Source organism: Acinetobacter sp. WU_MDCI_Abxe161 (genome assembly GCF_025514355.1).
Taxonomy (GTDB): domain Bacteria; phylum Pseudomonadota; class Gammaproteobacteria; order Pseudomonadales; family Moraxellaceae; genus Acinetobacter; species Acinetobacter pittii_E.
Window position 1 is genome coordinate 288,358 of sequence record NZ_JAHPTU010000002.1, and the last position, 57,671, is coordinate 346,028.

Genomic DNA, 57,671 nt, shown 5'->3' on the forward strand with positions numbered 1-57,671 from the left:
TTTTTAGAGCGGATCTCATGCTTTTCCAATAAATCATCGAAATCATGATAGACATGAAGTTCACGATCTTTGGCGGTTCTCGCATGATCTAAACGTTGTTCAGGGTCAACCAAAACAAGGGTATGGCCATCATCAATCAGACGATCTACACCTTCTAAGAACATGCGTTTACCCACATCATGAATAAGTGAAATTTGGGTTAAATCAATGACGATTGTGCTTTGGTCAGTCGTCTCATCTTGCAAAATACGCAATAACATTTCGGCTTCGGTAAATTTCAATACACCGCGAAGCACATACACACTTAACGATGCATCCTTGCCTGTACGATAATGGCTTTGGACAATAGTCTGTGCAGAAGGTGTACCTTCCATGAGGTGTAGCCCCATATCACGAGATAACCGTTCTAAAATATCGATACCTCGAACACTGTGACCATGCTCATCTAGTCGAGGCGAAAAAGCAGCAATACTGACCTGACCCGGCAACACACCCAAGATACCGCCTGCTACACCACTTTTAGCAGGAATACCGACAGTTGAAAGCCAGTCACCCGCTGCATCGTACATACCACAGCTCATCATGACACTAAGCACTTGTCTAACCACCGATCGGTTCAAGAGGCGTTTTCCAGTTTTAGGGTCAACCCCACCATTGGCAAGTACACTGCCCATACGTACCAGATCTTTAACCGTCACCAAAATCGCACATTGGCGAATGTACCCATTCACAATATCAACTGGATCGGTTTCTAAAATTCCCACAGTTCGTAACATATAACCGATCGAAAGATTACGGTAAGCAGTTTTGACTTCCGAATCATAGACAGACTCATCAAAACTTAATTCGCGACCTGCAAGCTCGCTCATAAAGCGGCGTAGAATTTCTGCGCTATGTAAACCATGTTTGACCTGAATTAAGGAATGTGTCGTAATTGCGCCAGAGTTGATCATCGGGTTTTTTGGACGGCCATCTTTACCCAATGAAATTTCATTGAATGCTTCCCCTGAAGGCTCCACTCCTACTTTCGCAAGTACTGCATCAATACCCAGCTGTTGTAAAACATAAGCATATACGAATGGTTTAGAAATCGATTGTATAGTGAATTCAACATCATCATCGCCAACCGAATAAATTTCACCATCTACCGTAGACATTGCTAAAGCTAATCGATCTGGGTTTGCATTTGCCAACTCAGGAATATAATCGGCGAGATGACCGCTGTTATCGATGTCACAGGCTTCAATAACATTTGCCAAATATTCTGGGAGAGGGGTTTTCATGGTCAGTAACCTTAAATGAGGAGATTTACAACATCGCGCAAAATTTCAGCACAACCTGCTGATAATATTAAAATTATATCTTTTGTAATGAGTTAAAAATCACGATATAAGTATTTTAATTCCGTTGTCTTATTTATTTCAAGCTCATTATAGGTTTTTCAAAACTTTAAACAGAAGATTAGATTATTCTTTCTACAAACAAGATCCCATTTAAATGATCGACTTCATGTTGAACAATACGAGCAGGAAAACCATGGAAAACTGTCTCAACCATTTCACCCTGTAGTGTTAAATATTTAACCTTCACCATTTCTGCACGTTCAACTTGTCCACGCTCATCCGGCACACTTAAACAGCCTTCTTCACCTAGACACACTTCGTTTGAGAACTCTAAAATTTCAGGATTCACCATAACCACCGCTTCCATTTCAGGTGCGTCTGGATAGCGTGGATTTGGTCGAGACGCCACAATAATAACGCGTTTAGAGATATAAACTTGCGGTGCAGCAATTCCTACTCCATTACGCTCAAGCATTGTTGCATGCATAGCGTCAGCAAGCTGATAAAGCCAATTACTGTTTAACTCATTTACCGAAATGGGAGCCGCAATTAGTTTTAAAATATCTTCGCCACGCTTCGCGACAGGTAGAACTACACTCATCCTTTGAATCTCTCATTAAACTGGCTATGACAAGTTTTATTGTGTCGCCGAAAGACTCAAAAGAAAAGTCATTCCTACATCTGTTTTTGTTTCATCTAAAGCGTTTTTTGTTTTAAAGCTTTTTGTTCTGAGTAAGTCCAATCGACATCGTCCTATAGAACAAATTTCCTCCATTTACTTTTACTTCACTTTTCCATTAATATCCAAACTTCAATTACAACAATTAAGTAAAAAATGGATCAGGACTTTACTTTGCAGGATGCGAACTATCTTAATAAAGAAGATAAACGAACCCTTGCCCTTTCTTCATTGGGTGGAGCTTTAGAGTTTTACGATTTTGTGATTTATGTGTTTTACGCCAAAATCATTTCAGACCTCTTTTTCCCCAGCACGCTTAGTCCATTTTGGGCCATGCTTAATACTTACGGTATTTTTGCAGCTGGTTACTTTTTTAGGCCTTTAGGTGGGGTCGTCATGGCCCATTTTGGTGACTTGGTCGGGCGCAAAAAACTATTTTCACTTTCTATTTTACTCATGGCACTGCCTACTCTGTTTATCGGGATTTTGCCTACCTTTGAAAATATTGGGTATTTGGCCCCTCTACTTTTATTGCTCATGCGTGTGGTGCAAGGTATTGCGATTGGGGGTGAAATTCCAGCCGCGTGGACCTTTGTGTCTGAACACGTGCCTGAAAGAAAAATTGGACTGGCAAATGGTTTATTAACTGCCGGACTGTCTTTAGGAATTTTACTAGGTGCGCTCATGTCTTTATGGATTTCACTGAATTTTAGTGAAGGGCAAATCCATGACTGGGCATGGCGGATTCCTTTTATTGCAGGTGGTATTTTTGGTTTAGTTGCCCTTTATTTACGGACCTATTTAAAAGAAACACCTGTGTTTAAAGCCATGCAAGCACGTAAAGAAATTTCAAAAGAAATGCCTGTAAAACAAGTATTAAAAACACATAAAACAGCCGTTGCGATTGGTATGTTATTCACATGGTTTTTAACAGGCTGTGTGGTGGTGGTAATTTTAGCCATGCCAAACTTATTAACTGGTACGTTTGGTTTTGAGCGCGCCCAAACTTTTGAAATGCAAAGTGCTGCGATTGTTATGCAAATGGTCGGTTGTATTTTGGCAGGCTATTTTGCTGACCGTTTTGGCTGTGGCAAAGTGATGATGGTGGGTGCGCTTGCCGTGGCGCTCACAGCAGCAGTTTTTTATAACAGTTTGGGGTACGTGGCACATTCAACCATTTTTGGTTTATATATGTTGTTGGGCCTATGCTCAGGTACTGTCGGCATGGTGTCGAGCAGTATGGTCAAAATGTTCCCCGCGCCTGTGCGTTTCTCTGGCATTTCATTTTCTTATAATTTGTCTTATGCGATTGTGGGCGGTATGACGCTGCCTTTAGTACATTGGCTCAGTCAATATAGTGACATTGGTGCAATGTATTATATTTTCGCGCTGACCATTTTGGCCTTTGTAATTGCTTTTGTATTTTGGAATAAGTTTGAAAAAAACAGATATTAAAAGCCTCAATATGTGAAATAAAAAACCACGCCAATTGCGTGGTTTTTTAATGCAGTTCAGTTTAGAAAGTAAACCCAATATTAAAGTTTAAACGATATAGCCATTTATCACTATTTGGCGAAGTTGCAGAGGTATAACCCGTTGAGTTGGTCGAACCACCAATAATATTTGAGTTTTTACCCCACGTATAATCTGCCCAAACCATAAATGGTGAAGCAATAAACATCATTCCTGTAGTGTTCATTTGCGAATCAGACCAATCATCACGTTTTTTATCGAGATAACTATAGTCATTATAAAACTTAATGGCTTTTAGTTTACCCATATTGGTGACAGGCAATGTATAGGCAAGGTTTAAACTGGCAATGGTTCCTTCCGAAGCAATGAAATAAGCAGGTGTAAAGCCATTATTGCCCATTAAAGTCACATCATTACTTACACCATCCGGATTTTTAGCATCGTATTGATAGTGAATAACCGAACTTTGTAAGTTAAAACGTTTGTAATTATTTTCGGTATGCAAACCGACTGCATAATATTTACCGTCTTTATCGGTCATTTTATTATGTAACTGAGCAATTGCCCCCGAAACACCAAACTCTTGTTTACCAAAATCGGTCTCTAACTTGCGTACAATGCGAGTATTAAACTGATGACGTTTTTCATTCTGATAAGCTTTTTGAGATGGAAATGCGTTTTCTTCCAAGTCATCATAAGTTGCACTTTCAGGGGAATAACGCAAGTTCGTCTCTAGCATTTGCGGATAATAGCCGAGTTTTACATCCCAATCTTTATCGTGATAATTCCAGTTGATCCCTGGCGCAATATTGTTGCCATAACCTAGAAAGAATGGAATGTGGTAAGTCCAGCCATTTTGCGGATAGGGATAAATCGTAAATGGTTTATAAACCAGTCCTGCTTCAATGCTGTTATTAGCATCAAGGTTATAACCCACATATGCTTTTTCAATGGACGTTTTCTGTTGGTCTTGAAACAGATAGCTGGCGTTGAGGTATGCATCATCAAACTTACCTTTGAGATCTACCCTGAAAATATCAAAATAGAGCTTACCAAAACCGCGGTTTGGCCCTTCCCAATCTTCATAGCGTTGATTTAAGCGAACCACCCCACCTAACTTTAATGAGTCGGTGCCATCATCACTTTTCCATTCAAGCAATGAATCTTTTGCAAAAGCATTGACGCTTACCCCCAGCGTAAGCTGCGCAATGAATGCCATGATCAATGAAGTCTTTTTCATCTCTACATCCTTGATTGAGTTCCAGCGTCCTGCTGGAACTTTATTTGTTTTACCTGTAAAACTTCGTTTTTATTATTTTTTAGACAAAAAAATTTATCTAAAAAAAGGATGGCTTAGCAGCTCCCATCGCATATGTACTAAACCATCCAAACTGGTTAATACAGTTTCTTTTGCGGTGGACCCGCAAAGTTTAATGGCCCAATCGAGTTCATATCGAGCTCAATCACAGTTGGTCCTTCAAAAGCGACAGCCTCTTGAATAACCGTTTTAAACTCATCTGCACTACCCACTTTCCAGCTCTTCACACCCATTGATTCGCCAAGAAGTTTGTAGTCAGGTGTATGTAATTCATTGAAATATTGTCGACCACCAAAGTAGTTATTTTGAATGCCACGCATTACGCCATAACCACCATCATTCATAATCATGAGGACCATGTTGGTGTTTTCTTGCACCATGGTTGCAATCTCGCCAATACCAAGCATTAAGCCGCCATCGCCGACTAAACCAATTACTTTTTTGTCAGGGTTCGCAACCGAAGCACCGATTGCTGTTGCAAGACCTAAACCAATTGCACCCGCGAGTGAATGGATATTTTGGTTGGGTGCTTGTACAGGGAATAAACGGCTCCCCCATGTACTACCCGACATGGTGATGTCCCGTACAAAAATACCATCTTGCGGTAAAGCTGCACGCAAGTGATCACAAATCAAAGCGTATTGGTCGATTTGTTTGCGCAGTGCATCAATTGCAGCCTGTTTAGCAGCCACTACAGCAGCATCGTAGTCAGCATCAACTTTTGAAGTTCCTTGAAGCTGCTCTAACACACGTGTTAAGACATCTTTAGCATCACCACAAATGAAGTTGCGGATTTTGTAATTACGTTGCTGAGCCACAGGGTTAGCATCAACCTGAATAATATTTTCAGGGAACTCAACCGAATAGGTTTTAGTTTCATTACTACGTAAACGGGAACCCACCACAACCATTAAGTCAGCATCTTTTAATAGTTGCTCAACACCTGCCGAGTTATGGAATGCCCCTAAACTACGTGGATGATCATCTGCTAACACACCGCGGCCGTGTGTAGATGAAACAACTGGAATACCTAAATCTGCAATTGCTTTAACTTCGGCAACACTATTTAAAGTTCCACCACCAATCCAGAAAATCGGGCGTTTTGCTTTTTTGATTTCACTCACAAGAAGATCAATTTCAGCTTGTTCTGCCTGTGGCAATTCAAGTGCTTTCACTGGGCCTAAATTAAGTGGCAAATCAATTTCTGCTGCTTGTACATCAATTGGTAACTCAACACTGACAGGTCCCATTGGAACAGTCGTTGCCACACGAATGGCTTCACGAATCACACCAACAGCATTGTCTGGACTGGTAATGCGAAATGCCGCTTTGCTTGATGCACGTAAAAACGTAAGTTGGTCTTTAGTTTCATGAATGAAACTTGCATCACGGTCGAGATATTCACGCTCAACTTGACCAGTTAAATGCAATACTGGACTACCCGCATTCATTGCTTCAATGAGTGAACCCACTGCATTACCAGCCCCAGCACCGGTACTGGTCAACGCTACACCTAGGCCTTTAAAGCGTGAGTGTGCATCTGCCATGGTGACCGCACCCGCTTCACCACGGGCTGCGACAAAGCGCATTTTTTCACGGCGTCCTACTGCATCAGCAATAGGTAAATTGTGAATGGAAATAACACCATAAATACTATCAACTTGGTGCGCTTCTAAAACTCTTGCGATTGCTTCGCCTACATTTACACGTTCAGTCATGTCTGTTCCTCAAAATTTGTTTTCAGTCCTTGAATTTATTAATCGCACCAAGGGTTAGGCTGTTCATTCAGCCCCATATAAATACTCTTTTGTTGCATGTACGATAAAATGCCCAAACGGCCTTTCTCGCGTCCAATTCCACTGTCTTTAAAGCCACCAAACGGCGCACTAATCGAGAACTTTTTGTAGGTGTTAATCCATACCGTACCCACTTCTAATGCACGTGCAATGCGCCAAGCTTTGCGATAGCTTTCAGTCCAGATGCCTGCGGCAAGACCAAAACAACTGTCATTGGCTTGGGCAATTAAATCTTGCTCATTGTCATATTTCATAACGACTAAAACAGGGCCAAAAATTTCTTCCTGACAGGTTTGAGCACTGTTATTTAAGCCCGTGATAATGGTCGGTAAGTAATAGCTTCCTTTGGCATAGTCACCAGTGGTAAGCGCTTCACCACCAATCAGAACCTGACCACCTTCGCTTTTGGCAAGCTGTACATAGCGATCAACTGACTGCAAATGTTTGTCATTCACTAGTGGCCCTAAATGCACACCAGCCTGTTCCGGATGGCCCACACGTAAGCCTTTGGTAATTTCAATCAAACGTGTTAAAAACTGATCGTAAAGACTGCTATGAATAAACAAGCGAGAACCTGCAATACACGCTTGGCCTGCCGAGCTAAAAATACCGTACGCGACACCTTTAGCTGCCAGTTCGATATCTGCATCTGGTAAAACGATGGTTGGTGACTTTCCACCCAACTCAAGTGAAGTGGTAATCAGTTTGTCAGCGGCAATGTGTGCCAAATGACGCCCTGTGGTTGTTCCACCCGTAAAAGAAATTTTACGAACCAATGGGTGCTGAGCAATTGCATCACCAATCACAGAACCACGCCCAACCAACACACTCAGCAAACCTTTTGGTAAACCTGCCTCTTCAAAAATTTTGGCAAGCTCTAAAGCAATCAGTGAAGTTGCTTCTGCTGGTTTTAACACCACGGCATTTCCTGCTGCCAAAGCAGGAGCAAGCTTTTGAACTTCACTTGCGATTGGAGAGTTCCAAGGAGTAATGGCTGCTACTACGCCTACAGGTTCATGCACACTCATGGTCATGAAGTCTGGAGCACGCTGAGTGGTGAGCTCATCATTCATTGTTTCACATGCCGCTGCAACATAACGTGCAGTCGCCGCAGCGCTCATCACCAAACCACGAGTTTCGGTTAAAGGCTTCCCATTATCGCGTGTTTGTAATTTTGCTAATTCATCGACACGCGCTTCAATAATGTCTGCAACTTTGTAGAGAATACGTGCGCGCTCATGCGGCAAACTGTTTCTCCAGCTCGGTTGACGCCAAGCCTGATCCGCTTTTTCAATTGCTTCATTTACATCTTCAAGCGTTGCTGTTGAAAGCTCAGCGTTTACCGACTGATCTGCCGGAAACAGGCTTTGAATGACTGCACCACGGCCTAATCGCCATTCACCTGCAATATAAATTTCCTTTGCCATGATCAAATCCTTCTTAAATCTGTATTGCTTCTACACTGTTGCGACAAGCACGAATCACGCTAAGCGCAGCCAAAGTTGATGTTTTTGGGTTACTTGGCAGCGGCACACCCACCAGTTCAATGGTCATTTGTCCAAAGCCACCTTCTGCCACAATGGTGTGTTTGTTTTTGTTGATGGTTGGATCAACAGTTAACTCAACCATGGTTTCATCCATTCCAAGCCCTGCAAGCGCAATGGTTGCTGCAACGTTGGCATTGGCTGGAAATTTGGTCGCAGCTTCACGCGCAGTTCCTGTGAAAAAGACCGTAGCTTCAGAAACATGATCTAAATCCACCAATTGCTCTGCATAACTACCCTTCCAGCTTTTTGGACTTTTACAGCCTTTGTAAGTGACTTTTTGCAGGCCACCTTCTTTAGCCGCAGAAATACCGTCAATACCTGCGATAGCGCCTGCCAGTAAATGCAGATGGGCATCATTTTTTTCGGCAGTTTGCTTAAGCTGAACCAAAAACTCGTTATCAGCCAAAGTACCCACCGAGATCAAACCAATGGTCCAGCCTTTCGCTAAAACTTTTTGAGCATGCTCTTTCACTGCTGCTTGACCTGCCACCTCAATGACATAGTCTGGCGTACCATCACATTGCTCAATATCGGAAATCACCTGAATCTCGGAAGAGACTTGTGACTGCACTTTTTCAATACTGCGAGATGGCACGACAATCCATTTGAGTTGCAGATCTTGAGGCAAGTGGGCATACACTTCTGCTGCCATTGCGCCAAAACCAATCATCATCAACTTTTTCATGACAGCACCTGATATTTATAAATGTTTGTTAAAACCACCCGAGACATCTATTGCCGAACCTGTGGTGTAAGATGCCAATGGTGATGCCAAGAAAACCAAAGCACGTGCAGGTTCTTCTGGACGACCTAAACGCTGCATTGGGATACCACGATTTTTTGCGATATTGCCTGTCCACTCTTCCCATGACAGATTTAAATCTGAACGGGTTTCATAGCGGCGTTTCCACTGCGCAGATTCGACCATACCCAGTAAAATCGAGTTCACACGAACACCATATTGAGTAAATTCATGCGCCAACGAATGGGTTAAATTCAATAAAGCAGCACGCGCAGATGAAGTCGCAATCATGTGCGGTTCCGGTTGCAATGCCAGTAATGAGTTCACATTGGTAATTGAGGCATTTGCCGACTGTTTTAAGTCGTCAAGAAAAGCCCGTACCGGATGTAAAACACTGAAATATTTCAGTTCAATTTCTTTCATCCAGTCTTCATCTTGCGTATTTTCAAAATTTGAAACACGGCCTTGCCCAGCATTGTTAATGAGCATGTCCACATTGCCCAAATTGAGTTTGACGTCTTTAGCAAATTGCTGAACTTCTTCTTTTTTCAATACATTGCATGCTTTAGTAAAAATATTGGCATGCGGAAATTTTTCTAAAATATAGTGCTTAGACGCATTTAAACGTTCTTCATCGCGACCACACCACGCTACTTTTGCACCCTCTGCAACCAGTATTTCAACAGCAGCTAGCCCAATCCCAGATGAGCCACCGGTAACAACTGCAACTTTTCCTTCAACTTGGAAGCTCATAATCCTTAATCTCTCTTACGATTGTTCCTGAATCGTCAACATAATTTGGTTAAATGCTTGCGGTTGGTCGACATAACTTAAATGTCCTGCGTCTTCTATGACGAAGCGCTGTTCCAACTGCAATTCCTGAGCAAGCTCTTGTATACCTAACGCAGGAGTGATTTGATCTTGCTGCCCTGCAATGACTGTGCATGGGACTTTTAAATCGGTTAAATAATTACGTATTTCGTCATATGCCAGTAAGTAAGATGCATGTGTGAAGCCCTGTAGAGACAACTGTTGCATCACCTCTGAAACTAAAGCTAAGGCTTGTGGCTCTTGTTTATAAATCAAATGAGGTCCACGGCTTTCGGCCATTCCTTTAGCACCTAACTCTTTCAACATTTTTGGTCTTTTTTCAAAAACCTGAATTTGTGTCTGTTCATCGTGGCGTTGGTAGCCTTGCGCTAAATTAGCGACGACCAAGTGTTCCACTCGCTCTGGGTAAAGTGCAGCAAATGCACTGGCCTGTAAGGCACCTAATGAGTGTCCGACCACAATGGCTTTTTCAATTTTTAAAACATCGAACAACGCTGCTAAACGCTTTGCGTAGTCGATCGCATTGGGTTGATCCGTTAAAAGTTCATCTGATTTGCCATAGCCCGGTGCGTCCCAGGCAATGACATGAAAATGATGAGACAACACTTCAAGTTGGTTCACCCATGAAGCAGAACCTGAACTAATGCCGTGCAACAGCACAAGGTACTCGCCCTGACCAGCTTCCCGATAGGCTTGTTGCTGACCTTGAACAGTCACGGTTTTCACCGGAAATTCTGCTAACTTTTCAATGAGTGTCATCATTTTCAATTCTTTCCTTTCATTCACTTCATCAAACAATTAACGTTTGATTTGAGACAATGGATGCTCTGGTGGATAGTTCGGAATGGTTGGTTTACCTGTTCCCAACATCACACACATCAAGGCATCTTCTTGACCTGGGTTAAATAGACCACGGTAAATACCCGGTGGAATTGAAATCAGGTCACGCTCTTTTAAACGGGTCTCAAATTTCTCGCCGTTGTGCTCAATGAACAAATCAATTTCGCCGCGGAGCATAAAGAACACTTCTTCAACATCGTGGTGAATGTGCAAAGGGCCTTCACACTGTGGTGGCAGAACCATGGTTGAAAATGTGAAGTTTTCTGCCGGAACGGTGTTGCCGTCATTTACGACACCTGTTGCACCTGTACCCATATAACGCATTTGTGCACGGCGATATTTCGGGTCGTAATCTGCTTGGAACTTCAAAGCATCAAAGTCATATTTACGTGTCTCAAAGCGAGCAATACGGGTGTTTAACCAATCTTCTAAAGAAGTACCTTCTGGTTGTGCCCATGATTCGAATTGTTGTGTAGTCATTTTTTAAACTCCTATACAGTGAATTAATAACGTTTTAAAAGAGGAACCAAGAACAACGACCCAATGACAGCGACGGCAGCCAAGAAGGTAATTCCTAAATTAAAACTATGTGTTTGCATCACGATGTAACCGATAAGAACAGGCGCAATTGCACTTGCAAAATTACCTAACCCGTTAAATATTCCACCTGCAGTCGCCCCTACATTTGAGGTCGTCACTCTTGCAAGCAGAGCAAATACAGCAGCTACTCCAAAACCCCACGCCATCGCGCTTAAAGACATGGCAGCAATAATCAATAATGGCTTGGTCATAATGACCATCACATACATGAAGATGCCCGCGAGTAATAAACCGCTAAATACTTGAATTGCTCGGCGGCCTAACTTGTCAGATAAAAACGCACCCACCACTTCGCCAATTAACATGGCAATGAATGGAAAGCTTGAATACATCCCAAACTCTTTGAGATTGAATCCTTTGTCTTGCATAAGATAAGAAGGAACCCAACTGTTTAAGCCCCACAAATACGTCATCAACGCAATGTTAAAGAGACACACCAACCAGAATGCGCTGTTGCTTAAGAGCAATTTAGTATTGGCAATGTGGCCTTTGAAATTGGTACGTTTACTCTCGCCCTCAATTTCGACAGTTTTCTTGAGTTGTAAGTTACGCAAACCGAAAACAATGCTGAAAATCGCGATTAGTGTTAATCCAGCCATCACAAAGAAAGTGGTATGCCAGTCATGGTGTGCTAAAACATTTGCAGTGATCGGGAACCCAAGGAATGCACCAATCGGCGTTCCAAGTAAAAACATGGTAGAAGCACGTGCCTGCTGACGGTCAGTGTAAGTCTGCTTAACAATGGTGTAAGCCAAGGCAAATAACGGACCTTCTGCTAAACCGAGCAGTACACGTAAAATCAACATGCCTGAATAACTGGTGGTGAACCCCATGCAAAACATGAGTAAACCCCACGACGTTACGCTCCAGAACAGCATTTTCTTTGGGTTAAAGATGTCACCCAAAAAGCTTAGAAAGACTGACGAAAAACCATAAGCAAGTAAGAAACTTGTCATGAGCCATCCGAGCTTGGCCTTATCTTCAGCAATTCCCATTGCACTTTGAAAATGAGGATCTGAAAATAAAACCGCAATACTAATCTTGTCGAAAAATGCCAGTACCACACACACCATAAGGACAAAAGCAGGTACCCAATGCTTCAATCCACTTTTTTCTTCATTACTCATGTGTCATTCCTTCGATTTGGTAATGAGAACCAGATTTAATGTTTACGGTTTTAACTTCATGACATTAAATTCAGAATCTGCTAACAGTTTTGGATCTAAAACGGTGTTGGCTTGCATCCAACGTTTTGCCAGTTTGATCAGTTTAGAATCATTAATGGCAATCATATTGAGCAAACGATTTTCATGATCCAGATATAAATAGCTCACCTGATCTTCACCGCCTTGGCGAATCACCAATTCTTTAGTTTTTTCAGGCTGATAAGTCCCTAAAATTTGAATATTGAAGTGATATTGATCAGACCAAAGCCATGGAATATCGCTATATTCAGTTTCAATTCCGAGCATCGATTTCGCTGCGGCAATCGCCTGATTTTGTGCATTTGCCCAAGACTGAATGCAATACCCCAAGCCTGGATGAATCGCGACATCACCTGCGGCATAAATGTTTTGATCTGAAGTTTGCCCAAAACAATTCACCACAATGCCATCTTTCACATCGAGACCAGCGTGTACACCTAACTCTTTGGCAATTTCGGCGCCCGCACCCACCACAACACAGTCAAATAACTGACTATTTTGAGGATGATTCACCACTTCAACTTTTTGATTAGGCGCTTCAACCAAATGAAGGCTCTTACTGTCTAAATGAATTTTTGTGCCTTGGGTCTCATGCATATTTTTTAAAAATGCAGAAACTTCCGGACTCACACTTCTTGCGCATAAACGGTCGCCATATTCAAAAATATGAACATCTTTACCTTGCTTACGTGCAGTTGCAGCAATTTCTAAACCAATCCAGCCACCGCCGATCACAGCGACATTTTTTGCATTCTTTAAAATTTCAGCCAAACGTTCACAGTCATGCACATTGCGTAAGGTCACAACATTTGGAATAAATTGCCATGTATTGACCGGTACACGTGCACGGCTTCCAGTTGCAATCAGCAATTTGTCATATGGCAAAATCTGGCCACTTTCTAAATGAACCTGTTTTTGCTCACGGTCGACTTTTGTTGCAATTTCCGGTTTATGCCATTGAACGTTGAACTCTTGAACCTGTTCTGGTGAGAACAGATTCAAACTTTCATAAGTTGCTTCTTTTGAAAGTACTTGCTTAGACAGTGGCGGACGCTCATAAAACACTTGATCTTCATTTGAAACCACGTGAATTTCGCCCACATACCCATTTTGACGTAAGGTACTTACTGCCCAACCCGCTGCCTGTCCGGCACCTACAATTACGATCTTTTCCATAGCCATCTTCCTTGTAAAGCAATCCCTGTTAAACAGGCTTCACCTGACGGCGGGTTGTGTCATCAAGACCACCTTCAATCGCCCATTCGGTGAAAAGCTCTAGACGATGTTCTTCTACACGTGGTTGCCATTCTTCTGTCAAATAATCATCGTTGGTGTAATATTCAAATGCACCACCTAATGGTGAGTTGACGTACCAGAAATAAGCAGAAGAAATTGGATGACGTCCCGGTCCAATGAAAGTTGACCATTCCGAGCGATTCATATTTAAACCGCCCCCAATTACTTCATGGATATCACGAACAACAAACGCAACGTGATTTAAGCCAGCAGGTTTATTTGGAACAGTGAGCAAGAATAAATCATGGTGATAACCTTCACCGCGGCAACGTAAGAATGCACCACGATTTTTGTAAGCATCAGATAAATGAAAGCCTACTTTTTCAATATAGAAGTTTTCAGTTGTTGCCAAATCCGGTGTGAAGAACACTACATGTCCAATCGCAACAGGTTGACCTTTTTCATAGACAGGACTTGCTGCATTCACACGTTGAATATTGCCGTATTGGTTAATACCTTCCGTTTTAAGTTCTGGTACTTCTTTTACAAAACTTTGTTCAAAACGAATAGTCATGCCATTTGGGTCAAGACACTGAACTGTACTTTCAGAACGTTTAAAACCTTCTACATCGGCCAAACGTGCTGCCAAGTCTTCGAGGTCTTGTGTGCTTTCAACACCCCACGTGACTTCACGTAAAGTTGAACCTTGTTCAATGGCAGCAGGCAAACGGTCATCATCACAATTAAATAAATAAATTTTGCTACCGTTTTGAGTCTGGTATAAATCTGCGCCTTCAATATCTGAAGTACTTTGGCTTAAACCAAAATCTGCTAAAAACTTGTTTGAAGCGGCTCTATCTTCAACTCCAAACTTTAAAATCTCGATCCCTGTAATCATTTGACTACTCCTTAGTTAAAGACAAAACCGCCATTGACCGGAATATTTTGACCTGTCACAAAAGAGGACAAATCCGACAGTAGATACAATGCTGTTCCATTTAAATCTTGTGGAAGTTGCTGACGTTGAATCGCTCTTCCGTTTACATATAAATCGTGACGTTCCTGTGGCACATACTCAGTTGCTTCAACCAGAGTAAGGCCCGGTGACAAGGTGTTGACACAGATATTGGACTGGCCCAACTCTCTTGCCATTGAACGCGTCATGGCAAGAATTGCACCTTTACTTGCCACATAAGCCATTAGGTTCGGTGCGCCCCAAAGTGCTGTATCGGAAGCAACATTAATAATCTTGCCAGCAGCCGATTGTTTTAGATGGGGAACGCATGCCTTACTGATTAGCCATGTGCCTTTCACATTAATATTCATGACCCGATCCCAAAGCTCAGGATCATAATCAATCATATTTTTTCCACCGACATTGGTTGCCAGTGCCGCACAGTTCACAAGTCCGTCTAGTCCTTGTAATACTTCCACGCTTTTTGCAACCGCATTTTCAATAGAGTCTGCATTGGCAAGGTCAACTGTTACTGCATGAACATTTAGCCCTTGTTTCTGTAAAGCTTGTGCTTCTTGTTGCACTAGGTCAGATAAAATATCTGCCATTACAACTTCAGCACCAGCCTCGGCAATGGCTTGAGCAAAATCTCGGCCTAAACCACGCGCAGCACCAGTCACTAAAACTTTTTTGCCTTGCAACAACGCTACATTAGCCATGAGCTTCTTCCTGCATCTCGATACGGTTTGATGCATTTAGCGCAGCAATTTTCTTTAATTGCTTCTCAGCTTCTTTCTTCATTAAACGGCGTAAACGTGCAAGACCAACGTCATGTTGATATAAGAATTCTCGCGCACGCGCATTTGGCGCAAGGTTTTCTAAAATAATGCGATCTTGTTCCAACACATCCCAATGCAATTGTTCTAAATGATTGCGATATAAGAAACGCCATACATTACGCTGCCAGCCACTCACCTTACGGCAGCGCCAGAAAAATACACGGGTATTGTTGGCATCAATTGGGGTTGCATAACCCACAATCCAGAATTCGCCACCCGGACCAAATTGTTTACGATAAGGAATTGAAAGACGTAACCAGCTTGCACCAGTTGAACCATATTCAACCCAGTCGAAGTTCACACCTGTTTGGCCTTCTTTTTCGAAAACAAAGCCATTATCGGTTGTACGATGCTTCATCTCTGCAGTACGTTCACCATCTGCCATAGAGTGTGAAGTACAGTGCAAATAGGACCCGTGCATTGGGTCCATCACGTTATCAATTGCGTATTGATGGTTTACTTTCCAGTCTGCTTGGCAAAGGAATGAACTCCACTCTTCGCTTGCAAGTTGCTCTGGAAACTCAAGCGGTTTTGGCTGTTCATTTGCATCAATACCAAACCAAATGAAAATTGCGCCATGTTGCTCAATGACCGGATAATTCTTTAAACATTTAGTACCAGTCATTGGACATTCATGAACGGCTGGTACATCAGCAACTACACCGTCAGCACGAACTTCAACGCCGTGATACCAGCAAGCAACTCGGTCACCCAAGTTCCAACCCAGTGAAAGACGAGCACCGCGGTGTGGACAGCGATCTTCAAGCGCATGAACTTGACCTTCGGCATCACGCCAAACCACAATATTTTCGCCTAAACGGGTAATTCCAACTGGATTAGCAGCGACTTCCCAACTTGCTAAAACCGGGTGCCATTGGTCACGTAAACCAAGTTCTAAATATTCTTCAGCGCTTTGTGAAGTTGATACGATTGCGTTCATTTTATTCTTCCCTGAATCAATAACCTAAACGTTGCATTTCTTCTGTAAAGCTTGCAGAAGTCCATTCATCACCAGATTCACAGCGGAAACCCTGTTGATTAAGTGCAGAAACAACGTCATCTAACTCAGTTGCGCCCGCAGAAAATGCCTGAATCAAGTTCTTTACAAAATCTTGTTCGTAGAGAGTTGGCTCTTTATAACGTGTCTGCCAAACCAACAATTCAGATTGACCTGGAACTTGAATATTGTTGATACCTGCTTCGGTTGCTGGCGTTGCATGAATCCAGCTTGCCAACTTTTCATTAAATGTCTTCATTGTTCTGCTTCCTTGTACATGTGAGGACTAGAGTTGAATTTGAATATCCTGTCCTTCAACACGAACTGGGTACGTACATAGGTTTCTACACCCTGGTCCACTTTTTAGCTCACCTGTCTGAATGTCAAAAATTGCTTCGTGCAATGGACATTCAACAGTCTGATCTTCGATAAATCCTTCGGTTAATAAGGCATACGCATGAGGGCAAACATTTTCGATAGCAAAGTAATTTTCATCGACAAAAAATACGCCTATTTTTTTCCCTTCAATTTCGATGGCTTTCGGCTCATCTTCGCTAACGTCACCCTGCTGACAAACTGAGATCCAACTCATACCTTGCGTCCTCATTTTGTTTTATATACAAAACATAATTTGATTTCCAAAACACAAGCTAAGCATAATCCCCTTGATCATTTTTTGTCAAAGTAAAAATAAATATAAAATTCATTTATTTAGTAAATTTCAAATATTTTGTTACGTTTCAAACAAGAAACAAAGTTTTAAATATAAAAATTGTTTTATGCATTTTTAACAATTACAATAGTTCTAAAATAAAGCAGCCTGCCCCAAATTGAACCTTGTTTTATTTATAGGAAAAAGACACGAATGAGCCTAGCGATTGAAGAAGATTCTCAAGAATCAGAAACAACAAAAAATGATGATCGATATTTAGTACCCGGACTTGTGCGGGGCTTAGCTATCTTGCAAGCATTTAACCAACAAGCGCAAGAAATGACAATTACAGAAATCGCTGAAATTTTAGAAGTGAACCGTTCTAGTGCATTTCGTCTGATCTATACACTGGAATCTTGTGGTTATTTAAGAAAAGCATCTCAAAAAACTTATGCTCTCGATTCTAAAGTGATGGAACTTGGTTTTAACAGTTTATCTAAACTTTCATTACTCGATTTATCGACACCTTTAATGAAAGAACTACGTGATCAAACCAAACTTGCGGTGCATCTTTCAATTTTAGAAGGTACTCATATTGTCTTTGTAAATAACATTCAGTCGATGGGAACATTTACGAGTAACATTAGTTTAGGCACCCGCTGGCCTGCTCATGCCACCGTGATTGGTCAAATGTTACTGTCTGATTTACCTGAAACAGAAGTACGTCAGCGTTACCGTAACTTTAGCGATTGGGACAGTTTCTCTGACCTGACGCCAACCAATTTAAAAGCTTTATTGCAAAGGCTGTCGTACGTAAAAACTCAAAAAACCATGGTGAGTTGGGGTCATTATAATCATGATATGGCAGCTTGCGCGGCGCCTATTTTTAAACAGTCAAATGGTAAAATGGTCGCTGTTATTTCTGTAAGTTGCCCAATTACCACTTACGACGAAAGAACATTCAAAGAAGATATTGCAAGTCTCGTAATTGAAACAGCAAATAAAATTTCCAAATTTATTTATTAAAAAAAGCGACGTTAAGTCGCTTTTTTATGAAAGTTTATTTTATAAATTAGAAGTTACTTTTAAATATTTTCCCATTCATATCCTGAAAAATAAGTATCGAATGATGCTCTTTAATATCAAACTTTAAATACTGCTTTTTAAACTGAATAATTGCATAAAACTCTTCAGCACCATCATCTAAGCCAGTGGCAGAAATCTGGCTGCCTTGTGGAAAATCTGTGAGCCACGCGGCATTATAAAAATCTGACACTGAACTAAATTCACAATACTGTTTTGGCTCTGCCATTATTTTTGCAGCAATTTGATCAAACTGTTGTTGTTTATAAACATCTAAGCTTAACAGCATGATCGCTCTCCAAATTAAAGCTGGTTTGAAGCCAAAAGCTGTTTCTTTTTAACCTTTTCCCATTGATACCAACCATAAGCTGCCATCAATACAAATGCTGCATACAAAGCGGCTGTTAAAAATAAATCTTTATAGATAAACATCCCGACATAAATAATATCGACAAATACCCAAAGTATCCAAGTCGCAATATGCTTTCGACTCGTCCAATAGGTTGCGAGCAAACTAAATGCTGCAAGCTGTGAGTCGAGCATCGGCACCGCTGCATCGGTAAAGTTTTTAAGAATTAAACCAAACAGTAAGCCACCTACCGCGGCAATGACCATTTGGATGATAGCGGTTTGAACTCTAATTGGTTCAATTCGAATGTCGTGATCTTGCTGTTTTCCCTTAAGCCAGTAGTAAAAGCCATAAAAATTGACGACCATAAAAAAGAACTGCAAAATTGTTTCGCCATATAGCTTAAATTCGTAAAACAAATAGGCATATAAAACAAAGGCAAAGAAATTAAACAGCCAACACCACATATTACGGATGACAGTTAATCCGACTCCAATCATGCTAATCAAGACCGCGAAAATTTCTAGAGGTGACATAAAAGAAGCTGCTTATTGAGATCATTTTGACAGCGTATTATGAGAAAAATATAAAGTTAAGCAAACTGCTAATTTAAATAAATCATGGAAATTCACATGGCATGAGGATTTATATTTTTTAAATCACATCAATTTATTTCAATACATAGATAAAAGAAACACTTATCAATTCATCAACAAATTGTATTTGATCGTTTTTAAATGAATGTTTAAAAGATAATTAAAGACAAATAAAAGAGCGTGAAAATATGTCAAATCAAGAAGGAAAAGTTAGCCGTGAAATTCGTGGACATATTTTTTTTAATTGGTTTAGACCGGGCAGCAAAACGTAATGCCTTTGATAGCCACATGATTAAAGATTTATCCCTAGCACTCACTGAATATGAAAATAATGATACGCTTCGCTGTGCAGTTATCTTTGCTCATGGGGACCATTTTACTGCTGGTTTAGATTTAGTTGAGTTACAACCTAAACTCGCTACAGGTGTGTTTGATTTTAAAGATGATGAGATTAACCCTTGGGGCACTGTGGGCCAAAAGCTTACTAAACCGTTGATTGTGTTAGCTTAGAAAAAAGCCCACATGATGTGGGCTTTCTTTTCTAGGTAATCGTTATTCAACTCTAACGATTTTACCTAATTCATCATGGTGAACGACTGTAATTTTCTGACTACGTCCCTGCTCAATTTCATGTTCAGGTAAATCAAAATAGCGCGCATAGTCATCTGTCTGTTTTGCTTTAAGCGCACTGCCACCGACACGGCGCTCTGGTAGCACATGGCTCCATAACAATAAGCAAATTGCACAACCAATTAATGCTGTAATGCCATGTTCAATACCTACACCAAAGGCATTAAATAAACGATGAACCAAATGTGTTTTTTGAAGCTCAGCCAATACCCAGATCAGTACAAACGGACGCCACAACAACAACCAAACCGCCCACATCATGGCTGTGCTTGTTGTAGAAGCATAGCGTTTATGCCATGGTAATTGACGGCGTAAATCAATAATCAACGAATTTGTCTTCATTTCTCTCTTTACCTAACGAAGTGCTGTGGTTTTCCCCAGACATCAATACAGCACGATCTTTAAAATCTCATGACTCTTGCATTTCATCCACGAATGCCCCGATCCGGGCTCACCCAACGCGCACGTTTCTCATCTCCACGTTTTAAAACTTTTGGAAATGCCACGATAGTTGCCGAGATGGTGATTAGCCAAAAGACCAATGGATACCAGATCATCCAGAAATAGTTTTTTCCTAGATGTGGTTCATAACGACTATCCATCCATTTGCTTAAAGCAAACTGAATGAGACAGGTTGCCCCCAATAAAATACCGCTACCATACGGTAAAAATGGAGAGCTCACAACGGCTAAAGCAGGTACAGGTAAAATAAAATGTACCAGCCATAATAAAGCCATCGCGAGCATTAAATATGACCAGACTAAAGTTAAGCAAAGCTCAAACATTAAAGGCCATAAAAAATTTAATTTCGGTTTGGTGAACACATCAATATTTTTAATTAATACCTGTGCACCACCCATAGCCCAACGTAAACGCTGTTTCCACAAACCGTTTAGAGTTTCAGGCATTAAAATCCAGACCAAGGCATTCGGTTCAAAACGAATGTCCCAGCCTGCACGCTGCAATTTCCAAGTAATATCGATATCTTCAGTCAACATATTGGGTGACCAATAGTCGACTTGGTGAACAGCGCTTTTACGGAAAGCAGTAATTACACCCGATACGGTAAACAAGCGACCAAAGGTACGTTGTGCACGTTTAATCATGCCGACAATCGATGAAAATTCACCGACCTGAATACGCCCTAGTAAAGTTGAGCGAGTACGAATACGCGGGTTACCCGTAACAGCTGCAACCGTTGGATTTTCCAGAAAATGACGAATCATCCACTTTGCTGCATGTGGATCAAGTAAAGCATCCCCATCAATACCAATTAAAAACTCGGCATCGGTCATTAAGCTTCCAGCTTGCAACCCCATGGCTTTACCTTGGTTTTGAGCCAAATGAACAACACGTAGTTTTTCATGTTGTGCTGCTAAGCGGTCGAGTACTTCGCCGGTATTGTCTGAGCTACCATCATTAATCGCAATGACTTCAAAATGAGGATAGTCCAGTTTTAAAGCATGGCTGATCGTTTCCTCCGCATTATCTCCTTCATTAAAACAAGGAATTAACACAGCGACTTTAGGATAATTCTCTAATGGAGCAGGTTGATCGTAAGGCGGAGCCTGACGTTCTTTCCAATAGAAAATGATCGCGCCAATCATCCATAAATACGACATGAATAATGGATAATAGAAAACGAATTTTAAGGCATGCGACCATATTGCGGCAAAGATTGTCATGTTTTAGCCTCAACTACGGCACAAGACGAGATGATTTTTCAGCAAATGCTTTATGCATCGTGTTCACATCCGGATGATCTTTAATTGGGTCATCTGGGTAATATCCAACATGCATGACACCTTGCTGATAAAGAGAATGAATTGTTGCAGCCATTTCAGCCGATGGTACCTTTTCGTTTTTACGCCAGTCGGTTGCCTGTAATTCAAAAACAGTTTTCTTAATGCCATTTGGATATTGTTTCACACGATCAATCATATCTTTATAGAATTGATCAGAGTTATCGACCTGTTCCATATAAGGCATTGCCATAATAGCCGTAAAATCATAACGTTTTAACGACTCTTCAAGCGATTGTGAATACCAGTTTTCTGCATATGGTTTTAAAGCAACTTGCGCGTATAAGTTACGTGCGGTAAGCAAGAACGGTTCATATTGTCGCACGTCATCAACGAGTTGCATGGCAAAATCATCTAGATATTTTGTCTTATACGCAGTCCATTTTTGCAAATTTTGATCGTTATCACGAATTTTTGCTAAATCTGTTGGTAAACCTTGTTTCGCATAAGCTTTTAATGCATCTGGGCTTGCATCTTCATAGTCAGATAAGGTGACATCGTCATGGAATAAAATTCCGTTAAATGAAGATGACTTAGCCAAGTCTTGATAAATCTCACGAATAGTTTGGCGTGCGTCAGATGAGAACGGACTTAAACGGATATACCCCATGTTGAGGTGTTCACCAGCTTTTGCTTGCTCTGTCACAACCAAATCCTTAGAAACAGGATCAGTTTTTGGCAGTTCCCATGCCAATAAAGGCATCCATGCATAAATACGACTTACAGGCGTACGGGTTTGAATTTGCCATGCTACACGGTTAAATAAGTCAGCACGCATTGGAATGTGACGGTTCGGGAAATAAACCATATCGGCAGAACCATTAGCATCTGGGTCTGAAAAAGCTTGCAAATAGACTGTATTTACACCCATCGCATTAATTCGGTCTAACAAGTGACCTAGATTACGCTCTTGCTGTTTCGGGTCTGGGTCATAAATATAGTCCAGATCGACATGCATAATTTTTTGCGGACGGTTGTTATCCGTTAAATTCAATTCACGATTTTTGATTTCTTGAGCCAAATCATCAGTCGTCATATCGCCTTCTACCAAAATACGACTCATATTTTGTAGAGATTGTTTTGCGTGATCAGCCCCATCATCCAGTGTAATAGTCACTGGCATACCCAATTTTTTCGCAATTTGGACAGTTTGCATATTATAGCGACCATATGGCCATACCATAATACGTGGTGAACGTAAGCCATGCGCTTTGAGTAGCTCGTTATTTTTCTTTAAGTCATTATAGATACGTGATTGATATTGTTGATCGTTCTCGTAGGTTTGAGTTTTAACATCATAAAAACGAGTTGTTGCAGCAGGTTCAGAATTCCCTTGCGGGTTGCCTGTAATACCGCGGTGTAAATGATAGCTATGGCTTGCAATTTCTACAAAACCACTATTTTGCATCTCTTTCAGCTCACCCCAGCTTAAGATTTTGTCACGTGGGATTTCTTCCCCCGAAAAATCAACTTTTTGCCCTGCTTTTGGTTCTAACCATGAACCTACGACAGCTAGAACAACCGGAATTTTTTTAGCTTTAATGACTGGATAAGCATTTTGATAGAAAGATTGATAACCATCATCTACAGTTAATAAAACCGGTTTTGTAGGCAGTTGAGCTTTACCCTGATGAGCACGGATCAACTGATCAACCGTAATAAAATGGAATCCGTTTTTTTGTAGCCATTCAACGTGCTGTGTAAATTGTTGAGTGGTCACTGCATATTGAGGAATTAAGGCATTTTTAGTATCGGTAATTTCATGATAACCAATCACCGTAAGTGTTGAAGCGTCCAGTTTAGGTGGTTTAGCTAATGCCATGCCTGACAAACCTGCCAAGGCCAAGCCAAGTGATATGTTCAACAAAGGAGATGCAAAGCGGATAGTCATGAAATAGCGTCTCAATATCAATATAGATTATTTATGTGAAATTTGATGTTAAGGCACAAATTTTTTGAAATTTGGTCTTAATATCACACTGCCTGCAAATGAACAGTTTTTCAGTCAGCATTTATAATCAAATAATCTGAAAATAATCTTAAATATTCAAAAAGCTAAAATATAAATTAATAATGTATTTATATTTAAAGCTCATATAAATAAGAAAGCCCCCTAAAGGGCTTTAAGTTTTCACTCGTCACGAGTTTTGACATCGAATAATTCAATTTCAAAAATTAAATTAGAATTAGCGGGAATAATCTTACCCATTTTACGCTCACCATAAGCTAAATGAGCAGGCACGATGAGTTTACGTTTGCCGCCAACTTTCATTCCCATAATGCCTTGGTCCCAGCCTTTAATTACACGGCCGGTGCCAATTACACATTCAAAATAATTACCGCGGTCAATTGAAGAATCAAATTTTGTGCCGTCTTCTAACCAACCTGTATAGTGGGTTGTAATCAAAGCGCCTTTAACCGCTTCTTTGCCTTCACCCACTTTTAAATCGATAATTTCTAATTCATTTGACATGGTATACCCCTTAAACTGAAACTCTAAATCAAAATTAGTACTTAGTGTACCAACTGAATCTGTAGAATTTGTTGCGCTTTTCTATGTTACTGTAACTGTGTCCACACAACGCTTGCCTGGCCCTTTTCACCTAAAAGTGTCCATTCATTGTCCATGACATTTAATTGAAGCTGCATCGTACGTTCACACAGTTGCTCAAGCTCAGCGGTGCTTTGAGGGGCAATTTGCCACACTTGAACATTACTTAATGTTTTAATTTTACTATTTCTCTTCCACCAGTCTTCGACTTGTGTGCCATAAACAACAATCGCAACCGTTTTACAACGCGCACTGGCTTTTTTGACTTTATCTTCAGACGGCAAACCAACTTCAATCCATGTTTCTAGCTGACCGGTTAAATCTTTTTGCCATAATGCTGGCTCGTCAGTTTCAAAAAGGTCTTTAGTAAACTCAAGCTCATCACTTGCGAAACGGGCAAAAGCCATTAGACGAACCATTAAACGTTCTAAAGTTTCCGAAGGATGTAGGGCAAGCGTCAGCTGGTAATCACCATAAATATGGTCATCCATATTGGCAATATTCAAGTCTGCCTTATAAATTGTTGCTTTAAGCGCCATGATTAATATGTCCAAAAATTTGGCGCTAAGGATACTCGATTTTGGGTAAAAAATTATAAAAAAACTGAACAATACAAAGCCTAATCATGCGAAATTTGCATATTCTTCCAAAACGCTCAGCTTATTTTATAGTTGGCCGACTTTTTGCTTGAAAGAGAAATATTCTCCTCTTGCTAAAATTGATGACTTATGTGGCAAAAGCTCAAGCGTAGTTTATTTTTACAGGTTCTTTGTGCTCTCTTTCTTGGAGTTGCAGTTGGAATTGGTTTTCATGATTTCTCCCTATCTCTAAAACCATTAGGTGATGGTTTTATTTCTTTAATTAAAATGCTGATTGCCCCCATTGTGTTTTGTGTCGTTGTACTGGGAATCTATGGTGCAAATGACATCAAAAAAATGGGCAAAGTCGGTGCAAAAACCATTCTTTATTTTGAAGTGGTGACCAGTATTGCTTTAGTTTTAGGCATTATTGTGGCCTATGTATTTAAACCGGGCGTCGGTATGAATATCGATATTAGCCATTTAGATGCAAAAGATTTAAGTACCTACACCGAACGTGCCCATGAAATGCATACAGGTTCGGAATTTCTACTCAATATTATTCCAAAAACCTTCACTGCCGCTTTTGCAAACGGCGATATTTTACAGGTTTTACTCATCGCTATTTTATTTGGCATTTCTCTACTTTTAATTCCTAAACATTTAGCAGAGCTGGTACGCCAAGCGTTGGAAGCTTTTTCGGAAGTCTTCTTTAAAATTATGGGACTTATTATACGTTTAGCCCCAATTGGTGTATTTGGTTCAGTCGCCTACACCACTGCTAAGTTTGGTTTAGATTCGCTCTTACAATTGGGTTATTTGGTTTTACTGTTTTATGCAACCTGCATTTTATTTGTCGTTATTGTTTTAGGTTCGATTTTAAAAATCGCTGGTCTCAATATTTTCAAATTTGTGGGCTATTTTAGAGATGAACTCGCCATTGTTTTAGGTACAGCCTCTTCAGACTCTGTTCTTCCTCAAGTTATGAAAAAGCTCAAAAATCTAGGAATTAAAGACTCAACTGTGGGTTTGGTTATTCCCACTGGTTATTCATTTAATTTGGATGGGTTTTCAATTTACTTAACGTTAGGTGTAATTTTTATTGCGCAAGCCTGCAATATTGATTTGTCTATGCATGACTTGCTAGCAATCTTACTGGTTTCACTCATCACATCTAAAGGGGCGCACGGCATTCCCGGCTCAGCTTTAGTTATTCTTGCAGCAACACTTTCAGTTATTCCAAGTCTCCCTGCAATTGGCTTAGTGCTGCTACTTTCAGTCGACTGGTTTATTGGAATTATTCGTGCCTGTACCAACTTAATCGGTAACTGTGTGGCGACCGTAGTGATTGCTCACTGGGAAAAAGATATTGATCATGCCCAAGCTAAAGCTGTGTTAGAAGCTAAGCCTTAAAACTATTTATAGAGAACATTGGCTCTTCTTTTGCCCAATGTTCTCTATTCTTCAAGCTGACAAGCAAGTAACGCTGTTTCAAAAGCCAACCAATCGTGATTATGTTCGCTAATGATCTCAATCCGGTTATCAATACCCTCTTCGCCCGACTTATAATTAAACTGATCAGGATTAAAGTTAAAAACTTTCCAACCTTGATCTGTATTAAAAATTCCCTTGATTCTTAGCCAATCCTGCTGCGCACATAATACGTCTAGCAATGCATAAAAATCGAATTTCCAGCGTTTAGGTAATTTCCAACCTGCCACAATATAACCTTGTGCCGACTCTACATAATGATAAGGTAATTGCTGAATGTCCTTTACAACCTCGCTCTCACTCATTTGCTTTTGAATTTTAAGTAAAGGTTGTATAGATCGTTCAGTTAAACGAGCAGCCACATCAATTTTATTTAAGGCTAACTGACCATGTTCAGTTTTAATCCACTCTTGGTGATAAGGCTGGTATTCATCTTTTAATAACTCAAGCGCCTGATCATCTTCAAAAGTCATTATATCGGTATGTGACACCACCACAATCTGGGCAGCTTTTAACTGATCTTCATAAAGGTTTTGTTTAACCCAATTGGTATCATGCAAACGACTACCATCGACCACCGTAATCAACGCTCGCATGGCTAAACTACTTTGCCAATGAGGTTCAGTCAGTTGGTCAAATAACTGAGAAGGATGCCCAAGTCCAGTCGGCTCAATAAAGAGTCTATCTGGTTTCTGTTCACTTAACAGTCGAGCTAAAGCAATATGCATAGGCAACTGACTGCTGCAACATAGACAACCACCTAATAGTTCTTTGACTGCATATCCTTCGTCTTGAGGTAAGAGTTGTTGGTCTACTCCAATTTGCCCAAACTCATTCATTAATACCGCCCAAACCTCATCTTTAGGCTTCTGACTTAATAAATGCTGTAATAATGTGGTTTTTCCTGCCCCTAAAAAACCAGAGATAATATGGGTAGGAACAGTTTTTTGGGCAATCAGTTTCACAAGCGGCTCAAATCAACAAGGTTTAAAAAACTAAGAAAGGTATATCACTGTTTAAGTAGCATGAAAATGATTTTTCACTTTGAAGATATACTTTTCAATTATTGGGCTAAAGCCCCAAATATGTGACAGGCATCTCATCAATTATCTAAATTAACTTTTGATATTTATAATTCAAACGAAATATCCTATTCAAGCATATTCACAATTCATGCCAAAGTGTTAGGTTTACGTAAACAATTTGGTTTTTTTTCACTCAAAAAGAAATATTTTTTCACATTTTAAGGTGTATTTAAGCCCCTTTATTTTACAGATTGCTCACATAAACGACCTGTATATTTCATATTGTTAAGATAGCCGTAATAGATTGTTAAGTTAATTGATGTAATTCGAAGCTCAGCTTAGCATGTGTCCTAGCTTAGTCATTCAGCCATACAGGTTTCATGTAGGTATGAACGATTAGGTTTAATTTATTTTTAAATGAAATTTAAGGATGCCATAAAATGAAATTAGCTAAAACTTTACTCGCTACTACACTTGCTTTAACTGCTGCTTCAACTTTCGCTGCTTCTAAGCACGACCAAGCACATAACACTGCTGGTGAAGAAAAAGTTGTTGTTTCAACTCAAGAACAAGCAAACACTGCAAATGCTGCATCTGATGCTGTAGGTTCTGCTTCTGAAGCTGCTCCTGCAACTCGTTAATTCTCTAAGCACTCTCCTCCAAGCTCAGAGATAATTTTACTGAAAGGAAATATGGACGCTGAATTTTAGTAAAGAAAACAAAGGATCGAACCATGCTGCGGTTCGGTCCTTTTTTAATTCAATTTGTTTTTTTAAGAAGTTTTCTTATACATGCTACAAGATGGATTATGGTTTTCTTGCAAACGTAAAACTTTACGGTGCTCAGCTGCTTCAAAGCGGCAACGTTTCCACTCAGTATTGAGATTTAATTGAGGTACTTCACATGGCTTGCCCTGTTCATCAACAGCAACCATTGTGAAATAACAGCTATTGGTATGGCGTACTGTACGCTTCTGGATATTTTGGGCTTCAACACGGATGCCTACTTCCATTGAAGTACGGCCTACATGGTTCACACTTGCCAAGAACGTCACCAGCTCACCCACATAAATCGGTTCTTTAAAATTCACCTTATCGACAGATAAAGTCACCACATAGCCACCCGAATAACGACTTGCGCAAGCGTAAGCGACTTGGTCGAGTAGTTTTAGAATCGTACCACCATGAACATTACCTGAAAAATTTGCCATATCAGGCGTCATCAAAACTGACATCGTCAATTCAGACTGGTCATCAGTTGCTGGGGTTATTTCATCTAATGTAGGCATAGCTAAACTCTGGGTCTTAAAACAAGCTCAGACAACATTATGGTTGATAATTCACAAAAAAAACATGCTTAAATCCACAACATGGCATTGTATTTTTTAATATCTTTGATTGTTTTTTAAAATTTAATTTTTTAAGGCTTTATTTTTAAAGTTATTTTTTAAAGCTGTTTTATTTATCTTAGAGTTTTTTAGAAGATGCTATGCCATTTTATTCCATGTTCAATGACATAGCAGATTCTTATGAATAGCTTGCTATACTTTATTAATGACGCCTGTTACACCATTAATGATCATATCAATGGCGATCGTACCGATTAATAAAGCAGATAAACGCCCAACAATATCAAAATAGCGGTCGATATGCTTGGCATGTTTATAGCGTAAATGATCATGTGAAAATTTCATCAAAATCAAAATACTGCATGTTAAGAACAAGGTAAAGGCAATCACTAGGGCTGCCTCACCAATTGACATTTCAATACCTGTGACCACAGCCGCACTAATGGTGCCCGGGCCGATCATAAATGGCATGGCAATGGTGCCAGCCAGATGTTCCGGTGCACCGCGCATTTCACCAATGGTATCGGCACCCTGAAAAACATAGCGATAGCCAATCACCAAAAAGATAAGTCCTCCAAAAATCTGAAAGGCTTCAAAACGTACATTCAGATATTTACTAAAAATTGTTTCGCCGCCCCATGCAAATAGCATGAACACGACAAAAGCAATCACACTTCCCTGAATCAGTGCTTTATTAAACACCTTTGCTTCTGAATGGCGGAGCAAGCCAATCATATAAATGCTCATTAAAAATGGATTGAGCAATGAGAAAAATAAAGCAAAAGAATGTAGATAAGGAGAAGCCATGCATTTTCCTCTTAAGCTTGTGGATCTGGGAACAATGGACGGTTCCCCGGGCTAATACGATTAATATGTAAGAACGTCATATGTCTTTCATATTTATCTAAAATATCGTTAATCACCTGTTCTTTACTGTAGCCAACCAGATCGTTATCTTGCGAGCCGTCATAAAGATAGGTTTCAAGTCGGAAATAGAACTGTTTTCCACGTTTTACACGCTGACTGAAGTTCGGCGCGCTATAGCGTACAGGCCAGATCTGATAAACAAAGTTTTGTTCTTCTTCCAAATGAATAGTGAAATCCAGATGGTAAAGCGTCTCTTCATCTTCAAGCGGCGTTTGCTGTACATCTACATTCATGCCCTGCTTAATAAGCTCACCTGCAACGGCCTGAACAGCCGGTAGACAAACTGCATCTAGCATGCGCTGTGTTTCAGTGGTTCCCGGATGATGCATGACTCGAGTTAAACGCTGTTTCCAATTCAGAATATCCACATTCCCTACCACTGGAGCTGCATTCATACTTCGACTGGCTTGCCTGTAATCTTCAAGTCTGAGCGACTTATAAAGCCCCGCCATCACAAGGAACATCACAAAACTAAACGGCAGTCCCATAATAATCGTTGCGTTTTGCAAAGCAGTAATTCCGTTGGTCATGAGCATGGCAAGCGTTAATAAACCAATTGCTACTGCCCAAAATACGCTTAACCAGCGAGGAGCGTCATTATCGATATTCGTAAGTTTAGTCGTAAAGTTACCTAAAACCAGCGCTCCCGAATCGGCAGAAGTCACGTAGAACAAAAGCCCTGTTACGGTGGCAATTGAAGCGATAAAGGTAAAGCCCGGATATTGCGCTAACAGGTCATAAAAACCATGAGCTGGATTTGCTAACACAGTCGCTGCTAAGGTTTGGTTTCCTTCAAAAATAACGCTGTGAAGCGCGCTATTACCAAAAATGGATAACCATGTGAGTGTAAATAGAAGTGGAATAATTAAGGTACCGCATACAAACTCACGAATGGTACGCCCTCTTGAAATACGTGCCAGAAAGAGTCCTACAAATGGAGACCAAGCAATCCACCATGCCCAGAAGAAGAAAGTCCAACTACTCATCCACTCTTTAGGCTGTTCAAAAGCAAAACTTTGTAATGCTAAAGCAGGGAAACGGGTTAAATAGTCACCAATATTTTGGACAAGGGCATTGAGTAAAAACTCGGTATTTCCCAAGAACAAAATAAACAGTAATAGCCCGATCGAAACATAAATATTGATTTCAGATAAAATCCGCAGGCCTTTATTGACCCCAGATGTCACCGAAATAACACTAATGCCGACCGCGACAGCAATCAGGATAAATTGCATCCAGATATTTTCTGGTAATCCCAATAACACATGTAGGCCGTAATTCAGCTGTACCACTCCAATCCCGCAGGTTGTTGCAATACCGAAAATTGTCCCGATCACGGCAGCCGTATCTACACTATGTCCAATCGCACCATTAATTCTGTTCCCAAAAATTGGGTAAAGTGCAGAACGAATGGTAAGCGGTAAGTTATAACGATAACTGAAATACCCCAATGACATACCAATCAAGGCATACATACACCAGCCAGTTAAGCCATAGTGAAATAAGGTCCAGACCATACTTTGGCGTGCTGCCTCATAGGTTTGACCTGCTCCGACTGGAGGTTGCATATAATGAGATAATGGTTCAGCGACCGAGAAAAACATCAGATCGATACCGATACCAGCCGAAAACAGCATCGCAGACCAACTGAGTAAACTAAACTCAGGCTTTGAATGCTTAGGTCCTAATTTGATACTGCCATATCTTGAACAGGCAATAAAAATCACGAAAACCATATAGAGCGTTGCAGCAAGCAGATAATACCAACCAAAGGTTGAAGTTACCCACTGTAGTACCGTGTTCATGACTCGATTTGCAAAATCGTTGAACAAAAACGTGACGAGAGAGAAAATTAAAATAAGTAGAGCTGAAAAATAAAAAACCACACGGTTGAGCGGGTCTTTTTTAGATTTAGATAATGTTAAATCATCAACTGCTCTTGGATTATCTGTTGCCATACAATCCTCAAGGAATAAAATAAAAACAAAATATTTAATTTCGTCTTTTCACTCTTATTTAAAACAGTGAAAAGACGACTTTAAACGCAAAAAAATAATATATAGATGTGATTGGGTGAGGTTATAAAACCTCAGTCACTTTATTCTGGTCACAATCCGATGGGACCGTAATGTCTTTTGAAACAGCTAACTGTTTTTTCACTAATTGAGGGTCAAAATCATCTTGCTTTAATGCTTTAGCTAAACCAAACATATAGAGCAAAATAATGACTGAAAATGGTAAACCACATAACACCACAGCACTTTGCATGGAGTTAAAACTACCGGCTAAAAGCAAGCCAATACTTACAATGGTAATTACCACAGACCAAAAGACGCGTAACCAGATCGGTGAATCACTATCATTGGTGCCCCCTTTTGAGGACAAATTAGCGATCATTAGTGTACCAGAGCCAACTGGTGTCAAAAATAAAACGAAACAAATTACAACAACAATACCAGCAACGTAAGGATTAAACGGCAGATATTCGAGTAATTTAAATAAAGATAATGCCGGATCAGTTAAGACCATATCGCCTAAAACTTTCTGTTTTTGCTGCAAGATTAAATAAATTGCAGTATTTCCAAAAACCGAAATCCAAGCCAATGTAAAGCCAAGCGGAATCAGGCATACACCTAATACAACTTCACGAATCGTACGTCCTTTTGAAATGCGCGCAATAAACATGCCGACGAAAGGCGCCCAAGCAATCCACCAAGCCCAATAAAATACGGTCCATGAACCTAACCAACCACTGGCTTTTTGGTTGTATAAATACATATCAAAGCTTTTACCCATAAAATTATTAAGGTAATCGCCCGTATTTTGCACAAGACCATTTAATAAATGGTTTGTCGGACCTGTTAAGAATACAAATAAAAGTAAGGCATACAGCAGACGTAAATTAATACGCGATAACCATGCCAAGCCTTTTTCAATACCCACCACTGTCGTAATCGTCGCAACGAACATCATGATGAGCACAGCAGTAATTAAGGTCGCCGAGTTATCCGGAATTTGAGGAAGTAAATAACAGATACCCGATACGAGCACCAAAGCTCCAATTCCCAAGTTGGTGACTAAGGAAATAACTGTCGCTAAAATTCCAAAGCCATCAACGAAATCACCCACCAAGCCATGCACTCGCTCTCCAAAAATTGGGTAAAGCGCTGAACGCAGTGCTAATGGCAAGTTTTGTCTGAAAGCGAAATAACCTAAAGTAACTCCGAGCAATGCATAAAGTACCCAGCCATGAATCCCCCAATGCAAAAAGCTATAAGTCATCGCATTACGGGCTGCCTGAATCGTTCCTGCCTCGCCTTCTGGCGGTCTTAAAAAATGGTCAACAGGTTCGGCCACGCCATAATAAAGTAGCGCAATACCAATCCCTGCCGAGAACAACATTGAAGTCCAAGCTAGATAAGTGAACTCAGGTTTGTCGTCATCTTTACCTAGAGGAATCTGCCCTACTTTTGAAAAAGCGAGCCAAGCGACAAAGCCCAAACACAGCACAATAACCAGCATGTAATACCACCCAAAAAAGTGATTTACCTGCTCTTGTACATAGGTCAACCAAAACTGACTTTTTTCTGGAAACAGCACAAAAAGTAGGCCAAAAATACCAATACTGATGGCTGAACTCCAAAATACAAAACGATTTAACCGAATATGGTCTGAAGAATATCTATCACTTTTCAACACCATCTTATTGCTCCTTGCAATCGGTGTATTTTTCTCAAAATAACGTGATAAGTACTGTACTTATGCGCATCATCCTATCCTTAAGAACCTTTGATTTCACCTCTTTATTCTAGAAGTTATCTTCAAAAATTCATTGATTTTTACATATCATACTTGTTATTGATTGAACGTTCAATCAATAACAAGTATGATAAAAAAGTGCTATGATGCTCTGCAAGTTAACATGTTGAATTTTAAGCACCCCTAAAAAGTGCTGATGTGGACAACCATGACAAAACGCAGAGTAAAACCAGAACATGTGCGACGTGAAGAAATCATGAACGCTGCACTCGACGTAATTTATGAAGTGGGGTTATCCAATACCACCATTGCACAAATTGCAAAAAAAGCCGAGTTGTCGACCGGCATTGTCAGCCATTATTTTGGTGACAAACAAGGGTTGATAAATACCTGTATGCAAGAAATGTTAAATGTTCTGCGTCGTAAAACCGAACAGTACAGAGCAGAAGCAGATTCGCATCCAGAGAGCCAGATTAAGGCCATTATCGACTCTAACTTTGACATTAGTCAGGTTAATGAAAAAGCAATGCGGGTCTGGTTAGACTTTTGGTCAGCAAGTATGCATGTACCAGACTTAAGCCGCTTACAAAAGATTAATGATCAACGCCTGTACTCTAACTTGAAGTTTTATTTCCTCAAGTTAATGAATGAACAACAGGCCAGTGTTGCCGCTAGAGGGTTGGCAGCATTGATTGATGGATTATGGTTACGAGGCAGTTTAAGCCGTCATAACGAATTTGACAGCAACCTTGCTCGTTCCATTGCTTACGATTATGTACAAACGCAATTGCAATTTGCGAACAAGCCTTTGCAGGAGAGACAAAATGAGTGATGTACAAGTTCATCAGTTGTATATCCATGGACGCTATGTTAAAGCAACCAGTGGTAAAACATTTAATAGTATTAACCCTGCCAACGGCGAGACAATCGCGACTCTTCAGCAAGCTTCTGAACAAGATATTGAAGCTGCTGTACAAAGTGCCCAACAAGGACAAAAAATCTGGGCTGCCATGACTGCCATGGAGCGTTCACGTATTTTACGTCGTGCTGTCGACATTCTTCGTGAACGAAATGATGAGCTTGCCCGTCTTGAAACTCTCGACACAGGTAAAGCCTATAGCGAAACATCGACAGTTGATATTGTGACTGGTGCAGATGTACTCGAGTACTACGCAGGACTTGCAACAGCCATTCAGGGTGAACAAGTTCCGCTTCGCGAATCTAGTTTCTTTTATACACGCCGTGAACCTTTAGGCGTGGTTGCCGGTATTGGTGCTTGGAACTATCCAATTCAAATCGCTTTATGGAAATCTGCCCCTGCCCTTGCTGCCGGCAATGCCATGATTTTCAAACCAAGTGAAACCACTCCCCTTACTGCATTTAAACTTGCAGAAATCTATACAGAAGCTGGCTTACCAGACGGCGTATTTAACGTTGTACAAGGTGCTGGTCGTGAAATTGGTCAGTGGCTCACTGAACATCCTGTGATTGAAAAAATCTCATTCACTGGTGGTGTGGAAACCGGTAAAAAAGTGATGGCAAGTGCTGCTGGTTCTACGCTGAAAGAAGTGACCATGGAGCTTGGTGGTAAATCTCCACTGATTATTTGTGAAGATGCCGACCTTAACCGTGCCGCAGATATTGCAGTTATGGCGAACTTCTTTAGCTCAGGTCAGGTATGTACCAACGGTACACGCGTATTTGTTCCAAAATCACTTTTAGCCGATTTTGAAAAAGCTGTTGTAGAGCGTGTACAACGTATTCGCATTGGCGACCCAATGGCTGAAGATACGAACTTTGGTCCACTCACTAGCTTCCCTCATATGGAAAAAGTGTTGTCTTTCATTGAGTCAGGCAAACAACAAGACGCTAAAGTGTTAATCGGTGGTGAACGTGCGACTGAAGGCGAACTTGCCAAAGGCGCTTATGTATTACCGACAGTATTTAGCGACTGCACTGACCAAATGGCAATTGTTCAAGAAGAAATTTTTGGACCTGTCATGAGCATTTTAAGCTATGAAACCGAAGAAGAAGTCATCCGTCGTGCTAACGACACGACCTTTGGTTTAGCTGCTGGCGTTGTCACTCAAGACATTAGCCGCGCTCATCGCATTATTCACCAGATTGAAGCAGGTATTTGCTGGATTAACACTTGGGGCGAATCGCCTGCCGAAATGCCAGTGGGTGGCTATAAACAATCTGGCGTAGGCCGCGAAAATGGCTTGACCACACTTGGGCACTATACCCGTATCAAATCTATTCAAGTTGAACTTGGCGATTATCAAAGCATTTTTTAATGCCTCAATTGCTTTAAACACTTCAACCTAAATCACATATGCCGAGCAGTCTTTATAGATTGCTCAGGCAAACTGTTAGTAAAAAAAGGATAGTTATGAATATTAAAGAATATGATTATATTATTATTGGTGCAGGATCTGCCGGAAATGTACTCGCTGCGCGTCTGACTGAAGACAAAGATACCACCGTTTTATTATTAGAAGCGGGTGGCCCCGATTACCGCTTGGATTTCCGTACACAAATGCCGGCAGCTTTGGCCTTCCCTCTGCAAGGTCGTCGCTATAACTGGGCTTATTTAACTGACCCAGAACCACACATGAATAACCGCCGTATGGAATGTGGTCGTGGTAAAGGTTTAGGTGGCTCATCTTTAATTAATGGCATGTGCTATATCCGTGGTAACGCAATGGATTTAGAGCAATGGTCAACTCATAAAGGCCTTGAAAACTGGTCTTATGCTGACTGTTTGCCTTACTACAAAAAAGCTGAAACGCGTGATATTGGTGAAAATGACTACCATGGCGGTAATGGTCCAGTATCCGTTGCGACACCTAAAAATGACAACAATGTGTTGTTCCATGCCATGGTTGAAGCAGGTGTACAAGCAGGTTACCCACGTACTGATGACTTAAATGGTTATCAACAAGAAGGCTTTGGTCCAATGGACCGTACGGTTACCCCAAAAGGTCGCCGCTCAAGCACTGCACGTGGTTATTTGGATATGGCAAAAGGTCGTCCAAATCTGACTATTTTGACTCATGCTACGACCAACAAAATCTTGTTTAATCAAAAACAAGCGGTTGGTGTTGAATACATTATTGGTGCTGACCAAAACAATTTACAACGCGCATTAGTTAAACGCGAAGTATTACTGTGTGCGGGCGCAATTGCATCACCACAAATTTTACAGCGCTCGGGTGTAGGTCAAAGTACCTTCTTAAAATCAATGGACATTGATGTGGTTCATGATTTACCGGGGGTAGGTGAAAACCTGCAAGACCACTTGGAAATGTACTTACAATATAAATGTAAGCAACCCGTTTCTTTATACCCTGCCTTGAAATGGTATAACCAACCTGCGATTGGTGCAGAATGGTTATTTAATGGTACAGGTATTGGTGCAAGTAACCAGTTTGAAGCAGGCGGATTTATCCGTAGTTCGGATGAGTTTACATGGCCAAACATTCAGTACCATTTCTTACCGGTTGCCATTAATTACAACGGTAGTAATGCAGTGAAAGAACATGGTTTCCAAGCTCACGTTGGTTCAATGCGTTCGCCTTCACGCGGTCGAATCAAACTTAAATCGAAGGATCCATTTGAGCATCCAAGTATCTTGTTTAACTACATGTCGACTGAGCAAGACTGGCGCGAGTTCCGTGATGCAATTCGTATCACGCGTGAAATCATGCAGCAACCTGCACTTGACCCATATCGTGGTGAAGAAATTAGTCCGGGTAAACATCTACAATCTGATGCAGAGCTTGACGACTTTGTTCGTAACCATGCAGAAACAGCTTACCATCCGTCTTGTAGCTGTAAGATGGGTGAAGATGAAATGGCTGTTGTAGATGGTCAAGGTCGCGTACACGGTATGCATGGTTTACGCGTTGTCGATGCCTCTATCATGCCGCTTATTATTACCGGTAACTTAAACGCAACTACCATTATGATTGCCGAGAAAATTGCAGACCAAATTCGTGGACGTGAAGCGTTGCCACGCTCAACTGCACCATTCTATGTAGCGTCATAAAATCTTAAAGGGCATATTTCTTATACAGAGATATGCTCTTAATTTAAACTTATAGAGCCAATATTAATAAGAACGATGTATGACAGAAAATAAGCATTTATGAGTAGCTTGTTTACATAAATATGGCATGTAATAAAAATTAATCTATTTTTATAGGCAAATTTTCCGCAAGTGATTTAACTTTAATCAAATTTAAATTATTATTTTATTTTCAATTATTTAAATAAAAATATTTAACTTAAATTATCTTATTAAAACTCAATTTGGTTAAATATAAATCATATTTATGATTTTGATGAACCCCATTTATTATAAAAATTGTCTTGTCAATGCAAAATTAGTCTAAAATATAGTGTGTTTGCGATAATGCCCAGTCATTTTTATTTTTTTCGAAGTTCTCGAATTTTGAGAATTCACTTTCGCATTTATATCCATTTTGTCTGGATACGCTGTCTAGGTTTCCTCACACCTTAAGTGACTCAAATAACTTATTTTAAGGTCCCCCTTACATGAAAAAGTTTTTGAAATACCTTCTGGTATTAATCATTCTTATTTTAATTGCAGGTATTGTTTTCTTGTTTAGACCAACTGCGTCAAAACAAGTAGAAACTGCAAAAGATGAGCCAGTTGTTGATGCTGTTCTTGTTGGCGGCGGCATCATGAGTGCCACTCTCGGTACTTATTTCACTGAGCTTGAACCAAACTGGCAAATTCGTATGTATGAGCGTCTTGACCAAGTTGCTCAAGAAAGTTCAAACGGCTTTAACAATGCCGGAACAGGCCACTCTGGCTTTATGGAAATGAACTATACCGAAGAGAAAAACGGTAAGATGGAAATTGCCAAAGCTGAAAAAGTTGCCTCTCAATTTGAAGTTGCTAAACAGTTCTGGTCACATCAGGTAAAACAAGGCGTTTTAGCTGAACCAAAATCATTCATTAATCCAGTTCCGCACATTGCTTTCGTTTGGGGCGATAACGTTCAATTCTTAGAAAAACGTTATGCTGCCATGATTCAAAGCCCGCTGTTCAAAGGCATGAAATTTACTGAAGACCCAGCTGTAATTAAACAATGGGCACCTTTAGTGATGAATGACCGTGACCCTAGTCAAAAAGTTGCAGCAACCCGTATGGATGTTGGCTCTGACGTTAACTATGGTTCAATCACTAAACAATTAGTGAGTCATTTAAATCAAAATCCTAATTTCAAATTACAGACTTCAACTGAAGTGACTGGCATCAGCCAAAATGATGACAAAACTTGGACAGTGGCTTTCAAAAATTTGAAAACTGGTAAAGTAGATCACGTTAAAACACGTTTTGTATTTATCGGTGCAGGTGGTGCAGCAGTTAAATTATTGCAACTTACTGGTTTACCAGAAGCGAAACAATATGCTGGCTTCCCTGTTGGTGGTGAGTTCTTAATTACTGACAATCCAAAAATTACTGCAGAACATACAGCGAAAGTATATGGCCGTGCTGAACTTGGTGCGCCTCCAATGTCTGTACCACATATTGATACACGTTATATCGATGGTAAAAAATATGTATTGTTTGGACCATTTGCAACGTATTCAAACAAGTTCCTGAAAAATGGTTCTCAGCTTGACTTGCTTGCATCAACAAACAAAAGCAACGTTTTACCAATGACCACTGTTGGTTTGGAAAACCTTGATCTTGTTAAATACTTGGTAAGCCAAGTAATGATGTCAGATGAAGATCGTCTAAATGAACTTCGTAAATACTACCCAGATGCGAAAGCTGAAGACTGGCGTTTAAGCCAAGGTGGTCAACGTGTTCAGATCATCAAAAAAGAACCAGGTAAACCTGCAACTCTTCAATTCGGTACAGAAATCTTTGCGTCTAAAGATGGTGCTGTAACTGCATTGCTAGGTGCTTCTCCGGGTGCTTCAACTTCTCCATACATCATGCTTAACTTGCTTGAAAAAGCGTTCCCTGAGCAAACTGAAGGTAAATGGAACCAGAAGCTTCATGAAATTGTAGTGTCTTATAAGCAAGACTTGAGCAAAGACCCTGTGTTACTCGACAAAGTTCGTCAGTACACAAGTTCTACGCTTGGCTTGAACTATACATCTCCGTTCAAAGCTGCAAACGATGAAACTGCTGCTGCTCCTGTTGCAAAAGCAAACTAAGTTTGACGATGTATAACTAAAACTCCAAAAGGATGAATTTCGATTCGTCCTTTTGGAGTTTTAAGCCCTCACTTGAGATATTTAGATTTGCTATGACGCCTTTAAACTCATCATCTCGCCTCTTGTCATTTGGTTTTAAGCTCATGCTTGTTTTGCTGCTGGCTTATCTTTTGTTAAGCGGGTTTTATATGTGGATGATTGGCGGTACAGCAATTTACGTCAGCTCAGCCTTGTTATTTGTTATAACAACTTATGCATTTAAGTTCGGTAAATATCAAAAGCTATGTGCTGTTTTAAATCTGCTCATCAGTGCTACCGCGTTATATTTCAGCACGGCTCATCTATTTTTCTCCCCTGTTCAATTCTTTATATTTTTACCTGCCCTGTTTTTTGTTTTATTGGCTTTTGCTCGCCTAGAAAAAGTAAGCGTTCTATCTAAGATTCTAATATTACTTAGTTTATTAATTTGGTGTAGCATACACTTTACACAGCTCAAACAACTTCAAGCCTATTATAAAACGCAGCACACAGGTGAAAGCTGGCAACAATATGGCGCGCTATAAGATCATTTTTTATTCTGTATTTTTAAATAAAAATATTTTCAGTTTCACATGAAGTTCATCAGTAAAACTGAACATCGTTTACAGAATTCCTCTTAAGAAAAATTATTCATAACAATCTAATTTATTTAGAAATATATCGAGCATATTAGCGATTGAACACGATTCATCTACACGCTAGATTAGCTGAATTATGTTTCTCCCTTTATGTTGTAATTTATGAAAATTTTAGATGGCGGTTTAGGCCGTGAATTAGCCCGCCGTGGCGCTCCGTTTCGTCAACCAGAGTGGTCTGCTCTCGCACTCATTGAAGCCCCTGAAACAGTAAAAGAAGTACATCTCGATTTTATTAACGCTGGTTCAGAAGTTATTACCACCAATAACTACGCTGTTGTACCGTTTCATATTGGTCAAGAACGCTTTGAAACTGACGGCGTGCGTTTAATTCAAGTTGCTATTGAACAAGCAAAAAATGCAGTTAAAGAAAGCGGCAAAAATGTCAAAATTGCTGGCTGCTTACCACCGTTATTTGGTTCTTACCGTGCGGACTTGTTCCAACCTGAACAAGCTAAAAACCTTGCTGAACCCATCATTAACACCTTGGCGCCAGAAGTAGATTTTTGGCTCGCAGAAACCCAGTCATGCTTAAAAGAAGTTGAAACAGTGCATGCGTTACTGCCACAAGATGGTAAAGACTATTGGGTGTCATTTACGCTGCAAGATGAAATTAAACAAGAACAAGCACTACTTCGTTCTGGCGAAAACATGCAACAAGTGGCTGATTTCATCAAACAATCAAATGCCAAAGCCGTATTGTTTAACTGCTGCCAACCTGAAGTGATCTTGCAAGCGATTAATGAAATTAAAGGACTTATTCCAGAGTCTGTACAAATTGGTGCCTATGCCAACGCTTTCCCGCCGCAAGATGAAAGTGCTACTGCCAACGATGGTCTTGATGAAATTCGTAAAGACCTAGATGCGCCTGCTTATCTTGGTTTTGCTAAACAATGGCAGCAAGCAGGTGCAAGCCTAGTCGGCGGTTGCTGCGGTATTGGCCCAGAACACATTGCTGAACTTTCTCAATTTTTTAAAGAATAAATACCATGTCTGCTGCCAAAATTGGATTGTTGTCTCTTACAGCGCTGGTATTTAGCTCTATGGTGGGGTCAGGCGTATTTAGCCTTCCCCAAAATATGGCTCAGGTTGCCAACGGCTCTGCCCTTCTTGTTGCATGGCTCATTACCGGAGTCGGCATTATTTTCTTGGCCCTCACGCTTTTGCATTTAACCCGCCAACGACCAGATCTAGATGGCGGTATTTATAACTATGCGCGCGAAGGCTTTGGAGACCTGATTGGGTTTTGCTCGGCTTGGGGCTATTGGTTATGTACCACCATTGGTATTGTCGGCTATGTCGTCATTGCCTTTTCCGGCGTCGGCATGTTTACCGACAGCAAAGACCACGTTATTTTTGGTGAAGGTAATACGCTTTACTCGCTGATTGGCTCAAGCATTTTTGTATGGTTGGTACACTGGTTAGTAAGCCGAGGCATTAAAGAAGCTGCGATTGTGAATTTACTGGCAACCATTGCCAAAATCATTCCAATGGTGGTTTTTATCTTCTTTACTTTCATTGCCTTTAAGTTTGATTTGTTCAAACTCAACCTACATGACTTTTCTTTGCAAGTTCCACTTTGGCAGCAAGTGAAAGACCTGATGTTGATTACCCTTTGGGTATTTACCGGTATTGAAGGTGCAGTGGTTTTATCATCACGTGCAAAAAAACGTCATGACATTGGTAAAGCGACCATTTTAGGTGTGTTACTGGCGTTAAGTTTTTACGTCATGGTGACGGTACTGGCTTACGGTGTAGTCAGTCGTGAAGCGCTTGCTGGCATGCACAACCCATCTATGGCTACTATTTTGCAGCAACTGATCGGCTTGCCAGGTACCATTATTATTACCATCGGGCTGATTATTTCAGTTGCATCGTCTTATTTAAGCTGGACGTTATTTGCTACTGAAATTCCTTTTTTGGCTGCAAAAAATGGTGCATTCCCTAAAATATTTTTAAAGAATAATCAGAACAATGTACCCATTTCATCCCTTTGGCTAACAACACTTGTCGTACAAGGCTCACTCATTGCCGTGTATTTTTTCAATAAAAACTATACCCAGCTTCTATTGATTTCATCGGTCATGATTTTACTGCCTTATTTTCTGGTGTCAGCTTTTTATCTTAAAGAATCCATTCGCCACAAACGCACGCCGCATATTGCGATTGCAAGCGTCGCTTCAATTTATGCACTTTGGTTGCTCTATGCCGCAGGATTAGACTTATTATTCTTGTCTGGTGTGTTGTATTTGGTCGGCTTAGTTATTTTTTCAATCAGCTATTTTGAGCATAAAAAATCGCTCAATCAAAACCAGCTAAATTAATCATTTCAACCACTGTTGAACCAGTTCAGCAGTGGTTTTCTAAAAACAAAAATTTCTATTTTGAAGACTGAGACTGCTTTAAGTGCAACCGTAAAATACGGCGTAATTCTAAAATTGCCTCAGGGCTAGTTTGAATCGAATGTCCACCTTTAATCATCAGTTCCGACTGTTCACCACCTAAATGCGAACTTTGATACGGCACAATCCCATCACTGCTTTTTAACTTATCAGTCGTGCCATCGATATTGCCCATAATCGAGTGGTAGACCACTTGTGGCGATGGTTGAATGGCTTGGGTAAGCTGCATAAAGTTAGAAGAACGACTTAAATTACTCGCCCCATTTTCAATTAAGCCCTTTCTGAGTTTTGTGTTTTTCTCATCTCTCATTTCGACCGCAATAAAAAAGTCAGCAGGCAAACGAATAATACGGCGTGCAATTTGGGTAAACCAACGGTCAGCGTAGTCTGTACCATGATGCGGTGCCGATACAAAAACAACCCGCTTAAAATAAGGTAAAGCTTTGAACTGAAAGCGCTCCCGAATGACCGGATTTTCTTTTAAACGGTTTAACTGCGCTTCATTCATTTTTTGTATGGCTTGCTCTGAAACATCAGCATCGCTTACTAGTAAACGGCTAATCACTCCGCCCATACTATGCCCAACCAGCACGGCATTATGTGCGGCATAGCTGTATTTGGCAACGCTTTGAAAAGCTTGATTCAACAATGAATAAATCTGAAAACGACTTTCAAAAATCGGCATATTGGTTGAATAAAACACCTGCCAAACTTGATAGTTTTGTCTTAATTCGGCATCGCCCATAATGTCATTGGTTAAACTCACCCAAGCCTCGGGGCTACTCGCCAAACCATGAATAAACACAATGATTTTCTTATTTGGGTTAAAAGGTTCCAGCATATATAAATGCGGCATGATCAAATTAGCTTCTTTATTAATTAAAGACCAATAGCCTGCTGCACCTAAATTATATTTCGACAGCCAAAGCCCATAAGGCGCCGAATAGTTAGCAGTGAGCGGATAGTCCACACCTTCAACCTTTACGCGGTCTTGTCGATATGGATCAAACATCGCAATTTCTAACTCTGCCCCAGCAATAACCTGATCTGCTGTGGCTTTTTGTTTAGGGTAAGCAATAGCCGTAACCGGAAAGAAGCGTGGTAAATGTATGTTCGGATTATTCTGCTGAGCATAAAAAGCATCAGGGTCTAAAATGAAGCCATGATTTACATCATTTTCTTTACGCCCAACAATAAACTCTGCCCCTAAACCATCTTTACGGTTAACGGTATTAAAGCCAGAAAAGTTCATGTTATAGCTTGAGCGAAAAGTATCGACTTCAATTTTTTGTACATCTACGGCATGGTCAAAATTGATATGGTACTCATGCCCGTCTGCTTTCAGCAGCGGTGGAAAACGATGTGTATTTAAATGATTAAAATACGTGGTCATGAGCTTCGACAAGGCAACGTTATAAAAAATACGCACCTGATTTTGGCGATGGTCAAATACCCGATCGAACGGTGACTCTTCAGAGTCAAATAAATAGACATAGCTATAGCGCAAGCTTTTATCAAACAGCGCTAACTCTTGCTCAATACAACTGCTACTTTTATTAATGACATTACACTGGCCGCTACGCCCAACATCTAAAGCCTTGGCTAAATAGATTTCACTCAGCGCAGCATAACGTTCTTCTCGGCTGCTATTTTCAGACAAGCTTTGAATTTTATTTAAACAATCATCAAAATTTTGCAGACAAGACTTTTCGTCTTCTTTGACCAAATACAGTAAGTTTTGAGTTTGATGGCTTAAGGTACCATCGGTCAGAATACTTTCATTCTTACTTTTTAAAGCATTGCTTAAATTACTTTCTTTTAAATGAATAACCTGACAGCCACTGAGCAAAGCCATTATTGTTATCACTAAATAATGGTAAGACTTTGTCATTGTGCCTTCCTTAATCGAATGTATTCCCCATCTGGTCATTATGCCTGTAAAGCAGTGAACGAACAATTTTGTCTCAGCTTCTGTTTTTCTTTAATGCGAAAAAAGCCTGAACTCATTTTAATTCAGGCTAATTTATTCTTTTTTCTCATTAAGCTTGGTTAAACTTTTGCTGTGAAGCTAAATATGAAAAATACAAAATGGGTAAGATAAACGGCGCTACACTCCAAAAATCAAAATAGACATAGAGTACCGCTCCCAAGAAAGCACCAATGACAAAGCCAATCACAATACTGGCGCTTTTTAAAAAACTAGCCCGATTAGCTGCATTATTGTTTTTAAGCAAGTTGGCAATATCAATCCCGAGCTGCGTGGTGTTGCCGGTCATCATGGTACTTGGGCTAATATTTTTAATGAGCGTTTTGCTAGAAGTATTACGAATAGCCAAAGCAATTAAACCTAGTCCGCCTGTCACTGCAACTGTTAGCGCGTCCGGATTTTTAAATGGCTCGAAATAAAGGCCTGCAACCATGAAGGCACATAGAAAAATGGCTTCAAATAAAAATAAATAAGACAGCGTTTTATGCTTGACCTGACTGCGGTCAATTAACAGTTTGGTAATCACTACTGTCAAAATAAATAGCGGGATAGCGGCGAGCTTGATCCATAGACCTGAGCCGCCTTTAACCCATGCAGCGCCTGCCAACACTAAGTTCCCCGTCACATGCGCGGTAAAAAAACCAAACAATGCAATAAAGCCAATGGTGTCAATTGCCCCGCCCACCATGGTCAGCAAAACAGGATCTCGACATATGGCCCAAGTACTTTGTTTCTCTTGTTGCATTGAGGTATCAGGCATAAGCTGCATCCTATTATTTTAAAGTCATTAATTCAGTACAAAGATGTTTTAAATATTTAAAAACAAATCAAAACTAAAGCGTTTATAAAAACAAAAAAGCATGTAAAAACATAGAGGGTTTAATGTCGCAACACTGTCTTCAAAACAGCAACAATAACGATTGTTTACTTTTAAAACATTAAACGCTTCTCATCCGCAAATCAATTTGACCTCTAAAACTGTTCTGACTATGATGAAGCCGCAAGTTTCGCCAATATTTTGCACAAATGGCTGTAGTGCTAAGTGATTGACAAAGAAAACAACAATGACGAGAAGGAATATGTCTTTTTATAATTTTTTAGTTTTTTTGGGTGGATTATTATTTGTATCAGTTGCCTCTGCTGGCTATAAAAGTCATGCACACCGTGACTTTTACTCAAAATGCATTGCTGCCGGACATAGCCGTACAAGCTGCACATGTATTTATCACCGTTTAGAACGCCAATACTCTCCTAAGCTTATGAATAAACTTGGAAGTTTAAGTTTACAAAGCCCCGAAGTACCGCGTGACTTTGTAAAAACCATGATGCGCACTATGCAACAGTGTCGTTCTTAAACATACCAGTGCCTTAAAGCAAATCAGCAAGATTTCTAATTTCTTCCATCACTGCCTTACACGCAGGTGTTAAATAGCCATGTTTAGAAATAGACAAAGAAATATAGCGCTTGAGTGCGGGGTTAACGATTTTTGCGGCTTGAATTGAAGTGTATTGGCTGGCCTTCTTTAACGCTTGCGGCCCAAGCATGGTATACATGCGAGATTCGGCAACCAAATGGGTTTGTAAACTAATCGAGTCAGCCTCAAACACAATGTTCAGCTCAACCCCATTTTCATAAGCCATATGGTCTAAAAAATTGCGCCAGTTACTTGGCCTGCAAAACGTGACCAGCGGTAACTCACTTACTGCTTTAAAGTCGACGTCATTTGCCTGAGTGAGCGCATCTCCTTCGCAGCCCACCAAATAGGTATCGGCTTCGGTAAGATAAACATCGCCTTGTTTAGGCGTCGGGTTAAACCGATAGAGAATAGCTAAATCGACACTGCCATCTTCAAGCCATTTTTCTAAATGCACCCCTTGCCCCTCACGCACCGAGAGTTTAATTAAGGGATATTTTTGTTGAAGCACTTTATAGAGGGTCGATAACAACGGATGTGAAGTAGACGGCAAACTAGCAATGCGAACCGTACCAATTGGGGTATCGGTCGAGTGCAAAATTTCATTATTAAGTTGGTCGGTCACGTTTAACCATGAACGAATTTTAGGAAGTAAATGCTGGCCTAAATCGGTGAGTTCTACACCGCGTCCAGTTCGGTTAAACAAACGGCCACCGCATTGCGCCTCAAGCTCGTTCATTTGCCGACTAATTTGCGGTTGGTTGGTGTTATGCAGCATCGCGACTTTGCTTAAGCTACCGAGTTCCACCGCGTCTAAAAATATTTTCCATAATTCATAATTCATCGATTCTTCCTAAACCGTCATAGGCAGCATTTTGAGCCATACATTTTCAGTATAACTGAAATTCAAGAATTGGTAATTCCTACATAGCTCACCAATTTCTATACTCCAATCATGTTCTCTACAACACGATTTAAGTCAGATTAAGAACCAGAGAATATTTAATTACACTGTATAGGAAGTACGATTATGAGTTTAGATTTACGTGGATTAACCCCAGCACCTGTGACTCCTTTTACCCGTGACGGACAAGTAGACCATGATGCGATTCAACGTTTAGGTTCATGGTTAGGCAGCATTGATGGTGTGAAGGGCTTGGTTGTTCTTGGGCATGCAGGTGAAGGAACATTTTTGTCGCAAAAAGAACAAATGCAGGTCATCGAAAGCTTTGTTAAATCGGTAGATGACAAAATTCCGGTAATCGCAGGTATTACACTCGAAGGTACTTCGGTTGCAGCAGAAGAAGCAAAACGTGCAGTGAGTGCAGGTGCTTCGGCAGGTTTGATTTACCCTTCACATGGCTGGTTACGTTTTGGTTATCAAAAAGGCGCACCACAAGACCGCTATAAAGCAATTTATGAAGAAAGTGGTTTGCCATCTATTTTATTCCAATATCCAGATGCCACTAAGGCCACTTACGACCTAGAAACTCTACTCGATATTTCTGCACAGCCAGGCGTGTTTGCCATGAAAAATGGTGTACGTAACATGCGCCGCTGGGATGTTGAAATTCCAATTATTCGCCGTGAACGCCCAGACTTACAGGTGTTGACGTGCCACGATGAATATTTGCTTCACACCATGTTTGATGTAGACGGTGCATTGGTTGGTTATGGCAACATTGCCCCTGAACTGTTAATTGAAATGATTAAAGCAGGTAAAGCTAAAGATTACGCCAAAGCTCGTGCCATTCACGATCAACTATTACCAGTGACTCGCAATGTCTATCACCGCGGTTCACACATGGAAGGTACGGTCGCGCTTAAACATGCATTGGTTGCTCGAGGAATTTTGGACCATGCCACTGTGCGTTCGCCACTGCTTCCACTCGCTGATGGTGCTGAGCAAGAAATTCATGATGCGATGCGTCAAGCCGGAATTGGCAAGGTCGATTTAACCCAAGCCGTTGCTTAAATTCTATTCGGGCTAGCATGTACGCTAGCCTTTTTTTCCTGTACGCTGCCTGAGGCCAAACATCGGGCATGTCTCTTAAAAATAATAATAAAAAGCATGCAAACTGTGGTGAACAGGTAGTGCGAAATAGAACAACAAAACTACGAGGAATGTAGTGATAAGGAGATATAAGATGACAAATCTAGCGGATGTAGAACAAATTAGTCATCATCAAAAAAATGCGGAAATTATTGCAAGACTTGAACGGCTACCGGTCACTGGTCGAATGCAATTTATGCGAATTACCATTGGTATAGCGACCTTTTTTGACGCCTATACTGTTCTTGCGATTGCCTTTGCTTTACCCCAACTCATTACCGAATGGCACCTGACGCCTGCCTATGTTGGTGCGATTATTGCTGCGGGCTATATCGGGCAACTGGTCGGTGCGATCTTTTTTGGTTCTCTTGCCGAAAAAGTCGGTCGTTTAAAAGTACTGTCTTTTACCATTTTACTGTTTGTGGCAATGGACATTTCTTGTCTGTTTGCGTGGAGCGGAATGTCACTGTTAATTTTCCGTTTCTTACAAGGTGTTGGTACAGGTGGTGAAGTGCCTGTTGCGAGTGCCTATATTAACGAGTTTATTGGTGCAGAAAAGCGCGGTAAGTTTTTCTTGCTCTATGAAGTTTTATTCCCGCTCGGCCTGATGTTTGCAGGCATGGCAGCATTTTTCCTGATGCCAATTTACGGCTGGAAAGTTATGTTTATTGTGGGCCTAATTCCATCGTTACTGGTCATTCCTTTACGGTTTTTCTTGCCTGAGTCACCACGCTGGCTGGCTTCAAAAGGCCGTTTTAAAGAAGCAGATAAAGTCGTCAAAAGCTTTGAAGACAGTGCCATCAAAAGCGGTAAAACTTTGGCTGAACCTGTGGTTAAAGAAATTAACCCACAAGGCATGGCAAAAACCGACTGGCGTGAGCTGTTCCGTGGCATTTACCGCAAACGTACGTTTACGCTGTGGGGCATGTGGTTCTGCGTCTATATGGTGAACAATGCCATGGTGACTTGGCTGCCTTCTCTCTACAAACAGCACTTTGGTCTGTCGCTTCAAACCAGTTTAGGTTATGGCTGGATTACGTCGGGCGTGGGTGTAATTGCCTCTATTATCTGTGCGTTAATGATTGATAAAGTGGGTCGCCGCCCTTGGTACAGTGCAGCGTTTTTCTTGGCAATTATTCCACTCATGAGCCTCTCGATTTTAGGCGCAAAATCGGCGATGGAAGTTGTGATTTTGGCAACGCTGAGCTATGCCATTTTGCAGACCATTTCATTCTCTTTATACCTTTACGCTGCCGAACTTTACCCAACTCGCCTACGTGCGATGGGCATCGGGTTTAGTACCGCTTGGCTACGTGCCGGCTCTGCAATTGGACCTGTTATGGTTGGCCTCGTAGTCGGTGGTTACGGTATTCAATATGTGTTTAGTGTGCTGGCGGTTGTAGCGCTGATTGGTGGCCTAGTGACCTTCTTGTTTGCCATTGAAACCAAAGGCCAAGTGCTCGAAAAACTCTCTCCTTAATTCATCCATTTCATAAAAAGCTTGCCTAACCCAGCGTTAGGCAAAGGGCTTATTCATGCTTAAAAAAGGAATTTAAAATGAATAAATATTTGCTATGGGGCTGTATTGGTTTAGGCAGCGTGAGCAATGCTTATGCAGAGCTTCCTCAAGAATTTGGCAAGTTAGAATTAAAACTTAACACCCGTTACTGGAACGATGAAGGCACTGCCCACCCCACGCTTGCCAACCCTTCGCCTTCGTCAAGTGAATATGAACAAAGTGCCTTAGGGTTTGAGTTAAATTATCAGTCACCCTACTTTTGGGACTGGCTTGGGGTGGATGGCTCACTCTATGCAGTCACCAAATTATTTGACTCTGGCAAGCCGAGCGCTCAGCTTTTAGAGGTCGAAAATAACGGTAAGCTCGATCAAAACTTTGCAACTTTAGGTCAGCTCTACATCAAAGCAAAACTCGGCGACAAAGGCGAAATTAAATTAGGCCGTCAGTTACACGACTCGCTCTTGCTTAAAAGCACCAACAACCGTGCGGTGCCCGACACTTTTTCGGGTGCGAGTGGTCAGTTTCAACTCAATGATCAGCTACAGACTTACATTGCTTACTATGACCGCTGGAAACCGCGCAGCATGGACTCATTTGAAAAACTGGTGACTGAAAATGACGAGCGCATTGATTATGTCGGTTTGCTCGGTGCCAAGTATCAGTACAAAAACTGGAGCGTGAATGCCGAATATTTAAATAGCAAAGATTACTTAAAAAAGTACGGAGCGATTGCTCAATATAAGTTGCCGTTGCATGGCCTTATTTGGACATTCAACACAGGTGCTTTTTTCTCGCGTGACGATGGCAAGCTGTTTAAATGCGGTGCCGAAACCGAGTTGGACTGTGTCAAAGGCCAAGACATTAACAACCGTGGCAATGGTTATTTTGTCGATGTAAATGTGGCTAAGAATAATCTTGAAGGTGGCATTGCCATTTCAAAGTTTGATGGCTTTTGGATTGAAGATAACTTTGCCGTGCACTCCGCCCGCAACTCGGTTTTAACGCAAGATCACGGCACCAACCCGTTTCCGACCTCTGCGACCATTGGCCCTGACTTTACCAATAACGATGAAACCGCCATTGCCCTTCGGCTGAAATATAACTGGAAAGACTATGTGAAAGGTTTAAAAACCGAAGCGAAGTATATTTATGGCTTTGGCGCTCACCAAAGTAACATTAGCAGTGATATTGAGGGTAAAGAGCGTTACTTTGACTTTACAGTGAGTTATGCCCTGCCGTGGGTAAAAAACTTAGATGTGCGTTATTCATTTTTGCATTATGAGTCAAAGTTTGAAAATGCAAACCTAGGTGAAAAAATAAATGGTTTAACTCGGAAAGATTGGGATCAGCACCGGGTATTTATTAATTACCGTTATACATTTTAAGCACAGGCTAAACGTTTAGTTTAGCTTTATTATTTTTATTAATTAATGGCTTTAAATAGATTAACTTTTGAGTTTAATTAAAATATAAAATTATATTTAAAATTTTTATAATATTTTATTTAAATTGAATTGACCTGTTAAAAACTTATGATTATTATGGTCCCGCTGGCCTACATTGCCAGTCGGTTTTAGCAGACCGTAGATCCATGGCGGGTTATAGTTCAACTATAAGTCGTTAGACCCTTGCGTCCCTTTTCTTTGCGGTAGGACGGGAGGGGGACGCGCTTGCGCGTGCTGGTTCCTTGGATCCCAGTCTGCTAACCCCCTTTCGTTCTACCACCATAATCAATTGACGGTGATTTTTGGTGGTAGAGCTCCATAAATTTTCAGGAGTTAACCATGACCTTTTTTAAATTAATCCCCTATCCTCTCTCGTAATTTTATTTATTTAAAATTTAGGTTTTCTATTATCTAATTTTTAAATTTATAAATTATTTTTATTTTAAAATTTAAGTCATTTTATTTTATTGCTTTTATAGGCGGGTTAACTATTGCCTTTAAAAATGATTTTAAACTTTAAATATAGCGGTTTATTTTTTCTCATTGATATATCCCCAATCATTACGAGAATAATATGAAATTTTATAAAACTATTTTGGTTTTAGGCTTGATGATCGGCGATTACAGCGTTTCGGGTTGTGACCTCCACACACAGCAGGAGTTTGAAAAAATTTGCCTGTCTGGTGGACACACCCAAGCCAGTTGCGACTGTATATACCAACGGCTCGAACAAGTGTATTCACATAAGCTTATGCAACGTCTAGAACATGTCAGTTTGCAAAGTCCTGCTCTCCCACAGGACTTTGCCCCTACTTTTTTTAGCGTGATGCGGCGGTGCGATAAAGAAGACATGGGCTAAGCGTTTGGTTTAGCTCCCTTATCTCTGTGTCGCAATGGTGGGTTACTTTAAATCAGCGCAAAAAATTAAAGTTCTGTTGTGGCACGGGGGCCTTGTCTCAATTTTATTAATATGAAAACCAATTAAAATTAACAAAAATATAATATAAAACAATATATTATATTGTAAGATTAATTAAATCTAAAAAATTTTAGACTTAACTATCTTTATAATTTAACGGAACATTTATGAGTAAATCATTATTCACAAAAAAATGGCTTCATGGTACAGACTCTAAATTTAATAATTGGCAACTACCACCACCATTTGATACAACTAAGTTAGTTAAACACTCTGGTATTTTTTTCACATCAAATATAGATTTTGCTCAAGCCGCTGGAAAAAATATCGCTGAAGTAAAAATCAAGGAAAATTCAAAAATTCTTAATACATTGGAGGATAAATACGCTTCAGAAGAGCTAAGAACAAAACTCTGTAAAAATGCATTTTTTGATGCATTACTAAATAGTAAAAAAGATATATGGCATAATGGATGGCAAGATGGTTCTGTATTAAGACCTATAATTCAAGAAAATACTTTTGCAGCGTATAAATATACCGAAAGATATAAATCCAATCTTACAAAGTATGGACCTGATTCTGCAAAATTTGCAACTGGCCATGAACTGACTCGCGAACTTATAGAGTTAATTTGTTCAGGAGCTAAAGATATGGGATTTGACGGTATTTATGGTCATGAGATTGATAGATGGACAAATGATAAAAAAATTGTTGCACAACCATGGCTATGTATTTTTAACGAAAATTGTATAACCGAACCGAATTGGCTAGGATAGCATTTTAAAAAATAACAGTTATATTCATTTAAAACCCTTCCTGTCAAAGGGTTTTAAATGAAACATACAAACTAATTCTATTAATAATTCTATAAAAAATATAAAATTAAAATCTATTCAGAATCATCATTATTTTGTTTTTTATTATCCTGATTTCGTTTATAGCGTTTATCAGCAACTGTTTTTCTATATTCTTTCAATGATTTTGGATTTTTTGAAATAAAGCTATCCATCTTTTTCTTCCCCCCCTTATATTCATCTTTTTTCCTCATCTCCCTTTTATTCACTCTTTTACTGCCATCTTTCAACGAATAAATAAAGGACAAACCTGCTCTAAGTACTTGATCAACGTAAACTGGAGTTGCAATATTTGTATAAAAATAATTACAACCATAAGCCATATTTTTTTCAAGCACCTCATTAGGAATAAAGATTAAATAGCTTAAAGTCTTATCTTTTCCAACTTCTAAATGTGGCAAATCGAAATGATCACTTTTCCATTTATTATCTATTTTACAAAAATATCGTATTTTTTCTTCAGTAGGCTTTACAGTTATATTTAATTTACTACATTTTTCCTGTGTATATTCAATAAAACTTTTTTTAGCAATATTCAGAGTAATATCAGAAATTGTATCTGATCCTATCCCTTCAATAACTAATAATAACTCTTCTAAATCTTCTAATTCTCCAGTTTCCACAGCTTTAGAGTGCCTCAAGGCAGTTATGATTTGTTGGCATTTAACATCATGACTCCCCCTTCCTTTATGGCCATTCTTTGCTAAACCAATACCAGTACCCTTTGGCTCTGAAAAACATTTTGATATCCATAAACTATTAATAATAGTTGGGTCTTCAAGATATTTTTTTAATCCTAATAATGTTGCTGTCATAAAATTCCTTAAAATTTCATGACCCGACTGCATATGAGTATTTGAGGAACGATACATTGCATAAGCATCTACAAATAAAGGTGTATCTTCATCAAGGTTTATATTTAAAAAATCACAATCTGGATCAGTATAGTCTAATCCATAAGCAGAATATAAATCATTCATTTGTCACCCCAAATTTAAAAATTTTTAATACTATTGTTCTAAGCCTAATCAAAATTGCTCAAGAACTCATCAATTATGATTAATATATAAATATTTACTCCTGTAGTCTATAAAAGCATCACTATTTTTTTCATAAATACAATTAAATTTTATTTACGCTAAGACTAATATTTAAAAATTAAATTTTATTACTATTCATTTGACCGTAACTCTATAGCCATTTTTCTTTACTTGCTTATATACTTACTTTGTATTTTCATTTGAAAGCTCCCTATCTATAAGAAAACCCAATCTAGTAAACTCAACTGGAATGTGATTCTCATTTCTTATGAGTAAATACAAAATCACGTCCTGTGGCTAATAGATATAAAATATTAGGAATAAAAAAGCTCCAAATATTGGGTGGAGCTTTTTTAGAATTTCTGTTGATGTAATCAAAATAAAACATAAATTTTTATTTCAAAAGTAACTATCGTAGAATATCTTTAAATAATATTTAATATTATTGAATTCTACACACTGTTAGACTTATCTTTTATTACGCGACTTTCAATCATTAAGCTGTGCCCTTTTTCTGTCAACTTCCAAAAAAGTGCCATCCCCCCCGTCGTAGTTTTTGAATATGTAGTTTTTACCAATCCATATGCCGTTAATTGGATAGTAATTGTTTTAAACTCTTGATCATCTATTGAATAAGAATATCCATTATCATTTCCTGTTGCCATCTTTTTAAGGATTGATGAAATCTTTTTCTTAACCTGATAATCGCTTGGATTTTCAACTAAATAAGGAGAAATAAGAGAAAAAAGTTCTCTCCATGTGAGTTTATATTCGAACTCATGCTTGCGTGCAGAATAACCTGATGTTTGAGTTTCATAGGTACCATGTACAATCAGTGTAGAATCAATATTTGCTATACCTTCTATGGCTGGTTTTTGTTGCTTTTCTGCTTCAGATAGAAGTGATTGAAGAGCTGCATTTTGCTTTCTAAGTTCATTTATTTCAGCAAGTACATCTTCATTTGCAACATTATTTGCCCTCACCCAGCCTATAGCTGGATACGTTTTGATAGTCCTAGTTAAACTCAATGCAACCAATCCGGGTAGTTCTTCTGCACTTTTCCAGAATTTGACGAGACGCCCATCCATAACTTTATCTTTAAAATCTAAGAGTTTCTCTCTTAATGCTGAGTCTTGCTCAGACTTCCCAAAAGGAATATCTTCAGGTGAACCATGTACTAAAGCTACAACTTTTAATCCCAGTTGAACCGCGTAATCAAACTCTTTTTCCGTATAACTAATACCTTCAGCAGTTACTGAACCATAGCGACCACCAATAATTAAGAGATAATAATCACAATCGTTAATTACTCTTTTTATGAACTCCCATTGCTCTTCATCTACAGCAGGAAATAACTCCATACCTGCTGGTATACAATCCATTTCCATTAATGCTTGTAGAACTTGTTGTCGCTCTGCTTTCAAATCAGCATAAGTAGAACTAACAAAAACTTGATATCTTTTATCCATAATTTTTAAACAATTATTTGAGATTAATTAAAGTTATATGCTTATTCCTAATAAGCATAGCTACAAAAGCATACTAGGATAGTTTAATTATATTTAAAATATTATAGGTACAAAAACCAATCAAACAACTCAATTCAAAGTCTAAGAAAACCTATACCATCATGGACTCTATAAAAAACCCGCATATGCGGGTTCTTAAATTTAAATACCTTAATAATTTTCAGAACTGCCAGTATCTGACGTTGTATCTTCAGTAGCTAATTCCTCAACAGCTACTTCCTCTTTCTGATGTTTACTAGTTGATCTTGTTTCATTTTCTAAAGTTTCTCCCGCTGCCGCATCAGCAGCAGCCACCGCTGATATTTGTTCCATTGCAGTCGCATCAATTGCTATCTCATCACTTGTTTCTACTGGGAACTTAGCCAAATAATCTTTATGGCAATATAGCTTTACCAAACTATCAAAATAGTAATTATCAGAACCATCAAAGATTACTTGTTTATCTGATTTAACTATAAATCTGGAGAAACCTGCATAAGCACCCCATGAATTTTTGGCATTTACTTCACCACAATTTTTAATAACATTTCTAAATTTCGCAGAATCACCATCTTTAAGATAATAGCGAACAGCTTCCTCAACTTTTTTAAGTTCAGCTTGTTCTTTTAATTTTCTCTCTTGTTCTTGTTTAATTTTAAGTGCCTGTTCTTGAGCTTGCTTTTCTTTAGCGATATCTTCTGCCGATTTACCACAACCAACTAATATCAAGGAAAATAAAAATATTCCTATTATTTTTTTCACATTTTAACCCCTCTATATTAGAAGCTAGACTATAACGAGATTACAAAACTTTACGCAAGTAAGACTTTATAAAGAATAAATAAAATTCTACTTCTGCTGTGTTTGTTATCTATTAATTGCTTCTTCTTTCTGACTCATTCAAGCTTAATAAAATGAAAATTTAAATACTTCCTTACACATTAGATTCAAGTTGGTTATATAGCTGAAATGACATTTAATTTCAGCCATATTAAAACTAAGTTCTTGAAAATTTTATTTTTTATATTTCATGCAATTAGGGGTTAGTTTGTTGATTTTGTTGTAGTAAAATTTCAGCATTATCGTGTCACTAGCAGCTTCTTCTAAAACTAGTTGATTATTGGTGATACTTATAATTCTTAATGCTTGCTCGAACTGCCCCTGCTCATTATACAACTCAATTTGATTTTGCTTATTAATTTTAAAGTTCGATTTTTCAATACTATCTACAGTATAAAGACCCGTTTCAAAATCACATTGCACAGGGTATAAAGTAGCAGTATTTCCTGAAAACTCAACTAAGTTAGCAATTCCATTATTAAGCGGATGCATTGCCCATATACCTTGTAAATCTTTGGGAGTGTAGCCAAAGCTATTAGCACTAAACATTGACATGCTGACTAAAAGAAATGAAGTAAGGGATTGTTTTAATAAAGTTAATTTCATAATGATATGACCTGATTTAATCATTTTTGCCTAGGAATTTGAGATATTATAAGATGTTTTATAATCTTTATTTCGTTAGCTTTTTAAAGTACTGCACTATTCTAACTTCGATAGATCTGTTCTAAGAATAATAGTTTTTGATTTTTTTCATATATTGTATTTCTTATCGCCCAAATAATTTAACAATTTAAATCTTAAAAAGAAAAAACCCCGAAACTTACGTTTCAGGGCTTTTCACGAATCTTGGTGGAGATGGCTGGAGTTGAACCCGCGTCCGCTAGCCCTACGCTCGATAATAGTATTATGGTATGAATTATGAGAAAAAATTATAGGAATACTTCCCCTACAATTCATCTAATTTCCATATACGACTGATTGCCTTTAATCCAATCAACCGTTTTCATTAAACCTAATTCAAAATCATGGGAATTACGTATATTACACTCCCACCAAATCAAAACTCGCCAACCCAATTCTAATAATTTTTCCTGATTAGCTCGATCTCTTGTAATATTCTTATTTATCTTTTCATACCAAAATTCAGATCTACTTTTAGGCCATTTAAATAAATAACATGCGTCATGTCCATGCCAAAAACAGCCTTGAATTTGTATTACAGCTTTATAACGAGGCAAAACAATATCAGGTTTTCCTGGCAACCTTTTGTCATGCAAGATATATCTAAAGCCTAATGCATGTAGTCTCTGACGGACTATCAGTTCAGGTTTTGTGTTCTTGCTCTTAATACTAGACATGATTCTTGAGCGAGGTGAAGAATACTCATCATGAGTCATAGTTAACCCACTTCAGCTTATTTGTTTTTATTTTAACCGTTTAGATGTGTATATAAGCAAAATGTTGTATGAGTTATAGGGATCAACGTAAAAACGTGTATCTCCCTATAAATGTAATTTCTATACTAATTAGAACTTTGATATTTATCTAAAATTGCTTTTATAACGTGTCCTAATGCTTGTCCTAATAGCGGTGGCACAGCATTACCAACTTGCGTATAT

54 protein-coding genes and 1 pseudogene (2 of these 55 only partly in view) are annotated in these 57,671 nt (G+C 39.6%); 18 read left to right on the forward strand and 37 right to left on the reverse strand.

Annotation, left to right across the window (positions count from 1 at the left end):
- Positions 1-1,283, reverse strand: the 5' portion of a protein-coding gene (locus tag KTI78_RS03255; protein WP_262445181.1) for a glutaminase. 37 nt of this gene lie to the left of the window's left edge; only the first 1,283 of its 1,320 coding nucleotides appear in the window; it begins with the start codon at positions 1,281-1,283; its stop codon lies off the left edge, out of view.
- Between the two features lie 178 nt (positions 1,284-1,461).
- On the reverse strand, positions 1,462-1,944 hold the full coding sequence (gene def, locus KTI78_RS03260) for a peptide deformylase (protein ID WP_262445182.1): 483 nt from the start codon (positions 1,942-1,944) through the stop codon (positions 1,462-1,464).
- A gap of 234 nt (positions 1,945-2,178) precedes the next feature.
- Between def and KTI78_RS03265 the strand changes: the two genes are divergently transcribed.
- Positions 2,179-3,477, forward strand: a complete 1,299-nt coding sequence (locus KTI78_RS03265; RefSeq protein WP_262445183.1) for an MFS transporter — start codon at positions 2,179-2,181, stop codon at positions 3,475-3,477.
- Between the two features lie 61 nt (positions 3,478-3,538).
- Here KTI78_RS03265 and KTI78_RS03270 read toward each other — a convergent pair whose 3' ends face one another.
- The 14 genes from KTI78_RS03270 to KTI78_RS03335 all read right to left on the reverse strand — a co-directional run bounded on the left by KTI78_RS03270 (position 3,539) and on the right by KTI78_RS03335 (position 16,993).
- Positions 3,539-4,735, reverse strand: a complete 1,197-nt coding sequence (locus KTI78_RS03270; protein WP_016141927.1) for a hypothetical protein — start codon at positions 4,733-4,735, stop codon at positions 3,539-3,541.
- A gap of 155 nt (positions 4,736-4,890) precedes the next feature.
- Entirely contained in the window at positions 4,891-6,531 is a 1,641-nt protein-coding gene (locus KTI78_RS03275) for a thiamine pyrophosphate-binding protein (RefSeq protein WP_016141928.1), read from the reverse strand.
- A 38-nt stretch (positions 6,532-6,569) separates the two neighbouring features.
- The gene (locus KTI78_RS03280) at positions 6,570-8,036 is read right to left on the reverse strand and encodes an aldehyde dehydrogenase (protein WP_262445184.1); all 1,467 of its coding nucleotides are present in this window, start codon (positions 8,034-8,036) and stop codon (positions 6,570-6,572) included.
- A gap of 13 nt (positions 8,037-8,049) precedes the next feature.
- Entirely contained in the window at positions 8,050-8,841 is a 792-nt protein-coding gene (locus KTI78_RS03285; protein ID WP_061875613.1) for an aspartate dehydrogenase, read from the reverse strand.
- A 15-nt stretch (positions 8,842-8,856) separates the two neighbouring features.
- Positions 8,857-9,651: an SDR family oxidoreductase gene (locus KTI78_RS03290; RefSeq protein ID WP_004703156.1), complete on the reverse strand. Its 795-nt coding sequence runs from the start codon at positions 9,649-9,651 to the stop codon at positions 8,857-8,859.
- 15 nt (positions 9,652-9,666) lie between these two features.
- A complete protein-coding gene (locus KTI78_RS03295; protein ID WP_262445185.1) occupies positions 9,667-10,491 on the reverse strand; it encodes an alpha/beta fold hydrolase in 825 nt (274 codons plus the stop codon).
- Positions 10,492-10,527: 36 nt separating this feature from the next.
- Positions 10,528-11,049, reverse strand: a complete 522-nt coding sequence (locus KTI78_RS03300; protein WP_125739166.1) for a cupin domain-containing protein — start codon at positions 11,047-11,049, stop codon at positions 10,528-10,530.
- Positions 11,050-11,072: 23 nt separating this feature from the next.
- Complete coding sequence (locus tag KTI78_RS03305; protein WP_016141932.1) at positions 11,073-12,296, reverse strand: MFS transporter; 1,224 nt, start codon at positions 12,294-12,296, stop codon at positions 11,073-11,075.
- A 42-nt stretch (positions 12,297-12,338) separates the two neighbouring features.
- Complete coding sequence (locus KTI78_RS03310; protein WP_262445186.1) at positions 12,339-13,550, reverse strand: NAD(P)/FAD-dependent oxidoreductase; 1,212 nt, start codon at positions 13,548-13,550, stop codon at positions 12,339-12,341.
- 28 nt (positions 13,551-13,578) lie between these two features.
- A complete protein-coding gene (locus KTI78_RS03315; RefSeq protein ID WP_262445187.1) occupies positions 13,579-14,508 on the reverse strand; it encodes a VOC family protein in 930 nt (309 codons plus the stop codon).
- 11 nt (positions 14,509-14,519) lie between these two features.
- The gene (locus KTI78_RS03320) at positions 14,520-15,284 is read right to left on the reverse strand and encodes an SDR family oxidoreductase (RefSeq protein WP_262445188.1); all 765 of its coding nucleotides are present in this window, start codon (positions 15,282-15,284) and stop codon (positions 14,520-14,522) included.
- Positions 15,277-16,344, reverse strand: a complete 1,068-nt coding sequence (locus tag KTI78_RS03325; protein WP_262445190.1) for an aromatic ring-hydroxylating oxygenase subunit alpha — start codon at positions 16,342-16,344, stop codon at positions 15,277-15,279. The genes KTI78_RS03320 and KTI78_RS03325 overlap by 8 nt, the downstream gene beginning before the upstream one ends.
- 16 nt (positions 16,345-16,360) lie before the next feature.
- On the reverse strand, positions 16,361-16,660 hold the full coding sequence (locus tag KTI78_RS03330) for a recombinase-like helix-turn-helix domain-containing protein (protein WP_016141937.1): 300 nt from the start codon (positions 16,658-16,660) through the stop codon (positions 16,361-16,363).
- Positions 16,661-16,687: 27 nt separating this feature from the next.
- Entirely contained in the window at positions 16,688-16,993 is a 306-nt protein-coding gene (locus KTI78_RS03335; protein ID WP_002117586.1) for a non-heme iron oxygenase ferredoxin subunit, read from the reverse strand.
- A gap of 273 nt (positions 16,994-17,266) precedes the next feature.
- Between KTI78_RS03335 and KTI78_RS03340 the strand changes: the two genes are divergently transcribed.
- Complete coding sequence (locus KTI78_RS03340; protein ID WP_004794038.1) at positions 17,267-18,079, forward strand: IclR family transcriptional regulator; 813 nt, start codon at positions 17,267-17,269, stop codon at positions 18,077-18,079.
- Between the two features lie 46 nt (positions 18,080-18,125).
- Here KTI78_RS03340 and KTI78_RS03345 read toward each other — a convergent pair whose 3' ends face one another.
- Positions 18,126-18,425 (reverse strand): hypothetical protein, encoded by a 300-nt coding sequence (locus KTI78_RS03345; protein ID WP_061875618.1) that lies wholly within the window; start codon positions 18,423-18,425, stop codon positions 18,126-18,128.
- A 14-nt stretch (positions 18,426-18,439) separates the two neighbouring features.
- Complete coding sequence (gene pnuC, locus KTI78_RS03350) at positions 18,440-19,021, reverse strand: nicotinamide riboside transporter PnuC (RefSeq protein WP_262445191.1); 582 nt, start codon at positions 19,019-19,021, stop codon at positions 18,440-18,442.
- Positions 19,022-19,269: 248 nt separating this feature from the next.
- Here pnuC and KTI78_RS03355 point away from each other — a divergent pair.
- Positions 19,270-19,582 (forward strand): annotated as a pseudogene (locus KTI78_RS03355) (enoyl-CoA hydratase-related protein); the annotation flags it as partial.
- 51 nt (positions 19,583-19,633) lie between these two features.
- On the opposite strand, the gene pgaD reads toward KTI78_RS03355, so the two are convergent.
- From pgaD to KTI78_RS03380, 5 genes are all read right to left on the reverse strand, one after another.
- Positions 19,634-20,053: a poly-beta-1,6-N-acetyl-D-glucosamine biosynthesis protein PgaD gene (gene pgaD, locus KTI78_RS03360; protein ID WP_224993095.1), complete on the reverse strand. Its 420-nt coding sequence runs from the start codon at positions 20,051-20,053 to the stop codon at positions 19,634-19,636.
- Between the two features lie 83 nt (positions 20,054-20,136).
- Positions 20,137-21,396 (reverse strand): poly-beta-1,6-N-acetyl-D-glucosamine synthase, encoded by a 1,260-nt coding sequence (gene pgaC, locus KTI78_RS03365; RefSeq protein WP_262445193.1) that lies wholly within the window; start codon positions 21,394-21,396, stop codon positions 20,137-20,139.
- Between the two features lie 13 nt (positions 21,397-21,409).
- Positions 21,410-23,404 (reverse strand): poly-beta-1,6-N-acetyl-D-glucosamine N-deacetylase PgaB, encoded by a 1,995-nt coding sequence (pgaB, locus tag KTI78_RS03370; RefSeq protein WP_262445195.1) that lies wholly within the window; start codon positions 23,402-23,404, stop codon positions 21,410-21,412.
- A 240-nt stretch (positions 23,405-23,644) separates the two neighbouring features.
- Positions 23,645-23,986 carry an FKBP-type peptidyl-prolyl cis-trans isomerase gene (locus KTI78_RS03375; RefSeq protein ID WP_224993076.1) on the reverse strand — a complete coding sequence of 114 codons (342 nt, stop codon included), beginning with the start codon at positions 23,984-23,986 and terminating at the stop codon, positions 23,645-23,647.
- A gap of 86 nt (positions 23,987-24,072) precedes the next feature.
- Positions 24,073-24,603: a YaeQ family protein gene (locus KTI78_RS03380; RefSeq protein ID WP_016141946.1), complete on the reverse strand. Its 531-nt coding sequence runs from the start codon at positions 24,601-24,603 to the stop codon at positions 24,073-24,075.
- 189 nt (positions 24,604-24,792) lie between these two features.
- Here KTI78_RS03380 and dctA point away from each other — a divergent pair, with 189 nt between their 5' ends.
- The gene (dctA, locus tag KTI78_RS03385; RefSeq protein ID WP_262445197.1) at positions 24,793-26,055 is read left to right on the forward strand and encodes a C4-dicarboxylate transporter DctA; all 1,263 of its coding nucleotides are present in this window, start codon (positions 24,793-24,795) and stop codon (positions 26,053-26,055) included.
- A 44-nt stretch (positions 26,056-26,099) separates the two neighbouring features.
- On the opposite strand, the gene KTI78_RS03390 is transcribed toward dctA, so the two are convergent.
- A complete protein-coding gene (locus KTI78_RS03390; protein WP_262445199.1) occupies positions 26,100-27,098 on the reverse strand; it encodes a CobW family GTP-binding protein in 999 nt (332 codons plus the stop codon).
- 500 nt (positions 27,099-27,598) lie between these two features.
- On the opposite strand from KTI78_RS03390, the gene KTI78_RS03395 reads away from it, so the two are divergent.
- On the forward strand, positions 27,599-27,799 hold the full coding sequence (locus KTI78_RS03395; protein WP_000761577.1) for a hypothetical protein: 201 nt from the start codon (positions 27,599-27,601) through the stop codon (positions 27,797-27,799).
- 131 nt (positions 27,800-27,930) lie between these two features.
- On the opposite strand, the gene KTI78_RS03400 is transcribed toward KTI78_RS03395, so the two are convergent.
- The 4 genes from KTI78_RS03400 to KTI78_RS03415 form a co-directional block, all read right to left on the reverse strand.
- Complete coding sequence (locus KTI78_RS03400) at positions 27,931-28,446, reverse strand: acyl-CoA thioesterase (RefSeq protein WP_016141949.1); 516 nt, start codon at positions 28,444-28,446, stop codon at positions 27,931-27,933.
- A gap of 252 nt (positions 28,447-28,698) precedes the next feature.
- Complete coding sequence (locus KTI78_RS03405; protein ID WP_016141950.1) at positions 28,699-29,313, reverse strand: MarC family protein; 615 nt, start codon at positions 29,311-29,313, stop codon at positions 28,699-28,701.
- Between the two features lie 11 nt (positions 29,314-29,324).
- Positions 29,325-31,391 (reverse strand): choline transporter, encoded by a 2,067-nt coding sequence (locus tag KTI78_RS03410; protein ID WP_262445201.1) that lies wholly within the window; start codon positions 31,389-31,391, stop codon positions 29,325-29,327.
- Between the two features lie 121 nt (positions 31,392-31,512).
- A complete protein-coding gene (locus tag KTI78_RS03415) occupies positions 31,513-33,135 on the reverse strand; it encodes a BCCT family transporter (protein ID WP_016141952.1) in 1,623 nt (540 codons plus the stop codon).
- A 265-nt stretch (positions 33,136-33,400) separates the two neighbouring features.
- On the opposite strand from KTI78_RS03415, the gene betI reads away from it, so the two are divergent.
- The 7 genes from betI (at position 33,401) to KTI78_RS03450 (ending at position 42,391) form a co-directional block, all read left to right on the forward strand.
- The gene (gene betI / locus KTI78_RS03420; RefSeq protein WP_016141953.1) at positions 33,401-34,024 is read left to right on the forward strand and encodes a transcriptional regulator BetI; all 624 of its coding nucleotides are present in this window, start codon (positions 33,401-33,403) and stop codon (positions 34,022-34,024) included.
- On the forward strand, positions 34,017-35,489 hold the full coding sequence (gene betB / locus KTI78_RS03425) for a betaine-aldehyde dehydrogenase (RefSeq protein ID WP_262445203.1): 1,473 nt from the start codon (positions 34,017-34,019) through the stop codon (positions 35,487-35,489). Before betI ends, betB begins: the two co-directional genes overlap by 8 nt.
- Before the next feature lie 95 nt (positions 35,490-35,584).
- Entirely contained in the window at positions 35,585-37,243 is a 1,659-nt protein-coding gene (betA, locus tag KTI78_RS03430; RefSeq protein ID WP_200043790.1) for a choline dehydrogenase, read from the forward strand.
- 509 nt (positions 37,244-37,752) lie between these two features.
- Entirely contained in the window at positions 37,753-39,393 is a 1,641-nt protein-coding gene (gene mqo / locus KTI78_RS03435) for a malate dehydrogenase (quinone) (RefSeq protein WP_016141956.1), read from the forward strand.
- 92 nt (positions 39,394-39,485) lie between these two features.
- Positions 39,486-39,956: a hypothetical protein gene (locus tag KTI78_RS03440; protein WP_262445204.1), complete on the forward strand. Its 471-nt coding sequence runs from the start codon at positions 39,486-39,488 to the stop codon at positions 39,954-39,956.
- Between the two features lie 216 nt (positions 39,957-40,172).
- A complete protein-coding gene (locus tag KTI78_RS03445; protein ID WP_000697117.1) occupies positions 40,173-41,051 on the forward strand; it encodes a homocysteine S-methyltransferase family protein in 879 nt (292 codons plus the stop codon).
- A 5-nt stretch (positions 41,052-41,056) separates the two neighbouring features.
- Complete coding sequence (locus KTI78_RS03450) at positions 41,057-42,391, forward strand: basic amino acid/polyamine antiporter (RefSeq protein ID WP_262445205.1); 1,335 nt, start codon at positions 41,057-41,059, stop codon at positions 42,389-42,391.
- A 55-nt stretch (positions 42,392-42,446) separates the two neighbouring features.
- On the opposite strand, the gene KTI78_RS03455 is transcribed toward KTI78_RS03450, so the two are convergent.
- Positions 42,447-44,360 carry an esterase/lipase family protein gene (locus KTI78_RS03455; RefSeq protein ID WP_262445206.1) on the reverse strand — a complete coding sequence of 638 codons (1,914 nt, stop codon included), beginning with the start codon at positions 44,358-44,360 and terminating at the stop codon, positions 42,447-42,449.
- A gap of 148 nt (positions 44,361-44,508) precedes the next feature.
- Positions 44,509-45,216 (reverse strand): YoaK family protein, encoded by a 708-nt coding sequence (locus tag KTI78_RS03460; protein WP_239975531.1) that lies wholly within the window; start codon positions 45,214-45,216, stop codon positions 44,509-44,511.
- A 319-nt stretch (positions 45,217-45,535) separates the two neighbouring features.
- Here KTI78_RS03460 and KTI78_RS03465 point away from each other — a divergent pair, with 319 nt between their 5' ends.
- The gene (locus tag KTI78_RS03465; protein ID WP_224993057.1) at positions 45,536-45,811 is read left to right on the forward strand and encodes a hypothetical protein; all 276 of its coding nucleotides are present in this window, start codon (positions 45,536-45,538) and stop codon (positions 45,809-45,811) included.
- 13 nt (positions 45,812-45,824) lie between these two features.
- Here the strand turns inward: KTI78_RS03465 and KTI78_RS03470 are convergent, their stop codons facing one another.
- Positions 45,825-46,715, reverse strand: a complete 891-nt coding sequence (locus KTI78_RS03470) for a LysR family transcriptional regulator (protein ID WP_262445207.1) — start codon at positions 46,713-46,715, stop codon at positions 45,825-45,827.
- A 186-nt stretch (positions 46,716-46,901) separates the two neighbouring features.
- Between KTI78_RS03470 and KTI78_RS03475 the strand changes: the two genes are divergently transcribed.
- The 5 genes from KTI78_RS03475 to KTI78_RS03495 all read left to right on the forward strand — a co-directional run bounded on the left by KTI78_RS03475 (position 46,902) and on the right by KTI78_RS03495 (position 52,583).
- Positions 46,902-47,846, forward strand: coding sequence for a dihydrodipicolinate synthase family protein (locus KTI78_RS03475; RefSeq protein WP_000050874.1), 945 nt, complete (start codon positions 46,902-46,904; stop codon positions 47,844-47,846).
- Between the two features lie 172 nt (positions 47,847-48,018).
- Positions 48,019-49,404, forward strand: coding sequence for an MFS transporter (locus KTI78_RS03480; RefSeq protein ID WP_262445208.1), 1,386 nt, complete (start codon positions 48,019-48,021; stop codon positions 49,402-49,404).
- Between the two features lie 77 nt (positions 49,405-49,481).
- Complete coding sequence (locus KTI78_RS03485; RefSeq protein ID WP_262445209.1) at positions 49,482-50,828, forward strand: OprD family porin; 1,347 nt, start codon at positions 49,482-49,484, stop codon at positions 50,826-50,828.
- A gap of 634 nt (positions 50,829-51,462) precedes the next feature.
- Positions 51,463-51,747 (forward strand): hypothetical protein, encoded by a 285-nt coding sequence (locus tag KTI78_RS03490; protein ID WP_262445210.1) that lies wholly within the window; start codon positions 51,463-51,465, stop codon positions 51,745-51,747.
- Positions 51,748-51,974: 227 nt separating this feature from the next.
- The gene (locus KTI78_RS03495) at positions 51,975-52,583 is read left to right on the forward strand and encodes a hypothetical protein (protein ID WP_228141173.1); all 609 of its coding nucleotides are present in this window, start codon (positions 51,975-51,977) and stop codon (positions 52,581-52,583) included.
- A gap of 113 nt (positions 52,584-52,696) precedes the next feature.
- Here the strand turns inward: KTI78_RS03495 and KTI78_RS03500 are convergent, their stop codons facing one another.
- The 6 genes from KTI78_RS03500 to KTI78_RS03525 all read right to left on the reverse strand — a co-directional run.
- Positions 52,697-53,641, reverse strand: coding sequence for a hypothetical protein (locus tag KTI78_RS03500; RefSeq protein ID WP_262445211.1), 945 nt, complete (start codon positions 53,639-53,641; stop codon positions 52,697-52,699).
- A gap of 512 nt (positions 53,642-54,153) precedes the next feature.
- Positions 54,154-55,170 (reverse strand): DUF4062 domain-containing protein, encoded by a 1,017-nt coding sequence (locus KTI78_RS03505; RefSeq protein ID WP_262445213.1) that lies wholly within the window; start codon positions 55,168-55,170, stop codon positions 54,154-54,156.
- Between the two features lie 210 nt (positions 55,171-55,380).
- Positions 55,381-55,971: a hypothetical protein gene (locus tag KTI78_RS03510; RefSeq protein ID WP_262445214.1), complete on the reverse strand. Its 591-nt coding sequence runs from the start codon at positions 55,969-55,971 to the stop codon at positions 55,381-55,383.
- Between the two features lie 252 nt (positions 55,972-56,223).
- On the reverse strand, positions 56,224-56,655 hold the full coding sequence (locus KTI78_RS03515) for a hypothetical protein (RefSeq protein ID WP_262445215.1): 432 nt from the start codon (positions 56,653-56,655) through the stop codon (positions 56,224-56,226).
- A gap of 350 nt (positions 56,656-57,005) precedes the next feature.
- A complete protein-coding gene (locus KTI78_RS03520; RefSeq protein WP_262445217.1) occupies positions 57,006-57,449 on the reverse strand; it encodes a very short patch repair endonuclease in 444 nt (147 codons plus the stop codon).
- 125 nt (positions 57,450-57,574) lie between these two features.
- On the reverse strand, positions 57,575-57,671 hold the end of the coding sequence (locus KTI78_RS03525) for a DNA cytosine methyltransferase (RefSeq protein ID WP_262445218.1). It continues 1,481 nt past the right edge of the window; 97 of the gene's 1,578 nt are visible here — the last part of the coding sequence; its start codon lies beyond the right edge, outside the window — the gene reads right to left on this strand; its stop codon occupies positions 57,575-57,577.

Excerpts from the sequence above, each read along its gene's own strand:
- def (WP_262445182.1), bottom strand. The coding sequence starts at position 1,944 with ATGAGTGTAGTTCTACCTGTCGCGAAGCGTGGCGAAGATATTTTAAAA.
- KTI78_RS03265 (WP_262445183.1), top strand. The coding sequence starts at position 2,179 with ATGGATCAGGACTTTACTTTGCAGGATGCGAACTATCTTAATAAAGAA.
- KTI78_RS03270 (WP_016141927.1), bottom strand. The coding sequence starts at position 4,735 with ATGAAAAAGACTTCATTGATCATGGCATTCATTGCGCAGCTTACGCTG.
- KTI78_RS03275 (WP_016141928.1), bottom strand. The coding sequence starts at position 6,531 with ATGACTGAACGTGTAAATGTAGGCGAAGCAATCGCAAGAGTTTTAGAA.
- KTI78_RS03280 (WP_262445184.1), bottom strand. The coding sequence starts at position 8,036 with ATGGCAAAGGAAATTTATATTGCAGGTGAATGGCGATTAGGCCGTGGT.
- KTI78_RS03285 (WP_061875613.1), bottom strand. The coding sequence starts at position 8,841 with ATGAAAAAGTTGATGATGATTGGTTTTGGCGCAATGGCAGCAGAAGTG.
- KTI78_RS03290 (WP_004703156.1), bottom strand. The coding sequence starts at position 9,651 with ATGAGCTTCCAAGTTGAAGGAAAAGTTGCAGTTGTTACCGGTGGCTCA.
- KTI78_RS03295 (WP_262445185.1), bottom strand. The coding sequence starts at position 10,491 with ATGATGACACTCATTGAAAAGTTAGCAGAATTTCCGGTGAAAACCGTG.
- KTI78_RS03300 (WP_125739166.1), bottom strand. The coding sequence starts at position 11,049 with ATGACTACACAACAATTCGAATCATGGGCACAACCAGAAGGTACTTCT.
- KTI78_RS03305 (WP_016141932.1), bottom strand. The coding sequence starts at position 12,296 with ATGAGTAATGAAGAAAAAAGTGGATTGAAGCATTGGGTACCTGCTTTT.
- KTI78_RS03310 (WP_262445186.1), bottom strand. The coding sequence starts at position 13,550 with ATGGAAAAGATCGTAATTGTAGGTGCCGGACAGGCAGCGGGTTGGGCA.
- KTI78_RS03315 (WP_262445187.1), bottom strand. The coding sequence starts at position 14,508 with ATGATTACAGGGATCGAGATTTTAAAGTTTGGAGTTGAAGATAGAGCC.
- KTI78_RS03320 (WP_262445188.1), bottom strand. The coding sequence starts at position 15,284 with ATGGCTAATGTAGCGTTGTTGCAAGGCAAAAAAGTTTTAGTGACTGGT.
- KTI78_RS03325 (WP_262445190.1), bottom strand. The coding sequence starts at position 16,344 with ATGAACGCAATCGTATCAACTTCACAAAGCGCTGAAGAATATTTAGAA.
- KTI78_RS03330 (WP_016141937.1), bottom strand. The coding sequence starts at position 16,660 with ATGAAGACATTTAATGAAAAGTTGGCAAGCTGGATTCATGCAACGCCA.
- KTI78_RS03335 (WP_002117586.1), bottom strand. The coding sequence starts at position 16,993 with ATGAGTTGGATCTCAGTTTGTCAGCAGGGTGACGTTAGCGAAGATGAG.
- KTI78_RS03340 (WP_004794038.1), top strand. The coding sequence starts at position 17,267 with ATGAGCCTAGCGATTGAAGAAGATTCTCAAGAATCAGAAACAACAAAA.
- KTI78_RS03345 (WP_061875618.1), bottom strand. The coding sequence starts at position 18,425 with ATGCTGTTAAGCTTAGATGTTTATAAACAACAACAGTTTGATCAAATT.
- pnuC (WP_262445191.1), bottom strand. The coding sequence starts at position 19,021 with ATGTCACCTCTAGAAATTTTCGCGGTCTTGATTAGCATGATTGGAGTC.
- pgaD (WP_224993095.1), bottom strand. The coding sequence starts at position 20,053 with ATGAAGACAAATTCGTTGATTATTGATTTACGCCGTCAATTACCATGG.
- pgaC (WP_262445193.1), bottom strand. The coding sequence starts at position 21,396 with ATGACAATCTTTGCCGCAATATGGTCGCATGCCTTAAAATTCGTTTTC.
- pgaB (WP_262445195.1), bottom strand. The coding sequence starts at position 23,404 with ATGACTATCCGCTTTGCATCTCCTTTGTTGAACATATCACTTGGCTTG.
- KTI78_RS03375 (WP_224993076.1), bottom strand. The coding sequence starts at position 23,986 with ATGTCAAATGAATTAGAAATTATCGATTTAAAAGTGGGTGAAGGCAAA.
- KTI78_RS03380 (WP_016141946.1), bottom strand. The coding sequence starts at position 24,603 with ATGGCGCTTAAAGCAACAATTTATAAGGCAGACTTGAATATTGCCAAT.
- dctA (WP_262445197.1), top strand. The coding sequence starts at position 24,793 with ATGTGGCAAAAGCTCAAGCGTAGTTTATTTTTACAGGTTCTTTGTGCT.
- KTI78_RS03395 (WP_000761577.1), top strand. The coding sequence starts at position 27,599 with ATGAAATTAGCTAAAACTTTACTCGCTACTACACTTGCTTTAACTGCT.
- KTI78_RS03400 (WP_016141949.1), bottom strand. The coding sequence starts at position 28,446 with ATGCCTACATTAGATGAAATAACCCCAGCAACTGATGACCAGTCTGAA.
- KTI78_RS03405 (WP_016141950.1), bottom strand. The coding sequence starts at position 29,313 with ATGGCTTCTCCTTATCTACATTCTTTTGCTTTATTTTTCTCATTGCTC.
- KTI78_RS03410 (WP_262445201.1), bottom strand. The coding sequence starts at position 31,391 with ATGGCAACAGATAATCCAAGAGCAGTTGATGATTTAACATTATCTAAA.
- KTI78_RS03415 (WP_016141952.1), bottom strand. The coding sequence starts at position 33,135 with ATGGTGTTGAAAAGTGATAGATATTCTTCAGACCATATTCGGTTAAAT.
- betI (WP_016141953.1), top strand. The coding sequence starts at position 33,401 with ATGACAAAACGCAGAGTAAAACCAGAACATGTGCGACGTGAAGAAATC.
- betB (WP_262445203.1), top strand. The coding sequence starts at position 34,017 with ATGAGTGATGTACAAGTTCATCAGTTGTATATCCATGGACGCTATGTT.
- betA (WP_200043790.1), top strand. The coding sequence starts at position 35,585 with ATGAATATTAAAGAATATGATTATATTATTATTGGTGCAGGATCTGCC.
- mqo (WP_016141956.1), top strand. The coding sequence starts at position 37,753 with ATGAAAAAGTTTTTGAAATACCTTCTGGTATTAATCATTCTTATTTTA.
- KTI78_RS03440 (WP_262445204.1), top strand. The coding sequence starts at position 39,486 with ATGACGCCTTTAAACTCATCATCTCGCCTCTTGTCATTTGGTTTTAAG.
- KTI78_RS03445 (WP_000697117.1), top strand. The coding sequence starts at position 40,173 with ATGAAAATTTTAGATGGCGGTTTAGGCCGTGAATTAGCCCGCCGTGGC.
- KTI78_RS03450 (WP_262445205.1), top strand. The coding sequence starts at position 41,057 with ATGTCTGCTGCCAAAATTGGATTGTTGTCTCTTACAGCGCTGGTATTT.
- KTI78_RS03455 (WP_262445206.1), bottom strand. The coding sequence starts at position 44,360 with ATGACAAAGTCTTACCATTATTTAGTGATAACAATAATGGCTTTGCTC.
- KTI78_RS03460 (WP_239975531.1), bottom strand. The coding sequence starts at position 45,216 with ATGCCTGATACCTCAATGCAACAAGAGAAACAAAGTACTTGGGCCATA.
- KTI78_RS03465 (WP_224993057.1), top strand. The coding sequence starts at position 45,536 with ATGTCTTTTTATAATTTTTTAGTTTTTTTGGGTGGATTATTATTTGTA.
- KTI78_RS03470 (WP_262445207.1), bottom strand. The coding sequence starts at position 46,715 with ATGAATTATGAATTATGGAAAATATTTTTAGACGCGGTGGAACTCGGT.
- KTI78_RS03475 (WP_000050874.1), top strand. The coding sequence starts at position 46,902 with ATGAGTTTAGATTTACGTGGATTAACCCCAGCACCTGTGACTCCTTTT.
- KTI78_RS03480 (WP_262445208.1), top strand. The coding sequence starts at position 48,019 with ATGACAAATCTAGCGGATGTAGAACAAATTAGTCATCATCAAAAAAAT.
- KTI78_RS03485 (WP_262445209.1), top strand. The coding sequence starts at position 49,482 with ATGAATAAATATTTGCTATGGGGCTGTATTGGTTTAGGCAGCGTGAGC.
- KTI78_RS03490 (WP_262445210.1), top strand. The coding sequence starts at position 51,463 with ATGAAATTTTATAAAACTATTTTGGTTTTAGGCTTGATGATCGGCGAT.
- KTI78_RS03495 (WP_228141173.1), top strand. The coding sequence starts at position 51,975 with ATGAGTAAATCATTATTCACAAAAAAATGGCTTCATGGTACAGACTCT.
- KTI78_RS03500 (WP_262445211.1), bottom strand. The coding sequence starts at position 53,641 with ATGAATGATTTATATTCTGCTTATGGATTAGACTATACTGATCCAGAT.
- KTI78_RS03505 (WP_262445213.1), bottom strand. The coding sequence starts at position 55,170 with ATGGATAAAAGATATCAAGTTTTTGTTAGTTCTACTTATGCTGATTTG.
- KTI78_RS03515 (WP_262445215.1), bottom strand. The coding sequence starts at position 56,655 with ATGAAATTAACTTTATTAAAACAATCCCTTACTTCATTTCTTTTAGTC.
- KTI78_RS03520 (WP_262445217.1), bottom strand. The coding sequence starts at position 57,449 with ATGACTCATGATGAGTATTCTTCACCTCGCTCAAGAATCATGTCTAGT.